Here is a 45,405-nt window from a genome sequence, read left to right on the forward strand (position 1 = left end):
CAGATCATGAAAGACGCTATTGTCGTGCCGCACGGTGTTGCTCCTCTTTCGTGTCCGGGAACGTCGCCAAACGCTCGAACATGAGTAGAATCAACACCGTGCACCATGTCCACTAAATTTAAACCGGACAGCAGTGGGACAAGCCCGAGCATGACGGAAGAGGAGCTGGCCGCCCATGTCAGCAGTCTGGCGGGTTTCAGCTTGCGGCCCCATTTTGCTGACTCCGATCTATAGCTGCTCGGTAAGCCGGAAAGCTTCCGCCGCACCTCAATACCGAGGCACGTAATCCAACCCGCCGTCGATCCGTGCCGGCCGCCCGTGCAGAAAGAGTTCGCCGATGCGCGGCGCCGAGCGGGCGATAATCTTGCCGCGGCGGATCACCGCCAGTCGGTTCGGCTTCAGCCGCAGCGCTTCCAGCGTGTCACTCGCCTGGAGGATGACGAGGTCGGCATTGCATCCCCTTTCGAGACCATAGCCTGCAAGCCCCATCGTTTTTGCCGAATTGACGGTCAGTGCGTCGAAGATCCTCTTCTTGTCCTCGATGCCGGCCATCTGCGCGACATGGATAGCCATATGGCCGACCTCCAGCATGTCACCCGATCCCATCGAATACCAGGGATCCATGACGCAATCATGCCCGAAGGAAACATTGAGCCCGGCATCCATCAATTCGCGCACGCGAGTCATGCCGCGGCGCTTCGGATAGGTGTCGTGCCGGCCCTGCAGCATGATGTTGATCAGCGGATTGGGAATGACGTTGATCTCGGCCTCCGCCATCAGCGGAATGAGCTTGGAAACGTAGTAGTTGTCCATCGAGTGCATCGAGGTCAGATGCGAGCCGGCGACACGCCCCTGCAAGCCGAAGCGGATGGTTTCCGCAGCCAGCGTTTCGATATGGCGCGAAAGCGGATCGTCGGTTTCGTCGCAATGGATATCGACCGGCAGGCCGCGATCGGCGGCGATGCGGCAGAGAGCCTCGACCGACGCCGTACCTTCACCCATCGTCCGTTCGAAATGCGGAATGCCGCCGACGATATCGACGCCCATGTCGAGAGCGCGGTTGAGCGCGTCGATCGCGCCCGGCGAGCGGTAATAACCATCCTGGGGGAAGGCGACCAGCTGCAGATCGATATAGGGCGCGACCTTCTCGCGAACCTCGATCATCGCCTCGACGGTCACAAGCCTCGGATCACTGGTATCGACATGGCTGCGAATGAAGAGCAGGCCCTGCGTCACCGCCAAATCGCAGTAGCGCAACGCACGATCGACCAGTTCCTCCTTCGTCACGATCGGGCGCAACTCTCCCCAGAGGGCAATGCCCTCGAGCAGCGTGCCGGATACGTTCATGCGCGGCAGGCCGAGCGACAGGGTAGCGTCCATGTGGAAATGCGGATCGACGAAGGGTGGGCAGGCCAGCCGGCCGGTTGCGTCGACCTCTTCTTGCGCCTGCGCCTGGAGGTTAGGCTCGACAGCGATGATCTTGCCGCCCTGGATGCCGATATCGATGCCGGTTCGGCCATCGGCGAGATTTGCATTTCTGACGATCAGATCGAACATCGGAGCCTCATTGGACAGAAGTGGTTCAGCGTTCGCCGCGGCGATAGGGCTGCATCAGTGCCTGCGGAACACGGGCGCGGCGGGCCATGACGGCAAGGGCGGCAATGGAAAGGATATAGGGCGTCATCAGAAAGAGCTGATAGGGCACGAGCCCGCTCAGCGCGGTTTGCAGCCGAAGCTGAAAGGCATCGAAGAAGGCGAAGAGCAGAGCGCCGAAAAGCGCGCGGCCCGGCCGCCAGGAGGCGAAGACGACGAGCGCGATGCAGATCCAGCCACGCCCCTGCACCATGGTGGGGAAGAAGCTGTTGAACGCCGACAATGTCAGGAAGGCGCCGCCCATTCCCATCAGCGCGCTTCCCATGATGACGGCGCCATAACGCACCTTCATCGGATTGACGCCCTGGGCTTCCGCCGCATGCGGGTTCTCGCCGGTCATGCGGATTGCAAGGCCGACGGGCGTGCGGAAGATGATGTAGGCCATCAGCAGTGCGATCATGATCGCGAGATAGGTCGGCGCCGTCTGCGTGAAGAAGGCTGGCCCGATGAACGGCAATGTCGAGAGACCAGGAATGGCGATCGGCTGGAACGGCACGATGGTGGGTGGGGTATTGGCAAGTGGCACGATGAGCCGGAAGACATAATAGCTGAAGCTGGAGGCAAACAGCGTGACGCCGAGACCGGAGACATGCTGGGAGAGACCGAGCGTCACCGTCAGGCCTGCATGCAGCAGACCGAAGACGCCGCCGGCCAGCGCCGCAATCAGCAGGCCGGTCCAGAGATCGGCGCCGTGATAGACGGAAAGCCAGCCGATCATCGCACCGAAGGTCATGATGCCTTCAATGCCGAGATTGAGCACACCGGCCCGTTCGCAGAGCAAAGCGCCGAGCGTGCCGAAAATCAGCGGCGTGGCGATCCGCAGGATTGCCGCCCAGAGCCCGGCGGAAGCGATGATGTCGAACAGCTGCATCATCGCCGGATCCTGTATTGGGTGAAGAACAAGGCAATCAGCATCGTCAGCAGCGACAGCGCCACCGTAACGTCGGCGATATAGGTCGGTATGCCGAGGCCGCGGCTCATGCCGTCCGCACCCACGAACATGGTGGCCGTGAAAATGGCGGCGAAGACGACGCCGAGTGGATTGAGGTTGGCGAGCATGGCGACAACAATACCGGCATAGCCGAAGCCCGGCGACAGGTCGGTCGTCACATAACCCTTGACGCCCATGACCTCGATCGCTCCCGCCAACCCTGCAAGCCCGCCCGAAAGACAGGCGACCTTCACCAGCGTTCTGCCGAGTGGGACGCCGGCAAAGACGGCTCCGCCGGGATTGAGGCCCGCAGCGCGCGACTGCATGCCGAACACGGTGCGCGACTGGATGAAATGGACGACGGCGGCCAGAGCGATCGCGATCGCAAAGCCGATATGCAGGCGCGAGCGGGCGATCAGCTTCGGCAGCATGGCGTGATCGCTGACGGATTGCGACTGCGGCCAGCCGAAGGCCAGCGGATCCTTGAGAACGCCATCGATCAGCATCGAGACGAAGAGCACGGCGATGAAGTTCAAGAGCAGGCTGGTGACGACCTCATCGACCGAGAAGCGCAGCCTGAGCCAGAGCGGGATCAGGATCAGCACCATGCCGGCAATGGCGCCGACCAGCAGCAGCATCGGAATGAGGATAGGGGCGGGAAGATTGCCGAGCAGTTTCGAGCTTGCCGCCGCAACGGCGATGGCGCCGAGATAGAACTGGCCCTCGGCGCCGATATTCCAAAGCCGCGCCCGGAAAGCGACGGCGACAGCAAGCCCCGTCAGCATCAGCGGCGTTGCCCGCGTCAGCGTTTCGGTCGCCGACAGCCGCGAGCCGAAAGCACCGGTCAGGATGCGCCAATAGGCATCGAGCACTGGCGCGCCGGCGATTGATATCAGGATGCCCGAAAGCGCCAGCGCTGCGATCACCGCGATCACAGGCGTGACGATCAGCAGGTAAAGCGGACGGTGCTCGCGGCGCTCAAATCGCATGGCCGGCCTCTGGGCTTTCCTGCCATTCGCCGGCCATCATCAATCCCAGCCTGCGGGCATCGGTGCCTTCGGCCTCGACGGGCGGTGACAGGCGGCCGCCGACGATTGCCTGTATGCGATCGGCAAGCGCGATCACCTCGTCGAGGTCCTCCGAGATCAGCAGCACTGCGGTACCCTGCCGGCGGGCTTCGAGCAGGCGTGCGTGCACGGCGGCCACCGCCCCTTCATCGAGGCCACGCGCCGGCTGCGCCGCGATCAGGATGCGCGGCCGCCGATGCAAGTTGCGGCCGAGAATGAGCTTTTGCATATTGCCGCCGGAGAGCAGGCGGGTGCGGATGGCCGGCCCGCCGCCACGGACATCGAAGCCGTCGATAATTTCGCTCGCGAAGGCCATGCCCGCCTTGCGGTTGACGAGACCATGGCGCGAAAAGGCCGGTGAGGCGATGCGCTCCAGCACGGTGTTTTCCCAGATCGCCATTTCGCCGATCACGCCCTCTTCGTTGCGGTCCTCGGGTATGCGGCCGATGCCGGCGTCGACAACATCCTCGACACTGAGATTGCCGATGGCTTCGCCAAACAGCATGAGATCGCCGGCACTCCGCGCCAGCGTGCCGGAGAGAAGATGCGCCAGCGCCGCCTGGCCATTGCCGGAAACGCCGATGATGCCGAGGATCTCGCCCTGGTGAAGCCGGAAGCTGATCGATTTCAACCGGTCGACGCCGCCGATACGCACCGTCACATCGGCCGCTTCAAGGGCAACGGCACCCGGTGTCGACGGCTCGCGCACGGGCCTGGTCACGCGACGCCCGACCATCAGTTCGGCGAGTTCCGCCTTGCTGGTTTCCGACGCCTTGCGTTCGGCGACCATCTTGCCGCCGCGTAAGACCACGATGCGGTCGGCAGCCGCCATCACCTCGTCGAGCTTGTGCGAGATGAAGATCAGCGACAGGCCCTGGCAGGCCATTTCCCTCAGCGTCGTGAACAGCCGTTCGGCCTCGATATTGGTCAATACCGCCGTCGGCTCGTCGAGGATCAGGATGCGGGCGTCGTTGTAGAGCGCCTTGAGGATCTCGACTCTCTGCTGCTCGCCGACCGACAGGTCGCCAAGGCGGGCATCCGGATCGACCTTGAGGCCGAAGCGCTCGGAAATTGTGAGCAGCTTCTTGCGCGCCGCCGACGTTCCCGAGCGCCAGGACCACAATCTTTCGGTGCCGGTCATGACATTTTCGAGAACGCTCAGATTGGGTGCGAGCGAAAAATGCTGATGCACCATGCCGACACCAGCGCGGATCGCCGCCCGCGGCTTGCCCTGCGGCACCTCCGTGCCCTCGATCAGGATTCGGCCGGCATCCGGCATGTAGTGGCCGAAAAGGATGCTCATCAGCGTGGTCTTACCGGCACCGTTCTCACCGAGCAGGGCCACGACCTCACCCCTTGCAAGCGTCATCGAGATATCGTCATTGGCGAGATTGTCGCCAAAGCGCTTGCTGACGCCGATAATTTCCAGCACAGGCCCGGTCATGACGGCAGTCCCGCGATGGGAAAACGATGCTGCCACCGCCCCTCGGCCTCCAGCCGGGCGGCAAGCGACAGCAGGTGCGGCTCGTGACCCATCGGCGCCATCAGCTGCACCGGCAGCGGCATGGCGTGCTCATCCTGTCCGAAAGGCAGCGTCAAAGCAGGAAAACCCGAAATATTGGCGAGGCAGGCAAGCGGCGCAAATGCCGTCATCCGCTCGAGATGCAAATCCGTGTCGGCATGATCGGACGGAAAGGAGCCGATCGCAAGGGGCGCGGAGGACAGCATCGGCATGAGGATGCAATCGACCCTGTCGAACAGCGCCCAGAGCTTATGGCTCACCAGGACGGCCTCGTTCAGCGTGTTCCAGAGCGATGTGGCCGGAAGTGTCCGCCCGCGCGCCGCAAAGGCCTGCGTCAGAGGCTCGGCCCTGCCTTCATCCAGAGCCGCCGCCTTGATGAGCGCTGCAAGGTTGACGGAGACGATATCGGCGAAGGCACGGCCGCTTGAAGCGACGCTCCACTCGAACTCGGCCCAGCTCAGCGGAACGATTTCGTGTCCGTCGCTTTCGAGCGTACGCGCCGCATTTTCGACGGCTGCGAGCCGATCACCCTCGGTCGGGTAGGCCGACCCGGTATCGGCAAGCAGGCCGATCCGCAAACGACCGTTGTCGCTATCGGCAGGGGAGGGGTCGGGAAAAGGTCCTCGCGAATTGCCGCTCAGCCTGTCGAAAATCAGCGCCGTATCCCGCACTGAGCGGCAAACCGCGAGTTCGCTCGCGATACCGGCCAAGTGGTTGCCGAAGGATGGCCCGCCGGGAATGGCACCGCGCGTCGGCTTCAGTCCGACGAGGCCGCAGCAGGCGGCGGGCACACGGATCGAGCCGCCGGCGTCGGTCGCATGGGCAATCGCGACGATCCCGGCAGCAACCGCTGCTGCCGCCCCGCCGGAGGAGCCGCCCGCGGTTCGTGCCGGATCGAGTGGGTTGCGACAGATCGGTCCGATCGCCGGTTCGCTGGCGAGCGACAGGCCGAATTCCGGGCTCGTCGTCAGGCCGAACAGGCAAAAGCCAGCGTCGCGGAAACGGGCAGCCAGATCGGAATCCGCTTCGCCGCCTTTTCTTTCGAAGAGACGGGAGCCGGCCGTTACCGGCAGCCCGGCAAAGGGGCCGCCAAGATCCTTCGCCAAGGTCGGCACGCCGGCAAAGGGCCTGGCGGCAAAGCGATCGGGCGCGCTCCGCCGCTCACTGTCGCTGTCGTCGGCCGAAGCGAGGCCCATGGCGGCATCGAGATAGGCGATGGCGCCGAGCGGCTCCTGCAGCACGGCTGCCTCAAGAGAAGCCTGCATCGCCTCCGCAGCGCTCAGGCTGCCATGCCTGATCGCTGCCGCCAGATCCGTCGCATCGCCACGCATCAGCCGAATTACTTCGGCTCGTCCATCATCTTCGGAACTTCGAAGGTGCCGGCCTTGATTTCCGCCCGCTTGGCTTCCATCGCAGCCTCCGCATCGGCGGGCGCGACACCCTTCACGAAGACGATATCGCTGCCGCCTTCCTTCATCAGGCCGTAGGACGTGTAGTTCCTGCCGACCGGTTTTCCGGCAGCGACATCGGCGATCGCAGCGTCCAGGATCGGCCGGAAATACCACATGGCGTTGGCAAACACCGTATCGGGATAACGCGGTGTGTAGTCGATCAGCGAGCCGACCGACTTGATGCCGCGCTCCTTGGCGGCATCGGCAGTGCCGATGCGCTCGCCGAACAGGATATCGGCGCCGGCGTCGATCTGGGCAAGACCGGCCTCGCGGGCCTTCGGCGGATCGAAGAAGGTGCCGATGAACGAGACGAGGTGTTTTGCATCCGGGTTGACGGCCTTGACGCCCGCCGCGAACGCATTGATCAGCATGTTGACCTCGGGGATCGGAATGGCGCCGACCGACCCGACGACATTCGACTTGGTCATCTTGCCCGCCAGCATGCCGGCGAGATAGGCGCCGTCATGGTTCCAGGTGCCGAAGACGCCGAAATTGTCGCCGGCCTGCTCGCCGCTCGAACCGAGCACGAAAGCGGTGTCGGGATAGTCGGTCGCGACCTGCCGGGCCTCTTTCTCCACCGCATAGGCCTCGCCGATGATCAGCTTGTTGCCCTGTTCGGCATATTCGCGCATGGCGCGCGGATAATCGGTGCCGGAGACTCCTTCGGAGAAGACATATTCGATCACGCCTTCCTTGGCCGCGTCCTGCAGGGCCTTGTGCAGACAGGAGTTCCAGGCATTTTCGACCGGCGACGCATGAATGCCGGCAACCTTCAGCGGCGCAGCCGCCCTTGCCAGCGGGGCAAAGCCGCTGACCCCAAGCGCAATGCCGGACGCGATCACTGCCCGGCGTGAAATCAGGATATCTTTGGTCATTGATTGTTCCCCTTTTTTTACCATTTGGTTCAAAAATCATAGTAGCGCCCAAAAATGTGTCAAGCAGCGAACAGGCTTAAAAATCAGTCTGTTCGACCCATGCTCGCTGCCGGCTCATCGAAGCGCGGAGGCGATGGGCTGAATTTACAAGGTGTTATGTCTTGGCGTGACGATGTCGGCAGGATATGCAAGGAATATTGGGGTTGGGGGACATGAAATGGGTGAAGAAGAGGGCGCCTCGCGGCGACCGATCGCGAGCCGGTCGTCGTCCTGGGCCATCGGCCTCAGCGCATGGCTGGCGCGCAGCGGCGCGACACCGAACGGCATTTCGCTTTTATCGGTCGTATTCGCGGGTATAGGCGCAGCGCTCATCGTTTTCACATCACATCCGATTGCCATGGTTTGTGCCGCGATCTCAGTGCAACTGCGGCTCGTCTGCAATCTGCTGGACGGAATGGTCGCGATCGAAGGCGGCAAGAAAACCAAGAGCGGGCCGCTCTACAACGAATTCCCCGACCGGGTCGCCGACAGCCTGTTTCTCGTCGCGGCCGGCTATGCCTGCGGCTTTGGCTGGCTCGGCTGGCTGGCTGCGCTGCTCGCCGCACTCACCGCCTATATCAGGGTCTTTGGAGGATCGGTCGGTCTTCCCCAGGACTTCAGCGGCATCATGGCCAAGCAGCGCCGCATGGCGGTGCTGACGGCGGGCCTCCTCGCCCAGAGCGTCGAGACGCTGGTATCAGACAGCCACTGGTCGCTGATCCTGGCATCCGCGGTCATCGCCGCCGGCAGCCTTGTCACCTGCATCACACGCACGATAACGCTTGCCCGTTCCCTGGAGAGACTATGATCGCGCTCATCCGTCGCCTTCTCGTGCTGTTCGTCCGTATCCTGGTCGGCGCCCGAAGCGAGTGGCGCGGCTGTGCGCCCGATCCCAGCCGCCGCATCTATTTCGCCAATCACAACAGCCATATCGATACCGTCGCCGTCATGGCGGCCCTGCCATATCAGGTGCGCCGGATGACCCATCCGGTTGCGGCGCGCGATTATTGGGGAACGACCGCCTTTCGCCGTTTCATCGCGGAGAAAGGCCTGCGTGCCGTCCTGATAGACCGCAAGCCTCCGCCGGACAGCGATCCGCTGGCTCCGGTAGAGCGTCTGCTCGAGGAGGGACATTCGATCCTGATTTTTCCTGAGGGAACGAGAAGCACCACCGATGAGATCGCCCCGTTCCGCAGCGGCATCTATCGCCTCGCCTGCCGTTTTCCGGATGTCGATCTCGTGCCGATCCATCTCGACAACCTCCAGCGCATCCTGCCGAAGGGAAGCATGCTGATCGTCCCGATCACCTGCACGGCGCGCTTCGGCAAGCCGCTCCGCGTCGAACCAGGCGAGGAAAAGACCGAATTCCTGGCCCGTGCCCGTGCCGCGGTCATTGAGCTCGCAGATGGGGGGCATGCCGCATGACCAGCCTGTTCTCCATCGTGCTGGCCGCCATCCTCGGTCTGCTTGCCGTCGCCTCGGCCATCGGTTTTATCCTTCAGCGGCGCGCGACCGAACCCGGTTCAGTCGCCACCGTCCAAAACCTCAACGCCCGCATCCGCTCCTGGTGGATCATGGTCGCGGTGTTCGGCGGCGCGATCCTGCTCGGCGACACGGCGACGGTCATCCTGTTCGCATTCCTGTCCTTTATGGCGCTTCGCGAATTCTGGACGCTAACACCATCGCGGCGCGGCGATCACCTGGCGCTTTTCCTGTCCTTCTTCGTTGTGCTGCCGCTGCATTACGTCCTGCTCGGAACGGAGTGGTACGGCCTGTTTGCGATCTTCATTCCGGTCTATGCCTTCCTGATCCTGCCGGCGGTGGCGACCTTGACGGGTGACGTCAACGAATTCCTTGCCCGCAGCGCCAGGGTGCAATGGGGATTGATGCTGACGGTCTATTCGATCAGCCACGCTCCCGCCCTGCTCATGCTGGAGACCGGCACGCCGTCGGCACTTCTCCTCGTCTATCTGGTCGTGGTCGTACAACTCAGCGACGTCTTCCAGTATGTCTGGGGCAAGCTCCTTGGAAAGCACCGTTTCTCGCCGAATATCAGCCCGTCGAAGACGATCGAAGGGCTGGTCGGAGGCGGCGCCTCGGCCATCCTCGTCGGAACACTGCTTTATCGGCTGACGCCGTTTTCGCCGCTGCAGGCCGCGGCCGTCAGCACGGTCATCGTCGTCGCGGGCTTCTTCGGCGGCTTCGTGCTCTCGGCCATCAAGCGCGATCTCAATGCCAAGGATTGGGGCTATGTGATCGAAGGCCATGGCGGCGTGCTCGACCGCCTGGACTCCATCACCTTCGCCGCGCCGCTGTTCTTCCACATCGTCCGCTATTGGTTCACCACATAGAAGCTGGTTGTGGCTAAAACCGGTCGATCTCCTCGAGGCTCTCGAACAGCCGGCGCTGAACATCCTGCTCCTGCTTGCCGATGGCGGTCATCAGCTTGCCCATCGTTCCCCGCAGGCCGTGCAACTCGTCGACCAGCTCCATGACAATATCGACCCCGGCTTCGTTGACACCCATGTTTCCCATGAGGTCCAGGATCAGCCGGGCGCGTGCGACATCGGCGTCGCGAAATTGCCTTTTGCCGCCTGATGTCTCCGGGATCAGCCAACCCTGTTCGATCCAGAAGTCGAGCTGGACGATGTCGATTTTCAAGTAAAGACGGAATTCGAGATCATCCATGATCAAGCCTCCATGTTCTTTCTCGGATCGTAGGGGTTTGCCGTCGCCCATTCCTTCATGAAGGCCGTCAGCCGCTCATCCGAGGCGTCGGGCAGCACGATCTTCAGCGAGATGTAGACGTCGCCGTGTCCGCCGCCGCGTTTTGCGACACCTTTGCTCTTGAGACGCAGGACCTTGCCCGTGTTCGAATGAGGCGGCAGTGTCAGATTGACCGGTCCCGATGGCGTCGGCACCCGAACCTTGCCACCAAGCACGGCCTCACTGAGGGAGATCGGCAGTTCAAGGCGGATATCGTCGCCGTCACGCGTAAAGAAGCGGTGCGGGCGCACACGGATTTCGATCAGGGCATCGCCCACCGGCCCACCGCCGATGCCCGGCTCGCCCTTGCCGCGCAGTCGCAAGGTCTGGCCGTCGCGCGTCCCCGGCGGGATCTGTACGTCGAGTGCCGGACCATTCGGCATCTTGACCTCCGTCCTGGTGCCGTTGACGGCCTCGAGAAAGTCGACCTCCATGGAAAATTGCCGGTCACGGCCACGACCACGGGTCTGGCCGCCGCCGGCACGACGTGAAAAGAAGCTGGCGAAGATATCGTCGGCATCGCTGAAATCGGCAAAGCCGGCGCTGTTGTGGTAGGGATCGCCAGGCCCGCTCTTCGACGCGTAGTCGCGGTAATAATTGCGCTGCGCCCGCTCGGCGCCCGTTATATCGATCTCGCCGCGGTCAAAGCGTCCGCGTTTTTCCTCATCGCTCAATATCTCGTAGGCCGTTGAAATTTGCTTGAACCGTTCCTCAGCTTTTTTGTCGCCGGGATTAAGGTCGGGGTGAAGTTTCTTGGCGAGCTTGCGGAACGCGCTTTGAATATCCTTTTGCGTTGCATCGCGTTTCACGCCCAGAAGCTCGTAGGGGTCCTGGCTCATACATGTCTCCGGTCGGGCAGCGAATACTGCTGGTTGGCTTGGCAATGATATAGGTTGTCGAGCCGCCGCCGGGGAGGGGGAGGCCGGCCGCTATGATCGACGTCAATCCGACACTAGCCAGAGCTTACTTAGAACAACGCCGCGTCTTCCACTGGGGACGCCGAGCCTTCCTGCGCGTGATCGGGGCGCCGGTCGATAAGAACCGAGCACCCGGCATGGCGAACGACCTTATCGACGATCGAGGAGAAGACGTAGTCGGTGATATCGGTCACATGGGATGAAACCAGGATAAGGTCGGCCGATTTCTCCCTTGCCCTGGAGACGAGCAGGGAGGCGGCAACGCCGATACGAACCTCGATCATCGCCGGAATTCCCAGCTCCTTGCAGAGCGATGCCAGTTTCTTTTCGGCGTCGACGATGGCGGTCGTTTCGAACTCCTCGGGAAGCTCCGTCAGGTGACGGCGGGGGATATTCTCGATGACGTGCATGACGACGATGCTTCCGCCTTCGTCCATCAGCGCAGCAGCCCGGCGCAGAAGGCGGCAGGCCGTTTGGCGGGGACCCATGCCGATGCCGCAGATGATTGTCCGATACATTTGAAATCCATATCCTCGAATGCGAATGATAGCACCGATCATACCGGTGTCGACCGTCCCGGCATTGACGAATATCAAGAAAAGGTGCCGCAACGGCAGCGCGCACGAAGCTGCCAGCTCTTTGGAACGAACCTCGGGCTGAATCGTCGCAGTTGACGATATGGCCATCGGCAACAGTTCTAACCCGATGGCGTCATTGATTGAGGTTCACATGCCGAATTTTGCGATAATCGGATCAGGCGCAATGGGAAGTGCCATCGCCAGACGGCTGATCGACCATGGCGCTGCGGTGCTGACCTATCTCGAGGGCAGGAGCGAGCAGACGATAGCGGGGGCAAAGGCAGCCGGCATGGTGCCGGTCGGCCGCCAGGAGCTGACGAAGGCCGAGCTGACCCTGTCGATCGTTCCGCCGGCTGAGGCGATCAAGGTCGCCGACCTCGTCGCGGACATATCGTCGGGGATGCCCGCGCCGCCGCCCTTCATCGACCTCAACGCGATTGCGCCGAAAACGATGCAGGCGCTGGCGGAACGCTTCGAAGGCAGCAGCGTCGAGGTGCTTGACGGTGCGATCATCGGCGGGCCGCCGGTCCCCGGCAAAACAGGTCCGACCATCTATATCAGCGGCGATACCGCTGCGCGAAGCCGGCTGCTCGAGGATCGCGGCCTGCGGATCCGCCGGCTCGACGGACCGCTCGGCGCCGCCTCGGCCCTGAAGATGTGTTATGCCGGCATCAACAAGGGATTTGTCGGCCTTGGCACCGCCATGCTGCTTGCGGCATCGCGTTCCGGTGCTGCCGAGAGCCTGAAGGCGGAGCTCTCCGAAAGCCTTCCCGACGTCGACCGCAAGCTGTCGAGATCCATTCCCGACATGTATCCGAAAGCCTATCGATGGGTTGCCGAAATGCAGGAAATTGCCGATTTCCTAGGAGAAGATGATCCGGCCGCGACCATCTTCCGCGGCATGGCGGACGTCTTTGCCAGGATGGCGACCGACGTGGAGGCAGCCGCATGCTCGTCGGGCAGTTGGACGAGATCATGGCGCGCCCCGACATCGGCAGCTGACCGCAATAGTCAAGCAATCCCCGCAATAGCCTTACAGGTGTTTGGCTACGTCCATTCTTTGATGAAGGATGCGCACGATGATGATCTGGCCCGCATCATTGCTTTTGAAATACAGAAAATGAGAGCCAACAGGGACCTTTCTGTACCCTTTCCGAATATCCAAGGGGCGGCTCATCCGTCTTCCCTCCGCCAGTTCGTGGCAGGCGTCTCTTATGTCCTGGATGTAACGTTCTGCCTGATCGACATTCCAACTCGTCGCCGTGTAATCCCAAATCTTGTCAATATCGGTTTGCGCAGTAGGAGAGAATATGATGCCTGTCATTTCGCCTCGAACGCCGCGCGTTTGCGAGCGTTGAACGCATCGAAATCAAAGGGCGTGGCAGGGCCGGATTCCTCGCCTTCAATCAAGGCGTCCTGTAATGCCTTCACTTTGGCTTCGTGTTCTTCAAGTAGGCGAAGGCCGGCCCGAACAACGTCAGTTGCTGAACCATAGCGGCCAGCCTGAACTTGCGTATCGATGAAGCTGGTGAAATGCTCGCCGAGCGATATGGACGTATTTCTGGCCATGCTGAATCTCCTTTAAGCCAATATACCAATTTTTGGTACATAACAAAACCCAGTCTTCACAGCGTGAATCTGATCCCTGGCCAACTCTGACGATTGCGTGAAACCGCGCCGACACCTGTGACAAAACCTCATCGCCTCTGCTATGTCAGGAAAAATGCGGTGACCAAACCCATTGGCATCGCGATCCTATCTGACCAATGCCAGGAGTTTGAAAGATGAGCGGTTCTCCCGATTATACACCCCCGAAGGTCTGGACCTGGAATAAGGCGAATGGCGGCCATTTCGCCAGCATCAATCGCCCGATCGCCGGACCGACGCATGACAAGGAGCTTCCGATCGGCCGCCATCCGTTGCAGCTCTATTCGCTCGGAACGCCGAACGGCCAGAAGGTCACCATCATGCTCGAGGAACTGCTGGCCCTTGGCCATGAAGGTGCGGAGTATGACGCCTGGCTGATCAGGATCGGCGATGGCGACCAGTTCGGAAGCGGCTTCGTCGCCGTCAATCCCAATTCCAAGATCCCGGCGCTGATGGACCGCAGCGGTCCGAAGCCGATCCGTGTCTTCGAATCCGGTGCGATCCTCACCTATCTCGCCGAAAAATTCGGCGCTTTCCTGCCGACCGAGCCGAGCGCGCGGGCCGAATGCCTGTCTTGGCTGTTCTGGCAGATGGGAAGCGCGCCCTATCTCGGCGGCGGATTCGGCCATTTCTACGCCTATGCGCCGACGAAGATCGAATATGCGATCGACCGCTTCGCCATGGAAGTGAAGCGTCAGCTCGACGTGCTCGATCGTCGCCTTGCCGAAAGCGAATATCTGGCAGGCAGCGAATATACGATCGCCGATATTGCCGTCTGGCCGTGGTATGGCGGGCTGGTGAAGGGCTGGACCTACGGGGCAGCCGAGTTTCTGCAGGTCGAGGACTATAAGAACGTGCTGCGCTGGGCCGACACCATCCACAGCAGGCCGGCCGTGCAACGCGGCCGGATGGTCAACCGCCTCTCCGGCGAGCCCTCGAGCCAGTTGCACGAGCGCCATGACGCCAGCGACTTCGACACCAGGACGCAGGACAAGCTCGCGGCCGCCGAGTAAGCAAGCGGCCCCAGCCACGTGTCGCAGCAACAAATGATGCTCCGCCGCCTTTACGGCGGCGGAGCATTTGCGAGCTGCGCGAACTCAGTTCTTGACCGTGTCTTCCAGGAAGAAGCGGCCGAGCGGGTTCTGATAGAAGTTCTCGATATTCTTGCGCGAGACGTTGATATAGGGGCTGTAATAAAGGTCGATCCAGTTGACGTCGTCCTTGGCCATCTTCTGCAGATCGACATACATCTGTTCGCGCTTCTTCGGGTCGAGCTCGAGGCGCGCCTTGGCAACCAGATCCTTCACCGCCTCGTTCTTATAGTTGGTCAGATAGTTGTTGTTGGAATCGTGGCCGAGGACGAAGGTGGTCTTCTGGTCCGGATCGAGAATGTCATTCGTCCAGTAGTTGACCGAGATGTCGTAGTCACCGGCAACGAGCATGTCCCATTCCTGGCTAGGGTCGACCTTCTGCAGATTGGCAGTGATGCCGGCCTTCTGCAACTGCTGCTGAACCAGCACGGCCGTCTGTTCATCGACTTCGTCGCCGGCGCGGATTAGGTAGTTGAGCGTCAGGTCCGAGGCGCCGGCGGCCGCCAGCAGCTCCTTTGCCTTTTCGGGATCATAAGGCCGCTGCAAATTGTCGGCATAATAATAGAGCGCGCCCTTCGGAACGTAGGAGTTGGCGACCGTGCCCTGGCCGAAGGTGACGGTATCGACGATCGCCTTCTTGTCGATCGCCATATCAAGCGCCTGACGGACTTCCTTCTTGCCGAGCGCGCCATGCGCATGGTTGATCAGCAGATGGTCCTCACGGGTCGAAGCGTCGATACCGACGTTGAGATTCGGGTCCTTCTTCAGCTCCTCGACGCGGGAGAAGGGCACGAAGATCGCCGTATCCAGCTCGCCGGCCTGAACGTTCAGCATGCGGGTATTGTCGTCAGGCACCGAGATCCACTCGACGCCGTCGAGCTTGACGCGGTCGGCTTGCCAGAAATTCGGGTTCTTCTTCAGGATGACGCGGTCACCGCGCCGCCATTCCTCGACCACGAAGGCACCGGATGCGATCGGCTTTTCGCCATAGGCATCGGCGCCTAGCGATTCCATGCCCTTCTTGGAGATGACCGAGGCATTCGGCAGCGCCAGCGTCGAAAGGAACGGCGCGGACTGGTTCTTGAGCTTGATCGTCAGCGTGCGCGCGTCGGTCGCCACGGCCGTGTCGATCACCTTGTAGGAATCGCTCCAGAGCGAGGCGGCGTCATCGCGGATGCGCAGCAGGCTGTAGGCCGCGTCTTCCGCCGTCAGCGGCGAACCGTCGGAGAATTTTGCGTCGCGGATCTTGAACGTGTAGGTCAGCCCGTCATCCGAGACGGTCCAGCTTTCGGCAAGGCCCGGCTCCAGTTTCGTGCCTGTCTTGTCGACGCGGATCAGCACGTCGTAGACGTTGGAGAACACCCAGTTGTCGATGTTCTGCGCGGTCTTGATCGGATCAAATGTCGTCGAATCCTCGCGGCGGCCGATGGTGAGTACACCAGCGGCCTCGGCATAGCTTGCGCTGAGCGTCAGACCGGCGAGCAAGGCTGCAAGCCCGATTGATTTCCACCTGTTTGTCATGAGTTCGTTCCCTTCGTTGTTATGGCATGCGTTTGATTGATTGAATCGGCATCGAATGCGGATCGTCCTTGCCGCCGGCGCCTTGCAGCAGCCGCTTGTCAGGATCGATGTCGGGAATGGCGGCGATCAGCGCCGCGGTATAGGGATGCTTCGGCCGCGCGAAAACCTCTTCGGAGCGGCCTTCCTCGACGATCTCGCCGCGACACATCACGACGACGCGTTCGCAGAGATTGCGGACGATTGCGAGATCATGGGCGATGAAGAGCAGCGTGAGGTTCATCTTCGCCGTGAGCTCGCGGAAGAGCCCGATGATCTGCGCCTGGATGGTGACGTCGAGGGCCGCCACGCATTCGTCGGCGATGATCAGCTTCGGATCGACGGCGAGCGCACGGGCGATCCCGGCGCGCTGGCACTGGCCGCCGCTCATGCTCCGCGGTTTGCGGCCGGCGAATTCGCGTTCGAGGCCGACGAGATCGAGCAGTTCGCCGATTCGAACAGGGATATCGCCCTTGGCGACCTTGCCCTGCACCTTCAGCACCTCGGCCAGCATCTGTCCGATCGTCAGTCTCGGATTGAGCGCATTGTATGGGTCCTGGAAGACCATCGCCGTCTCGCGCCTGAGCTTTGCCAGGCCGGCACTTTTCTGCAGCGCCAGATCGACGCCGTCGAAGGTGACGTGACCCGAGGAAAGCGGGGTGAGGCCGAGCACGGCGCGGGCAAGCGTGCTCTTGCCGCTGCCGGATTCGCCGACGATGCCGACCGTCTCGCCCGGCATGATCTGCAGGCTGACGCCGGCAACGGCGCTGACCGTCTTCGCACCGCCCCTGAGCAGGGCGCCGCCGGCTCTGAAACGCACGTGCAGATCGTCGATTTCAAGCAATGGCCTCGCCGGTTGGCTGGCCGCTGCAAGCTCAAGCAGCGGCGCGGCCGTCTCGCCTGAGATGGAAGGGTGGCTGTTGATCAGGTTGATCGTATAGGGATGCTGCGGCCGCGCCAGGATCGTCCGCTTCGCCCCTTCTTCGATGAGCTTGCCGCCGCGCAGCACGGCGATGCGGTCGCAAGTCTGGGCGACGATACCGAGATCGTGGGTGATCAGAATGATCGACAAGCCGCGCTGGTCGCGGATGTCAATCAACAACCGCAGGATCTGCGCCTGAATGGTCACGTCGAGCGCCGTGGTCGGCTCGTCGGCGATCAGGATCTTCGGATTGCAGGACAGCGCCACGCCGATCATCGCCCGCTGCCGCATGCCGCCGGAAAATTCGTGCGGATAGCTGTCGTACTGGCGCTTCGGATCGGGGAAGCCGACCTGCGCCAGGATTTCCGTCGCCGCGGCGCGAGCCTCGCGGGCGCCGAGGCCCTGGTGATAGCGGATGCCCTCGGCGATCTGATCGCCGATCCGCATGACAGGGTCAAGATGGCTGGTCGGGTTCTGGAAGATCATGCCGATCTCGCCGCCGCGCACTTTCAGCATCTCGCCATCATCGATCCGCATGAGGTCACGCCCTTCGAGCAGCACGCTACCGCTTTCGATCTTCAGCAGCGAGGAGGGCAGCAGGCGCACCAGGCAACGGCAGAACAGGCTCTTGCCCGAGCCGCTCTCGCCGACGAGACCGAGTATCTCGCCCTTGCCGAGGTCGAGCGAGACCGCATCGAGCAGCGTGCGCGGGCCGGTATCGACATGCGCCCTGACGGTGAGATCACGGACGGACAGCACGGAGCCGCTCATTCATGCACCCCCAGCAGTTCGCCGAGCGCGTCGCCCAGCATGCTGAAACCGAAGGCGAGGCAAACGATGGAGAGGCCGGGAAACAAGGTGATCCACCAAGCCGTGGTGATGAAGCTTTGTCCTTCCGCGACCATGACGCCCCATTCGGCGATCGGCGGCTGGACGCCGAGGCCGAGATAGCTGACGGCGGCGCCGCTGAGCAGCACCAGCGTTGCATCGGACATCGAAAAGACGATCGAGCCGGCGATCGCGTTTGGCAAAAGGTGGCGGAACATGATGCGCGGGCGGCTGAAGCCGAGGCTGACGGCGGCAACGGCATAGTCGCTGCCTTTCAGCACCAGCATCTGCGCCCGGATCAACCGCGCATAGGAGACCCAGCCGACCAGCGCCATGGCGATGTAGAAGCTGCCGAGGCCCGGGCCGAGGATCGCGATGATCGACAGCATCAGCACCAGGAAGGGGAAGGCGAGGATGATATCGACGAGGCGCATGAACAGTGCATCGACGATCCCGCCGAAAAAGCCGGCGACCGTGCCGACCGTCGTGCCGATCAGGAAGGGGAAGATGACGCCGATCAGCGCCATCTGCAGGTCGAGGCGAGCGCCCCAGATGACGCGGGAGAGGATATCTCGGCCGAAATTGTCGGTGCCGAAGGGATGTAACAGCGAAGGCGCCTGCAGGCGCACCTCGGCATTCTGCATGATCGGGTCGTAAGGCGCGACGTTGGGCGCACCGATCGCCAGCAGGACGAAGAACAGCAGCAGGCCGGCACTGAACACAAGCATCGGCCGCTGGCCGAAGAACCGGCGCCAGCCGGGGGAGGCGGGGGTGATCGCCTCGATGCTCATAGCTTCACTCTCGGATCGACGGCGACGGTGACGATGTCGGCGATGAAGTTGATGAGCACGGTGGCGCAGGCAAAGACCATGGCGACGCCCTGCACCACCATGTAGTCACGCGAGAAGATCGCCCTGACGAGCAGCTGTCCCATGCCGGGCAGCGCAAAGACGCTCTCGACCACCACCGTGCCGCCGATCAGCCAGCCGATGTTGACAGCAAGCAAATTGATCGTCGGCACAAGCGAATTCGGCAGGACATGCCGCCAGAAGACGATCCTCTCCGGCATGCCGCGGGCACGCGCCGCCGTCGCGACATCCGATTTCAGTTGCTCGATCATCGCTGCCCGCAGGCTGCGCGTCAGCACGGTCGAGAGCGACAGCGCGACCGTCAGGCTCGGCAGCATGAGATGCGACAATTTTTCGCCGATCGTCGCACCATAGCCCGAAACCGGCAGCACGCCGAGCTCAACGCTGAAGAGGATGATCAGCATCAGCCCCAGCCAGAAGGGCGGAAAGCCGATGCCGAAAGTCGAGACGATGCGCACGGCATGATCCGGCGCCCGGCCGGCATTGCGCGCGGCGATCGCCGCCATTGGCACCGCGATCAGGACCGAAAGCACGACGCTGGAGACGACGAGTGCAAGCGTCGGCTCGATACGAGTGACGATCAGCTTCAGCACGTCGATCTTGTAGAGGATCGACTTGCCCATCTCGCCATTGGCAAGGTTCTTGAGGAAATAGACATATTGCAGCCACATCGGCTGATCGAGCCCGTACTGGGCGCGGATGCTGGCCAGTGCTGCCGGCGTCGCGCGCGTGCCGAGGATATTGCGCGCCGGATCGCCAGGGATCAATCGGACCAGAATGAAAGTGATGACGCTGATGCCGAAGATGACGGGCAGGAACTGCAGCGGTCGCGTCAGAACGAATTTATAGCGATGCATGACGGCGATCGCCCCTTTGTCTTCGTCGGGTTCGGTCGGCTACCTGTTGCATCAGCCTGCCTCGTGCCGGGCCAGAAAATCGAGAAGCGCCGGATAATAATCCTGCGGGTTCTCATAGAACGGCATGTGGCTGGCATTGGCAAATACCTTCAGCTCGGCATCCGGCAGCGCAAGCTTCATCCTGAGCGCACAGGCCGGCGTCAGCTCGTCATGCTCTCCCGTCGTGATGAGCACCGGCAGCGTCAGCCGCGGCAGGTCGGGGATGCGGTTCCAGTCCTTGAGGCTGCCGATATAGAGAAACTCGTTCGGCCCCTGCATCGTCTCATAGGGCGCCATGTTCCAATCGTCGAGCGAGCGGCGCACCGGCGCCGGCCATTCCGGCAGACGGCAGACATGGCGGTAGTTGAGGATAGTGATGGCGGCAAGATATTCCGGATGATTGTAGGTGCCCTGCGCCTCGTGCTTCTGCATCATCGCCACGGTTTCGGGACCGAGTGCCGCGCGCAGCCGTTCCAGTTCCGAAATCAGATGCGGCATGTCGGCGACGGTATCTTCGAGGATCAGCGTCTTGAGATTCTCAGGATAGGTCAGCGCATATTCGATCGCCAGCCACCCGCCCCAGGAATGGCCGAGCATGTGGACCTTGCCGAGCCCCAGCGCCTTGCGCACCGTCTCCGTCTCCTCGACATAACGGCCGATCGTCCAGAGCGTGAGATCGTCCGGCCGGTCGGAGGCACCGGTGCCGAGTTGATCGAAGGCGACGACACGATAGCCCTTGTCCATGAGACAGGAATGCGCCTCGCGCAGGTAATCGCAGGGCAGACCCGGCCCGCCGTTCAGGCAGAAAACTGTCTCGATGCCGGTCCCGAAACTATAGGCAACGACGCGATAGCCATCGACATCGATCTCGAATCGCTCGTCCGGCCGTATTTCACGCCACATTGATCGCTCCGGCAGAAGATTTCGCTTGCTCAATATTTGGGCACGGCTAAATTTTTACCTTAAACCGCATTCAGTGCCAGCTATAAGAAGTGATAGGGTGGGCCGCGATGCCGAACCCCGGGAGCAGCCCATGCTTGACGACCCCATTCTTGACGACATCGGAACGATCCGACGGCAGTTTACGGCGCACGAAACGCTGGACGGCCGGATCGACCAGGCCTTCGAGGCGATGAAGCAGATCGGCTTCGAGGCGCTGATCTACGACTATACGCCGGTGCCCTACGATCTCGACGGCGCGATCATGATACCATCGCTGCTGAAGCTGCGGAATATCTCCGACGATATGCACGACTACTGGTTCAATCGCGGCTATTTCCGTATCGATCCGGTGCAGCAGGTGGCGCTGCGCACCTCAGCACCTTTCTTCTGGAACTACGACCTGAACGCCAACACGCTGATCAACCGTTTCATGACCGACGACACGGCGCCGGTGACGCGCTATTTGAGCGAACGCGATATGTCGACCGGCGTCACCGTTCCGGTTCATATGCCACGCGGCGACTATGCGACAGTCACCGGCATCCGCTTCGGCCGGAACAAAGATTTCGAACGGCACGCACTGCGCTATATCGCCGACTTCAACCTGCTTGCCCATGTTTTCCATGAGACCGCCTATTCGCTTTTCGACACCCGGGCGAAGAGCGTCGGCACGGTCCGCCTGACCGAGCGGGAACGTGAATGCCTGCGCCATTCGGCGGAAGGCTACTCCGCCAAGGAAATTTCCCGCATCATCGACCGTTCCGTACCGACTGTCGTGATGCATCTGAACGCCGCGACAAAGAAACTCGGCGCCCGCAACCGCACCCAGGCCGTGGTGCGCGCCACCCACTACCGCCTGCTCGAAGACCGGCCGACCCATAATTGGCCACCCTATAACTTGTGATAGCTGCCTTGGCCGCCGCCGCCGCGTTATGATTTTTTTCATGACGCCGAGAGATGGAGACGCCCGTGGGCGAAGTCACGACCAACGAAGCCTATTTGCCCTTTCGCGATTATCGCACCTGGTATCGGGTCACCGGCTCGCTGGAGAGCGGCAAGCTGCCCCTCGTCGTCGCCCATGGCGGGCCTGGCTGCACCCATGATTATGTCGATTCCTTCAAAGATATCGCCGCCCTCGACGGCCGTCCGGTCGTTCATTACGACCAGCTCGGCAATGGCAATTCCACCCGACTTCCGGAAAAGGGCCCGGATTTCTGGACGGTCGGCCTATTCCTTGAGGAGCTGGACGCACTGCTTTCCCATCTCGGCATCCAGGACCGTTACGCCTTTCTTGGCCAGTCCTGGGGCGGCATGCTCGGCGCCGAACACGCGGTGCGCCGGCCGCAAGGGCTGAAGGCGCTTGTGATAGCCAACTCGCCGGCCAACATGCATACCTGGGTTTCGGAGGCGAACCGGCTGAGGCAGGAACTGCCGAAGGAGGTGCAGGACACGCTGCTGAAGCATGAGCTGGCGGGAAGCCTCACCGATCCGGAATATATCGCCGCCTCACGCGTCTTCTATGACCGCCATGTCTGCCGCGTGGTGCCGTGGCCGCCTGAAGTGGCGCGGACCTTTGCCATCATGGACGAGGACAACACCGTCTACCGCAACATGAACGGCCCGACCGAATTTCACGTCATCGGCACGATGAAGGACTGGACGATCGAGAACAGGCTCGATCGCATTGAGGCCCCGACGCTGCTGATCTCGGGAAAATACGACGAGGCGACGCCCCTGGTGGTAAGGCCCTATCTCGAACGCATTCCCGGCTGCGAATGGGTGCTCTTCGAAAATTCCAGCCATATGCCGCATGTCGAGGAAAAGCAGCTTTGCCTGGCGACCGTTTCCGGTTTCCTGTCCCGGCACGATTGAGGAAGCGGTCGTCTATCGGCGAACCAGCCATTTCTTGGCGACACGGCAGGCCATCGTATAGGCCGGGTCGAAGACGTTGCCGACATCGTAACGCACCACCTGGCCCAGCAGATGGCTGGCCGCCGTCCTGTCCAGACCATAATCCGCCGCCAGCCAGTTCAACATTTCGCTGGTGGCGTGCTGGAGCGCCTGATCGAGGGGGCGGGCGTTGCCGATGGTGAAGATGTCTTCGGCCGTTTCTCCGCGCGGCCAGACCAGTCCGGCCTTCTTTTCCACCGTCAGCCGCACCGTGACCTCGAACGTCGTCTCGACGCCGGTTCCGACGATCTCGCCATCCCCTTGCACGGCATGGCAATCGCCCAGAAAGAATAGGGCGCCGGGGGCCGCTACAGGCAAGCGGACCGTGGTGCCGGGGCCGAACAGCCGATAATCCATGTTGCCGCCATATTCGCCGCTGGTCGCGGTCGATATCGCCTGGCCGAGGCTGGGCGCCACGCCGAAACAGCCGATCATCGGGTCGAGAGGCAGAACGAAATTTTCAAGACCTGCAACCGGTTCGGAAAGCCGGACTGTCAGGGCTTCGCGGTCGATCGCCCAGATGGCGATATCGCGCGGCGGCAGGTCGCGAACCGCCTCGGGATCGACCACATTGGCGGCGACGACGCTGCGGGTAAAACCCGTGTCCCTGGTCGGGATCATGCTGATGATCTCGACCTTCAGCGCGTCCCCGGGCTCAGCCCCTTCCACGAAGATCGGGCCGTTCATCGGATTGGGGCCGGATGCCCGCTTGATGCCGTCCTTGCCATGCCCGGCGGCATCGAGCGTTTCGGTGACCACGGTATCGCCGTCGGCGATGTGCAGGGCCGGTGGAAGAGAGCCGATGACATTGTGAAAGCTCGTCGGAATGAAGCGGTGAGTGGTCATGAAATACAGCTCTCGCTCGTTTTGAATGTATGAGCCTACGGCTGGAGCGCCGGGCCGAGAGACTTGCAGACTAGATCAGAGATTGCCTGCAATGCCAATATCCGCGCGGCACTACGCGAAACCGGCAGCAGATGGCGGGTTGCCGAAAGGGTGGCACGAGAGGCGTCTTTGTGATCGCGGCAACCGCATAGGGGAATGCATCACTCATATCCACCCTGGTGGAGGCGACTCTTGCCGCAGCGCTCGAAGGGGTTTTCGGCCACGCGTTTTGCACAGGAAAGATCATTCAGGCAATGGTCGGAACGCGATACCATAACCACGACCTTGGCCGCCTCGACCACCTTCCTTTCAAACCAATAGGCAGATCATGAAAAATATCGAGCAGATGCAGGAACAGCGACTTGAAGCGCTCCGGCTGACGAAGTCGGGAGCACCGAGGCTGCCGTCCAATCCGTTTTTCGGGGTCGGTCCGATCACCGATGCCACGACCGACGAAGTGGATAGCCGCCTGCGGCGCATCGCTTTCGATAGATGGATCGAGAAGACCTATCGCAAGTTCGACGACAGGGGTAACGACATCGGCGGTTTCACCACCGCCGAAATTTCCCGCAGCATGCATCGCGGCTACCCTGCGGACAAAATTCTGACCGACATGATGCGGGCGATCCACCGCTATTTCCACTTCCCGAAGGCGAACCGGATGGCTGTGGGACTCGGCGGCGGTCACAGCGGCTTTACCGTCTGCGTCCGGCACCTGATGAACGCCAACGACGCCTCGCAACGCGTCTACGTCGATACGCCGCGCCCGGAGAGCGATCCGGCCCGCGCGGCAGGCTTCTTCCGTCAGTCCTGGGCTACGCAGCTGATCGAGATGCAGCGCTTCGCCGAAAAAGGCTGCGAGAGCCGCATTCATTTTGCCGCCTCCGAGGGTGTGATCCCGACGGCCGCCGAGCTTTCCGCTCTCGGTGTGTCGATCTTCGTCGGCGTCGGCCACGAGACGACCGGCGCCAATGCCTATACCAGCCGCGAGATCCACGAGCTGCTGAACTGGATCGATGGCGATCCGGCAAACCGCCATGCAGTGTTCGACGCGACGTCGATGCTGGGCGCCATGCCTTGGGAGCCCGAGCTGGTCGACGCCCTGATGGCGAAATGCTGCTTGTTCATGCCGTTTCAGAAGGCGATCGGCGGGGTGTCGGGGTATTTCGTCGCCTCCTTCACGCCGCATGCTTTGGCGCTCGTTGAGAAAAACCAGCAGGATCCGTCCTGGGCGATCCCGCGCCAGCTCAAGATTGCGCCGCCGATCGATGCGCCGCGGCCGCTTTCCGCCAAGCGATCCGTGGATGCCGGGCCGTTTTACGATGCCGCGGAAGACCGCATGCTCGGCGGCGTCATCAACACCTACAGCGCGCTTGCCTTTGCCGAAACCACCTTCGGCCTCCTGCAGTCCGAGGCGCGGCTCGGCTCGGTGGTCGAGCTCAACAAGCGGTCTGCGGCCAATCGGGCGGTGATCGACGGCTGGGTCGAGTCGCACCCGCTGTTTTCGCTCACCGTCACCGATGCCGAGCGGCGCGGCGCGGCGGTCACACTGCTAAAGGTGGAGGACGCCGGCATCACCGATCCTGCGATCCATGCCCGCATTATCGCGCGTTCGAAGCAACTACTCGGCTATGAGGGCTTTACCCATCCGAACGGCGAGTTCGAGCCCGGCCTCGATGCGGCGCGCTACGTCAACGCATTCCCGGGAACGCCCGGCGACTACCGCGCCTGGGTCGGCGGCACCCGCGAGCCGGCCGATATCGTCGCGCTGCTGGAGAACCTGCAATATGCCTATCTGCGCGCCAAGATCGTTGTGATCGAGGAGGAACTGGCAAAGCAGGGCGTCACGTTCGCAGCACCCGTGAAGGCCGGCGCGATGGCCCGCAAGGACGATCCCGAACACGCTTATACGGTGCTGATCGCCGATCTGGTCGGCCTTCGCCTCGGCGCCGATGGGGAGCCCGACGACAGCGAGATCAGGACCTATGTCGAGGAAAAGGGCGGCGTCTTCCATACCGGCCCGATCGGCGACAGGGCGGCGCTGGAAAAGGGCCACATCCATTTCTTCTACCAGCCGAATCTCAGCACCGAGGCGGAAATCCTGCCGCAGACGGACAAGGGCCAGTATGACGCGCTGATCGCGGCAGCGACCTTCATCCCGAAGGCTTCCGTCTTCCCGTTCGGCGGCGTGCGCATCGGCGCGGGTACCGGCAATATGGGCTCGGCCTCCTGGGGCGGCGGCAACGGCGAGGGCGGCGAGGCGCCTTTGATGAACACGCCCGGCATCAACAGCCGGGCGACCGCCCAGATGGCGATGAAGGCAATCCTCAAGGTCGTTCCCGACCTGCCCGTCGACAGGCTGCACCAGATGGTCGCCAACGGCGATTTTGATACCGGGCGCCAGCTTAAGGATTTCCCGACCGCCAAGCTGGAGGGCCGGAAAATCGCCATTCTAGGCTACGGCAATATCGGCCGCGAAGTCGCCAAGCTCGCCAAGGCTTTCGGCATGAAGGTGGTGATCTACGCGCGCCAGCATCACCAAGGCTGGATCGAGTCGGAAGGCTTCGATTACGCCGCAAGTCCGGTTGAAGCGGCGACCGGCGCCGACGTGCTCTCCGTCCATATCGGTCTCGGCCGGCTGGATGCTGCGACCGGCGTCTACTCCAACGCAGGGTTGGTCGACACCCAGGTTCTCGGCGCGATGAACGATGGCGCAGTGCTGGTCAACTACGATCGGGGCGAGGTCGTCGATGCGGCGGCGCTCGACCAGGCGCTGTCATCAGGAAAGATTGCCCATGCGGCAATCGACGCCGATCTCTTCAAGGATGCAGCGACCGGCAAGCTCAGCGGGCCGATGGTTCCCTATCTGCCACTCGAAGAGCGCCATAAGGGCAAGCTGGAACTGCTGCCGCATGCCGCCGCCGATACCGACCATCCTTCGCGGGTGACCGGCGCCAAGCAGGCGGTCGACCAGATCTTCGATGTCATCCGTTTCAAGTCGGTCACCAATCTGAAGGGCGATCTGCCGCAAGGGTATGTCTCGGCAGGCGGCCGCACACCGGCCGGAATCGGCAGGGTGACGAAGCGGGTGGTCAGCGAGATCAGCGGCAATTCCGAACTGCTGGACGAATTACGGCGGACCTCGGAAAAGGTTGCGGCGATCGTCGGCGCGCTTTCCGTTGTCTCCGATCCGAGCCACCGCGACCGGATCATCGATCGCTATACCGGTCTGCTAGCCAAAAATGCCGGCCGGCAGCGGGCGCTTCTCGAGCAGCTTGGCCTCTACGGACCGTCGGCGGAGTAAGCCGCGGTCACGCCCGATGCGTGCCGCTCTTTTTCCGACCGCGCCGGCTCGCGCCACATTCGGAGCGGGGCCGCAGCGCCGCATACCGACGAGCTGCAGTTGCCGTTCATGCCGAACTCAACACATAGTTCCATAATAGCGGCTTATGCCAATAGAGTTTCAAACAAAACCGACGGCTTAGCTAAACCAGGGCAGGTTCGACGGTTCGCCGCGTATTGCGCCTATCCCGGTCGGGCAAAGGGACGGCTTCGAGGGGCCTCGTGGTGCAGTCATGCTAAGGGTTGGCAAAATTTCCGTTCGGGTGCCGATTTCGACCACCTCGCCTAGGCATTAAACGGCAACCAGGGGATCGATGCGGTCCACGACCGCCATGTCATCTCCGCACGCTTCTCGACCGCAGATATCTCCTTCGCCGGCAGCAGCCTAGATCTGCTGCGAATTTGCGACAGTTTGCGACAAATTCCCCATGCCGCGGCACAGTTGTGCGACAGCGATGAGCTATTCCTGGCGAGTAACCGCCGCGTCCAGACATTGGTTTGAAAGTCCAGGAGGAGAGCATAAATGGCAGAGCAAAGTCCCGCAGATTCTCAAGGCGTTGGTGTGACGCGTCGAGCCGTCCTTGGCACCGGTGCCGGTGTTGCAGTCGCTACGATGCTTCCACTGCAATCCGCTGCCGCCCAGGAGATTTCCGTTTCGAATGAAACGGGCACAACTCTCTTCGTTTCGACGACGGTGAATGGACGGGCCGTCACTCTCGATATTGACTCACGCGCATCGCTTCTTGACCTGCTGCGCGAGCGCCTTGGCTTCTCAGGAACAAAAAAAGGCTGCGATCACGGCCAGTGTGGTGCATGCACGGTGCACCTCGACGGCCGAACGGTAGTGTCCTGTCTGACGCTTGCGGCGAAAGTGGCGGGACGTCAGGTGACGACCATCGAAGGGCTGGCCGACGGGGATACACTTCATCCGATGCAGACCGCCTTCATCGATCACGACGCATTGCAGTGCGGATACTGCACGCCGGGCCAGATCATGTCCGCCGTCGCATGCGTTCGACATGGTCACGCAACGGACAAAGCCTCGATCCGCCAATTTATGAGTGGAAACATCTGTCGTTGCGGCGCGTATGCCGGGATCGTCGCTGCCATCGAAGATGTGGCAGCCAATTCGAAGGAGGGCTGAAGATGCGAGCTATCGATTACACCCGGGCGGACAGCCTCGAAGCAGCCGTCGAAGCCTTTGCTGCGGTCGGCCTAGACGCGCGCTACATCGCCGGCGGCACAACGCTCTATGATCTGATGAAGCTCGGCGTGGAGCGGCCAGCGCATCTTATCGACGTTACCGGCATCATGGGCCTCGACACGATCGACACCGACGGCGACGTATTGCGGTTCGGTGCCTTGGCACTGATGAGCAACGTTGCTTACACGCCGGCGGTGCAGGACGGATATCCCATCCTTTCTGAGAGCTTGCTGAAAGCAGCCTCGCAGCAACTGCGCAATATGGCCACAGTTGGCGGCAACCTGCTTCAGCGAACCCGCTGTCCCTATTTCCGCAACGGCGCGGGGTCACTGTCTACCGTAGGCGTATACCCCTGCAACAAGCGTGTCCCCGGTTCCGGCTGCGCGGCAATCGGCGGATTGGACCGAGGCCATGCGATCCTTGGAGTGAGTGACGCTTGTATCGCGGTCTCACCGGGAGACTGGCCAGTGGCGTTGACGGCGATGGGCGCATCGGTCGAAATTCATGGACCCGCAGGAACGCGCACCGTCCCGATTTCGGACTTCTACAGGCTGCCCGGCGATACGCCGCATCTGGAATTCGATATAGCCCCAGCCGAACTGATCACGGCCATTACCGTCCCGAAAGCACCAAGCCGTTCCTCGACCTATCACAAGATTCGCGACCGGGAGAGTTTTGCGTTCGCGGTGGCATCCGCCGCAGTCGTGGTTGAAATGGAAGGAGCCAATGTCCGAACGGCCCGCATCGCACTTGGCGGTGTCGCAACGATCCCATGGCGAGCGCAGAGTGCCGAAGAGACGTTGCGCGGCAAGCAATTAACGCCCGAGCTGGCACTTGAAGCCGGCCGGGCCGCATTCAAGGATGCGCGTCCGGGCCAGCACAACGCCTTCAAGTCCGATCTGGGAGCCCGGGTTGTTGCCGATGCCTTGATGATTGCCGCGGAAAGGAGAGCGTGATGCCGTCACAAACCTTCTCAGAAATCGCCCGCGTCGACGCTAGGGATAAGGTACAGGGCCGCACGACGTACGCAGCCGATATCAGGCTGCCCGGCATGCTGCATGCGATGCTGGTCCCTGCCACCATCGCGAAAGGCAAAGTCACAAACGTTGACGTCACCGCGGCGACCAAAATCCCCGGTGTCGTTCATGTCCTGTCCATCGGCGATTTTCCCTCGCTTCGTCCACAAATATCATTTCGCGGGCAGCCAATTGCATTGGTTGTCGCGGAGACGATCGAGGCCGCGATAGAGGGTGCTGAAGCCATATCTGCTGACTACGAAGCGGCACCATTCGTGCCCTTGATGACCAGTCCCGGCGCACAACGCGTTCCGGCAGAAGGCTTTAATACAGGCGACGTCGACAAAGCGTTTGAAAATGCAGCCGTAATCGTCGAGGGCACTTTCGAGACACCAACCCAGCACCATAACGCCATGGAATTGTTCGGGACCGTCGCGGAATGGTCTAACGGGCGACTGACGGTCCATGAGGGCTGCCAGAATATTGAAGCAGCCAAGGGCGCACTCGTTAAGGCCTTAGGCCTTGCTCCGGACCAAGTTGCGGTCAAATCCGAACATGTCGGAGGTGGGTTCGGGCAGAAATCTCCTCCCAAGCTTCAATCCGCGTTGGTTGCCCAGGCTGCCAGGCTTGCAGGGCGGCCAGTTAAGCTGGTCACACCGCGTGGGCAGTTGTTCCATATCGCCAACTACCGGCCGCGCAGTGTTCACAATATCCGTCTTGCCGCCGACGCGCAGGGGCGCCTGGACGCCGTACTCTATGATGTGGTGCAAGAAAATATCCCTGACGGCGGATTCCGCTCAAGCGGTTACCATGAGGATATCGCACGTCTTTATGCCATCGAAAATTTTCGAGCGACGGCCGGCGATATCCATATCGACCGCCAGATGCCGCGACACACCCGCGGGACGCATCCGTTCCCTGCCGGGTTTGCGCTGGAGAGCCTGATCGACGAGATGGCTTACAAGCTCGGCAAAGATCCGGTTCAACTTCGTCTCGAGCATGAAGCAAAGAACGACATCATCGCTGGGCAGTCGCTGTCGCCGCATTTCCTGAATGACTGCCTGCGGGAAGGTGCAAGGCGCTTCGGCTGGAGCCGGCGAACAGCTGAACCGGGATCGATGCGACTGGATGACGGCACGATGGTCGGATATGGCGTCGCATGCGGGATTTTCGGAGCGTCGGGGTCAGCTGCAGAGACGACACTGAGGGTACGTGCGGACGGCACGACACGGGTGATTTCGTCCGGGCATGAAATGGGCCAGGGTATCCGCACTGCGGTCGCAAGCACGATCATCCAAGGCCTCGACATCAACCCCGATCGTCTGGAGATTTTACTTGGGGATACGACTGTCGGTCCGCAGATGATGACCGTTGGCGAGCGCGGCACGGCCAGCATCATTCCTGTCACGGCGAAGGCCGTCACCGCATTGCGCGCCCGCTTTGATGAGCTTGCGGGACCGAACCCGCCGGCGGGCAATTTGCATGAGCAACTGGCGCGCCTGAAACGTCCCCAGATCGAAGTGGTGGTTTCGGAGCTCGCGCCCGGGCAGGACGCCTCCGCTCTTGAAGCCTTTCGAGCCGGGGGTCGTGCAGGTGCAGGCCCTGAATACCCAGGTTTCACATCAATGAGTTACATCGCTCAGTTCGTCGAAATTCATATCCAACCCAGAACGGGCCGCATCCGTATGCCGCGGGTGGTCAGCATTGCCGATGTCGGCCGGGTCGTCAGTCCGGTGACCGCTCGCGGGCAGATGTATGGCGGCGTTGTCTGGGGTTTCAGCACGGCGCTTCGCGAGGAGACAGACGTCGACCCGCGTTTTGCCGGCTACCTCAATGCTGATCTGGCCGACTACCTCATGGCGGTTAATGCCGACATCGGTGACGTCGACGTTGGCTTCATCGACAAACCGGACACGATGGTCAATTCGGTCGGCGTCAAGGGCATGGGCGAACTCGTCATGCTTGGCACCGCTCCTGCGATCGCCAATGCGATCTACCATGCAACGGGGAAACGCGTCCGCAAGCTGCCGATCCGCATCGAAGATGTCCTTTGAAGAAAGTCGGCCGCCAAGCGCTGCGTCATGCGGGGTCCAAATGACTATTTGTATTGGTCGACGGATCGCCTCTGTCGTTGTGGCGCTCCCATGTAGAAACTTGTCCCATGGCGGCATGCGCCGGCCGGATCCGTCTAATAATCGAAGCAGGCACCCGCATGCTCTGGGGCATTGGTCATGATCTGCGCACGGCGCTGACGCCGCTGAAACTGTGCGTGGAGCGGATGGGGGAAAGCGGTCAGAAGAACGCCTGCTCTCCGATATCGATCGGATTGAGAGCCTGCTCGTCGAGAACCTGAATTATCCTCGAAACGACTATGCGACAGAGACAGTTGAGCTTGTCGACGTCGCAGGCATCTTGCAAACGGCCTGCAGCGAATTCGCCGTATCGGTCACGTCGTCCGATACACCGAGCCAAACAGGCTTCTTGCCAGAAGCCGGCCACTTTCCATTGCACGCGCGGTCACCAATTTTACGACAACGCCGTTGAGTTCGCAGCCGTGATCCCCATAATGATCCGGCAAGCGAAGGGAGGCGTTCGATCCCGAGGCGGCCATTTGAGATCCTGGTAGGACATGTGAGAAAATGGCTTTGGCCGAACCGCTGTGAAACTTTGATACACTTTTTTCGATGCGAACCGCGCTCTCTTCTGTAAAAATAGCTCAAGAGGTTATGCAGATGCAGAATTCATCGCATGTCGTGGTTGTCGACGATCACAGCGATATCCGAGATCTGGTTCGACAGTATCTCGAGCAGCAAGGCTACAAGGTGAGCGTGGCAGAAAGCGGCGCGGCCCTTCGACGCCTGCTCGAGCGCGAGCGCCAGGTGGTGGACCTGATCATTCTCGATGTCATGATGCCGGGCGAGGACGGATTGAGCGTGTGCCGTCAGGTGCGTGCCGCGACCGACATCCCGATCATTTTCCTGACCGCATTGGTCGAAGATACCGATCGTATCATCGGACTGGAACTTGGCGCTGACGACTACGTCGTGAAACCATTCAACCCCCGCGAACTCCTGGCTCGCATCAGAGCGGTGCTTCGGCGTGCGAGCAATCCGCTGACACAGCAGCGCATGACACAGCAGCAACGGGCCGTCCGCATCGGCCAGTGGCGCGTCAACATGGGACGTCAGGAAATTTCCGGTAGCGACGGCGTTGGAATACCCTTGAGCACTGCCGAATTCCGTCTGCTGAAAGTCTTCATCGAAAGGCCGGGCCTGATCCTGAGCCGCGAACAGCTGCTTGATCTGACCGTCGGCAGGACGGCCGACATCTTCGATCGCAGCATCGACAATCAGGTGAGCCGGCTTCGCAAGAAAATCGAAGAGAACCCTAAAAATCCGTCGATCATCAAGACGCATTGGGGCGGCGGCTACAGCTTGGCTGCCGAGGTGGCGTTCGAATGAACCACCTCTGGAACAGAAGCCTGGCGACGCAACTTATCGCGTTTACGCTTGCGGCTTTGATCATTTCCCAGGCGCTGACATTTCTAATCTCCTGGAAGGAGCATTCCAAAGCTCTCGACGCTGCAGCCAAGAGCGAATTCCTCAGTCGAGCGCGCACGCTGACCCGACTGGTGGAAACCGTACCGCCCGAATATCAAAAGCAGGCTCTGCTTGCGAGCGAGACGAGGGACTCGCGTTTTTGGGTGACCGATCGTGAAGCGGAAGACCCCGCCGCCTGGCGCCTGACGGCTGCCGCCGAATTTTCCCGGCCTCTGGAGAATTTCGTGGACCTCGTCAGGATCTTTCAAGACGGCTCAGCCAGGACGCAGATCCCTGATGCGAAGAGGGTCGCAGCGTCGAACGGCGGTGAGGGATGGCGCGTTCCAATGCAGAGCCTCTGGGCGCTCCCGCAGCCGATCAAATATGTCTATTTCGACGGCTCGCGGGGCTATGGCCTTGTCATCAAGGTCGATGAGAGGACCTGGCTGAACGCAGCCTTCTATATGCGACAGACTGGAGGCTGGTGGACCTCCACGTCGCTCGCCTCGCTCAGCCTGACGGCACTCATCCTGGCTCTGCTCGGCGTGTTCTTCGCCAGCCGCATATCAAGGCCGTTGCGATATCTTGCGACCTCGGCCGAAGCCTTGGGGCGGGGAGAAAACCTGCCGCCGCTTTCGGAAGAAGGACCGGAAGAGGTCCGGCGCACCGCTGAAGCCTTCAACAAGATGCAAGGCCGGCTGCACCGTTTCCTTGAAGACAGAACGAAGATGCTGGCCGCGATCGGTCACGATTTGCGAACGCCCCTGACGACCTTGAGACTGAGGACGGAGTTCGTGCAGGATCAGGAGATCCAGCGAAAAATGCTGTCGACGATCGATGAACTTCAGGGCATGACCGAGGCCGCCATTTCTTTTGCGCGTGGCGAATCGACGGAAGAGGAAACGCGCGACATCGATCTGGAAGCGCTGGTTGGAAGCATCTGCGACGACCAGTCCGATCTTGGCAAGCCTGTCAGTTTCGTCGAAGGCGTGAAAATGTCCTATCGCTGCCGGCCTGATGGTCTCAGACGCGCTGTGCGAAATCTCGTCGAAAACGCCGTGCGATATGGCGGAGAGGCGCGGGTCTTCATCCGGCACACGGCTGCGACCATCGACATCGTCGTCGAGGACCGCGGTCCAGGCATTCCCGACCTTATGAAGGAAAAGGTGTTCACGCCGTTTTTCCGGCTCGAGGCTTCGCGCAACCGCGACACCGGCGGGATTGGACTTGGCCTATCGATCGCGCGTGCTGCAGCCAGGCAACATGGCGGTGACATTTCCTTCGTAGCAGGAGATGGCGGTATGCAAGCCGTTCTTTCTCTGCCACGCGATGGCCGTGTGGAAATGCCTGCTGTCCCCAAGGGGCGCGACTGGAAATCCCTGCGCGGGTCGATTGGGCTCCGTGCCCCGAACCTTGCCGAGAAGCCGACAAAGCCGCGGACGCAACATTGATCTCGGCGCCGTTGCACCTCACCCTCGGCAGGCGGCAGCCACCATCCACATTCATGTGTATCGATCGAAAGTGCACCTTGGGCAGCTATTCTGGTAGCGGTGCCGCAGCCTCGCCGCTCATGCACAGATGGTTTCGGAGGTCCGCCCTCGCGTGTCCGGCATCATTCTCAGGCAAAGTTTCGATGAGGGCGGCTTGGTAAAAGCCGGAGACGTCCTTTACGAACTTGACCCCATGCCGTTCGAGGCCTCCTACCGCAATGCCGAGGCTGCCGTGCAGCGAGCCGAAAGTGCCCTTCCGAGCGCCCGAGCGCGCTCGCAGCGCTATGAGAGCCTGAGTGCGAGCAGTGTCGTCAGCCGCCAGGATTTCGATGAGGCACGAACACAGATGCTGCAGGCCGAGGCGGACGTCGCCGCTGCCAGGGCAGCTCTTGAAACCGCCCGCATCGAACTCGAATATGCCAAGGTCCGCGCCCCGATCAGCGGGCGTGTGGACGCTTCAAATGTCACCGAGGGTGCGCTGGTTACCGAAGATCAGGCGTCGCCAATGACGACGATCCGCCAGACGGACATCATCAATGTCGACCTTGTGCGCTCGAGCGCCAGCCTGCTCGCGCTCAACAAGGCGCTCGCGTCGCAGGATATCAAGCCACAGGAAGGCTCGGTGACCGTCGAACTCCGGCTCGAGGACGGCAGCAAATACGGCCATCCCGGAAAGTTGCAGTTCCGCAACGGCGCCGTATCGCAAACGACCGGCATGGTTCTGATGCGCGCCATCTTCCCTAATCCGGAAGGCGCGCTCCTGCCCGGGATGTATGTGCGGGCACTCGTTGAAGACGGCTATGTCGAAGATGGCGTGCTCATTCCGCAGCGCGCGGTCTCACGCAATAGCCGCGGAGAGGCCACGGCGCGTTTCATCAGCGCCGACGGGAAGATCGAGGAACGTGTTCTGGCCGTCGAGCGCGGCATCGGCAACAATTGGTTGGTGACCGCTGGCGTCGGGGAGGGTGATCGTGTCGTCGTCGAGGGCCTCCAGAGGGCGGCGATCGGCGAAGAGGTCCAAGTCACCGCAGTGACCGTCGATAACGAGACGGGGGAGTTCGTTGCCGTCGCCGAGGCGGGTCGGCCATCTGCAGGAAAACCCGCAGAGGTTTCCGTGCGGTTGCCTGACGCCGTAACGCGGTGAGGCGGCGCCATGTCGCGTTTCTTCATCAGCCGCCCGATCTTCGCATGGGTGCTTGCAATCGCCGTCATGATGACAGGCGCGATCGCAATCACGACCTTGTCCATATCGCAGTATCCGCAGATTGCTCCCACATCGGTCCGCATCACCGCCAACTATCCGGGCGCCGACGCGAAGACGGTCGAGGACTCAGTGACCAAGGTGATCGAGCAAGGCATGACGGGTATCGAAAATCTGGACTATGTGTCCTCGAACTCGTCCTCCACCGGCGAGGCGTCGATCACATTGACCTTTACCAGCGCCGCCGACCCCGATGTCGCACAGATGCAGGTCCAGAACAATCTCCAGCTCGTCCAGGCACGTTTGCCGAGCGCGGTCCAGGATACGGGGCTGACGGTATCGAAATCGACGTCCAGTTTCTTCCTGATCGCCTCCTTCCTGTCTGAGGACGACAGTCTGTCCGGAACGGATATCGCCGACTTTGTCGACAGCTCCCTCATGGACTCGTTGCGGCGCGTGCCAGGCATTGGCGAGGTGCAACTGCTTGGCTCCTCCCGCTATGCCATGCGCATCTGGCTTGACCCCGACCGGCTCGCCCAGCATGGGCTTATGGTCACTGATGTGACGCAAGCGATCAGAGCGCAAAACACGCAGGTGTCCGCCGGTCAATTCGGGGCTCTGCCGCAGCGGCAGGGCCAACAGCTCAATGCCACCGTGACTGCGGGAAGCCGTCTCCAGAGCAAGGAGCAGTTCGAGGCAATCATCCTCGCGCGCGCTGCCGATGGCTCGGTCGTGACATTGAATGACGTTGCTGAGGTCGAACTTGGCTCCGAGAGTTATACCACGAGCGGAACCTATAGCGGTCATCCCTCCGCAGGCGTCGGCTTCCGCCTGGCGGCCGGCGCAAATGCGCTTGAAGCTGCAGAGGCGGTGCGCGGCGAGATCGAAAACTACAGAGGTAGCTTCCCCCCAGGCGTAGAGGTCAAATATCCCCTCGACACGTCTCCTTTCGTGCGCTTGGCGATTGAGAGCGTCGTGGTGACATTGATCGAGGCTGTCATCCTCGTCTTCATCGTCATGTTCGTTTTCCTGCAGAACCTGCGCGCGACAATCATCCCGACGCTTGCGGTACCTGTGGTGCTGTTGGGGACCTTTGCTGTCATGGCTGTGTTCGGATACTCGATCAACACACTCACCATGTTCGGCATCGTTCTCGCGATCGGCCTTCTCGTTGATGACGCGATCGTCGTCGTCGAGAATGTCGAGCGGGTCATGGAAGAAGAGGAGCTCGGGCCGCGCGAGGCGACCTTGAAGTCCATGGGTGAAATCAGCGGCGCCCTGATCGGTATCACGACCGTGCTGTCGGCGGTTTTCATCCCCATGGCCTTCTTCTCTGGATCTGTTGGAATCATCTACCGGCAGTTCTCGATCACTATCGTCTCGGCAATGGTGCTTTCCGTGCTGGTGGCCCTGGTTTTTACGCCGGCGCTCTGCGCCACGATCCTCAGGCCGCCCGGATCCGGATCCGAAAAGACCGCGCCGTTTCGCTGGTTCAATGCCGGCTTCCAGAGGTTCACCGCACTTTACCAGCGCGCCACGCTTTCGATCGTCCGCCGGATCGGCGTGGCGCTCGTCCTGTTTGCGGCGCTATCGGGCGCGACCGTCCTGCTTTTCGCGAGGTTGCCGACCGCTTTTCTGCCAGAGGAGGACCAAGGCAGACTGATGACCTCTATCCAGCTTCCGCCGGGAGCGACGGCTGACCGGACGCGGCGGGTGCTGGACCAGGTGCTCGAATACTACCTGACCAGCGAGGCAAGCTACGTCGACGGCGTATTCGGCGCTACCGGCTTCAGCTTCGGTGGCCAAGGTCAAAATGTTGCGACAGTGTTCGTCGCTTTGAAGGATTTCGATCAGCGCTCGGCACCCGAAGCCTCTGCGCAGGCGATTGCCGGACGTGCGATGGCAGCCTTCAGCGCAATTCGCGATGCGCGTGTCATTGCCTTGTCGCCACCCGCCCTGCCGGGCTTCGGAAACAATAGCGGCTTCGATTTCTTCCTGCGTGACACCGGTGGCGCCGGGCATGAGGCGCTGATGGCGGCTCGTAACCAATTTCTGAGGACAGCTGCGGCGAATGAGAGGCTGTCGGGCACCAGGCCGAACGGCCAGGAGGATACACCGCAATATTCCGTTTCGATCGACCGCGGGCGGGCGAGCGCGCTCGGCATTACGCTTTCCGATATCGATGCGACGCTGTCGACGGCTTGGGGAGGCAGCTATGTGAACGACTTCGTCGACCGCGGGCGGGTCAAACGTGTCTATGTCCAGTCTGATGCGTCTTTTCGCATGCAGCCTGCCGATTTCGACCGCTGGCATGTCCGCAACGATCGCGGGGAGATGGTGCCGATTTCGGTCTTCTCGACAGGACGGTGGGATTACGGCTCGCCGCGGCTTGAGCGATACAATGGCGTGTCAGCGGTACAGCTTCAGGGCTCGGCGGCCATAGGAATAAGCTCAGGTCAGGCGATGGCAGAGATCGACCGTATGGTGGGAGAGCTGCCCGCGGGTTTTTCGCACCAATGGACGAGCCTTTCGGCTCAGGAACGGCTTTCCGGCAATCAGGCCGTCTACCTCTATGCCATTTCCGTCGTGGTCGTCTTCCTGGCGCTTGCGGCGCTCTACGAGAGCTGGACAGTGCCATTCTCCGTCATGCTTGCCATTCCTGTCGGAGTCTTCGGGGCACTGGTTGCGGCAAGTACTTTCGGACAGGCCAATGACGTCTATTTCAAGGTCGGGCTTTTGACGACGATCGGTCTTGCGGCGAAGAACGCCATCCTGATCGTGGAATTTGCCATTACCGAGGAAGCCGGCGGGAAGGGATTGGTGGAGGCGACGCTTGAGGCCGCGCGCCAGCGGTTGCGGCCGATCCTGATGACATCCTTCGCTTTCATCCTTGGCGTCCTCCCGCTCGCCATCGCCGACGGCGCGGGTTCCGGTTCCCAAAACTCGATCGGTATAGGTGTCATGGGCGGCATGATATCGGCGACGGTCCTCGGCATATTCTTCATCCCCGTGCTCTTCATCGTGACCCGGCGATTGTTCAGCCGCGGACCGCATCCCAAGCCTTACGCGGATGCGGGAGTAAGCGCTCCCGCCGAATAGGAGAGCATATCGACCGTCGGCGAGCGGCGCCCGCGACGCCGCACTCTTCGACTTTCTTGAATACGCTTCGCCAAATGAGGATCACGAACATGCAGATGGCATTTCTCCACGGCGCCGCGCCGCAATTGCTGAGCGTCCTGCGCATCATCGCCGCCACATCATTCTTCACGCATGGAACGATGAAATTGTTCGGTTGGCCGGCACCGTTCGAATATCCGCTGAATGCGCTGCTTCTGGCGGCCGGCTTTCTTGAAGTCATCGGTGGTGTGCTTCTGGTGATTGGTCTGTTTTCTCGCCAGGTCGCTTTCCTGCTCTCCGGCCAGATGGCCTTTGCTTATTTTATTGGACACGGCTCACAAGCCTTCTTTCCCGCCCTCAACGGAGGCGAGACCGCAATGTTGTTCTGCTTCCTCTTCCTCTACATCGCTGCCGCCGGCCCGGGACCATGGAGCCTCGACGAGGTGGCTTCGAAGGCGCCTCCCGTGCAGCAGGCAGGTCCGTCTAACTGACTTTTGCGGGCGAGGTGGCGCTTGATTTATGTCATCGACGGTCCGCTGAGGTTCTCCGCGGGCGAGCGCGCCCTCCGCGGATGTGTGACAGATTGATACCAAGTGCGCGATCACTGACAAATCCATCAGACAAGTTCGCGCTAGATTTCGGTCGGACCGGTTCCTTCATCCCCCACAATCAAGGACCGGGTTCCCCCGCATCGGCAGCCTGACCCCACGGTTGCCGATGCCCCTTCAAGACGAAGAAAACCTGCCGTTGCTCCGGACCTCGAGAGGATCTGATATGAACGAGATGGTAGCCATCACTCCGCTTCCTGCGCCCGTCCAAGCGAGGATGTCGGACGATCCGTCAGAGATTTTGCGCTTTGCCGTTGACTGCTTCGACCGAGGAGAGGTCGCGATCGCAACACTCGTCGACATTCGAGGCGGCGCGGCTCGTTCTCTGGGTTCGCTGGTTGCGGTCGCTGTTGACGGCAGCTACTGCGGCTATGTCTCCGGCGGCTGCGTGGAGGCTGCGGTTGCTTTCGACGCACTCCTTGCGATTGCCGAGGGTCGGGATCGAACTATGATGTTCGGGCAGGGCTCTCCCTTCTTCGACATAGCCCTGCCGTGCGGCGGCGGCATCACCGTTGCAATCCATGTCTTGCGCGACATTTCTGCGATCCGGCTTGTCCTCGAACGCCTGGAACGGAGGCAGCCGGTTGGCCTTCGTTATGTGCCGTCCAATCAGTCTCTCGTGGCAGTGGATCCGCCTGTTCAATCTGGTTGGTTTGAAGACGAGTTTCTGTCGGTATTCCTTCCGCGAACCCGCATCCTGATCTCGGGTCGTTCGCTCGAGGCGCGGGCCACGGCGCGCTGTGCAACGATCCTGGGCTACGATGTGATCCGGATTGAGAGCGGCAATCCCCACTATGTCGCGAAAATGATTGACGCCTTCACGGCCGTGGTGCTTTTGCATCATGATCTCGAGGCTGAAGCGCCGCTTCTCGGACTGGCGCTCAGCTCGCCGGCGTTCTACATCGGTGCCCTGGGCAGCATGAAAACGCACAGCAGGCGTGTCGAATTGCTGACGAGATCTGGTTTTGCCAGGACCGACATCGATCGCATCAAGGCACCGATCGGGCTGTTCGGCCCGGCGCGCGACGCGACCTCCCTTGCCCTTTCTGTGCTCGCCGACATTGCCGCGATGAGGCAAGGCATCCGTGAGTCGTGAGGCCATTGATACGAGCCCGCCTCCGGCACTCTTGCCAGCCCCGATAGAAAGTGCCGATTGTCAGATCTGCTGTCCGTCTCCATCATGCTGTTGGCCGCAGGCACGGACGAGGGATGATCCGATCACGATTGCAGCCAGCCCGCACGAATGACATCATGCGTTGGAGCAGCGGCCGTCATATTGTCCAGCGGCACACTCGACGCTAGGACATACGAGGCGGCAGCCCGCGTTGAGCAGTAGCTCGGTTCTCGCAAGGTCCACATTTCAAGCTGAACTTGACCGCTTGTAGTGGCTAGTGATCAAGCAATGACAAGGAGTCTCCTGTTTATGTGCTGTCGCACGGATCTTGCGATCCCTCTCGAAAGTTCTTAGGTGACCCGAGGTCTTTGCATTCTGCAAACCCCGTGCTCGAGAGACCGACATGATCCTCACCCTCGCCGGCGTCAGAAAATCCTATTCCACTGCCGAGGGCCCGATCGAAATCCTGAAAGGCATCGATCTGGAAGTCGCTGCGGGCGAAAGTGTTGCGCTCACCGGAGAGTCCGGCAGTGGCAAAAGCACATTGCTGCATCTGGCAGGCGGGCTCGACCGTGCAGATAGCGGCTCTGTCGTGATGGATGGCAGCGATCTCGCGCTATTTGCAGAAACCGATCGGGCCCGATACCGGAGAACGAGGGTCGGCCTGGTTTTTCAACAGTTTAACCTCATCCCATCCCTGAGCGTCGCAGCCAACATTTCATTTCACGCCAAGCTTGCAGACCGGTACGATCACGCTTGGGAAAGGCAGTTGATCGAGGAACTGGGGCTGGAAGAATACACCGCCCGATATCCCGAGCAGCTTTCCGGAGGGCAACAGCAGCGCGTTGCAATCGGGCGAACATTGGCTGCTCGACCTCCTCTCATCCTTGCGGACGAGCCAACTGGCAATCTGGATGAGCAAACAGGCGATGCCGTCCTCGATCTGATGCTCAATCTCGCCCGGACAGTGGGATCGGCTCTGCTTTTCGTCACTCACTCCACGAGGCTTGCAGCTCGTCTGGACCGAACGGTGGTCCTTCGCGGTGGGAAGATTGCCGAATGAACTTCGTTGCATTCGCAGCCCTGCTGTCACACTGGCGTCGGAGACCTCTCCAGCTTCTGACGCTGGTCATGGGGATTGCGCTTGCGACAGCGCTCTGGTCCGGCGTTCAGGCGATCAACGCCGAGGCGAGAGCGAGCTATGCCCGGGCGGCATCGGTTCTGGAGCAAGGCAACCTCCGGCAGATCGTCGCCAAGGACGGTGACGGCATAGCGACTGAGGTCTATGGCAGCCTGCGTCGAGCGGGCCTGAATGTTTCGCCCGTGATTGAGGGCAGCTACCGCTTCGGAAGCATAAGGATCCGTTTGGTCGGCATCGAGCCTCTGACGATGCCAAGGGACACCCAGAATGCGACGATCGCCAGCGGTTCAGATCTATCCGCCTTCTTTTCAGCCAGCGGACAGTTGCTCGTATCGAGCGCGACTGCCGAGCGGCTCCGTGGCGCCACGGACATGAACATCAAAATCAATGGCAACGTTCCCGACGGCGCTGCCTTCGTCGATATAGCGGTCGCCGATCGATTGCTCGAGAGGCACGGGAAGATCGACCGACTGGTGGTCGCAGCCGATCAAAAGATCACCCCCGAAGCAATCGATCAGGCGAGATTGACGATGCGCGAACCGGCTGAACAACCAGACGTCGCTCGCCTCACAGACAGCTTTCACCTCAACTTGACCGCCTTCGGGTTCCTTTCGTTCATCGTCGGGCTCTTCATCGTATATTCGGCCACGGGCCTGAGCTTCGAACAGCGTCGAGGCACTTTTCGTACACTTCGATCGCTTGGTATCTCCCTTCGAGCATTGACTACGATGCTCCTGATCGAGCTTTCGATGCTGGCGCTGATATCCGGGTTGATCGGCGTCATACTCGGCTACGTCATTGCGTGGCTTCTGATGCCGGGTGTCGCCGCGACCCTCAGGGGCCTCTACGGCGCGAATGTGTCAGGCTCGCTATCCATTCGGCCGGAGTGGTGGTTGGCTGGACTGGCAATTGCTCTCGGAGGAACCGCTGTCTCATCAGCTCAGAGCCTGTGGCGGGTTTGGAAGCTGCCGATTTTGGCTGCCGCCCAGCCGCGGGCGTGGGCGAGACAATCCGCTGGGTCCCTTACCTATCAGGCGGGAATCGGCGGGTTTCTGCTGATCTTGGCGGCTGTCATTGCGATTACTGCGTCCGGGCTGGTAGCGGGCTTTGCGGTTCTTGGCTGCCTGCTTCTGGGAACAGCTCTGATGCTGCCTGGACTTCTTGCGGTCATCCTGACCGCAGCGCAGCGAACGGCGCGGAGCGCCCTGATGGAATGGTTCTGGGCAGACACCCGCATACAGCTTCCCGGCCTGTCGCTGGCTTTGATGGCTCTGCTACTGGCATTGTCGGCGAACATCGGCGTCGGCACGATGGTATCCAGTTTCCGGCTGACGTTCATCGGCTGGCTGGACCAACGGCTGGCCGCCGAGCTTTACGTGACGGCCAAGGATGAGGAGGAAGCTGCACGGCTCCGAGCTTGGCTTCCGCAACGCTCGACGGCAGTCCTGCCCATCTGGAGTGTGGACGGTGAGGTGCTTGGCGAACAGATCCAGATCTTTGGCGTCGCGGACGATCCAACTTACCGAGAGCACTGGCCTTTGATTGCGTCCGATAATGACGTTTGGGATAAGATCGCTGCCGGTCAGGGCGCCCTCATCAACGAACAGATGTGGCGTCGCGGCGAAGCCAAGCTCGGCCAGCCATTGGTCATGCCTGGAGGTTGGAGTGTAACCGTGGCCGGTGTGTACTCTGACTATGGGAACCCGAACGGGCAAGTGATCGTCGGCATCAATACCCTGGTCGATCATTACCCCGATGTCCCGAAACTTCGCTACGGGGTCCGGGTAGCTCCCGAGCGAGCTCAGGTTCTCAAGCGCCAGTTGGTCGAGGAGTTTGGTCTGTCGGATACCGCGATCGTTGACCAGGCTTCGCTCAAGCGACAATCGAGAGCGATCTTCGACCAGACATTCAAGGTGACGGGCGCGTTAAACGTCCTCACTCTTGCTGTGGCAGGATTTGCCATGTTCTCAAGTCTTCTGACACTGTCCGGTATTCGGCTTCCTCAACTGGCGCCGGTGTGGGCCATGGGTGTGCGGCGACGGGATCTGGCGCTTTATGAAGTTGCCCGGACACTTGCGCTCTGGTTCACAACATTTGTGGCGGCCGTCCCGGTTGGTCTTGCCCTGGCGTGGGTCCTGCTTGAGATTGTGAACGTGGAGGCCTTCGGTTGGCGATTGCCAATGACGGTGTTTCCAATGGATTGGCTTTGGCTGGGAGCAATCGCCTTCATAGCGGCATCGCTGTCGGTGCTGATACCGGTTCGTCGCCTCGCTTCGATTAATCCTGCGGACCTGCTGAGGATTTTCGCCAATGAACGTTAGAAAGTTGGCGTCCCTCCTGATGGCCGCGGCTATGATCTGCGTAAGCGGTCAGGCGTTCGCACAGGGCTTCGCCGGATTGGGATCGGATGCGCAAGGTTTTGCGATCCCGGAGCGTGGCAATGGTCTTTCTTTCCCCGCCGACCATGGCGCTCATCCTGATTACCGCATTGAGTGGTGGTATGTGACCGCCAATCTCAACGGTGATGATGGCAAGCAATACGGTGCGCAGTGGACGCTGTTTCGCTCTGCGCTGGCTCCGGGAAACAAGGCAGGTTTCGCAGATCCGCAAGTCTGGATCGGGCATGCAGCGATCACCACCCGGAGCCATCACTATGTTGCGGAGCGGTTGGGCCGGGGAGGCATCGGGCAGGCGGGCGTTCAGGCAACGCCTTTTCGCGCGTGGATAGACGACTGGCGGATGGAGGACACCGAGCAAAGCGGCTCGGACACCTTTGGCAACCTTTCAGCCTTCGCCGGCGGGCCGGACTTCAGATATACCTTAAACCTCAAGGCCAATGGGCCACTCGTTCTTCAGGGTGACAAAGGCTTTTCGGTAAAGTCGGCGAACGGACAGGCGAGCTACTACTACTCGCAGCCTTTCTATGAGGTGGCGGGGACGATCACGACGTCCGGATCGCCGGTTAAGGTCACCGGCAAAGCTTGGCTGGACCGGGAGTGGTCGTCGCAGCCGCTTGCGTCCAATCAGACGGGCTGGGACTGGTTCTCACTGCACCTGAATTCCGGCGAGAAACTGATGGCTTTCCGCCTTCGTGACGACAAGGACGGGTTCATCTCCGCGAACTGGATATCCGCGGACGGGCGAACGACACCTCTGTCGAAAGATGACATCCAACTGCAGCCAACTCGGAACGCAACCGTCGATGGCCGCCAAATGCCGGTAGAGTGGCGTATACGCGTGCCGGGTAAGTCACTCGATATCACGACCGAACCGTTGAACGACCAGTCCTGGATGGCGACCTCGACGCCTTATTGGGAGGGACCGATCAACTTCACGGGCTCTACGTCAGGCGTCGGATATCTCGAGATGACCGGCTACTAGCTGTTACCTTTCACAGGGTAACAGCTCCTTCGTTGAAGGATGCAAGCTCGCCAGCCCTTCGGCAAATTCCTGCAGGATCGACCGGAGTCTGGCCTATTCAGTAAGCGTCCGGTGGTGTGTTGATCAGCGTTTCAGGGGTTGATCCGCCTGAATGGATCGGGCGGCGAGGCGTTGACGAAGGTCCTGAAGCTCTTGTTCGCCGGCGTGTCGGCTCCCGACCTGCCGGGGACAGCGGCCGACGAGCGGGCAGCCGATGCCGGCTGGCCTTTGATGTAGCATGGCGGGTGGGCGGGACGCGTAGTGGTCTTTGCTGAGGCCGATGCGGCGTGTCGGTATCGGCGATCTGTTGTACGACGGCGAGCTCGAGCGAAGAGCATGAGCATGTTTTCCTTGAGCGAGCGCCGAGAGGATTTCATCGCAGATCAAGAGCTTTGGATTAACCAGCAGCGCGCGGGCGATGGCTATACACTGGCGCTCGCCGTCCGAAAGCTGCTTGGGAAGCGGTCGAGATAGCCGGAGCGCAGGCCGACATTTTCCAGCGCGGTTTTAAGGGTCTTTCGTAAACTTCGATACCAAAATGGTCGAGCGGACGTTCGAGGACCGCCCGGATGCGGCAGTGGGGGTTGAGCTACGCAATCCGCGAAATTCATTTCCAAATGACCGTAAGTGACGTCGGCGCGATCGACGTGAGCCTAACACTCCAGTGGAGTTCCATAATATCTGTTACGCCACATTGTGCCTGTAGCCGCAAAGTTGAAGTGTCCTGTTTCTGCAAAGTTGGAATGTCACACTCCCCGCGTTTGATTGGCGCCGGGGAGATTGCCGATGGGACTGATAGCGATGAGCGAGCGTGATCTGCAGCGGAT

General features: G+C 61.2%; 36 protein-coding genes and 1 pseudogene. 20 read left to right on the plus strand and 17 right to left on the minus strand.

The genetic code is table 11. The features are described 5' to 3' along the window. Positions 1-267: 267 nt before the first annotated feature. Genes GFM02_RS32910 through GFM02_RS32935 form a run of 6 tightly spaced genes read right to left on the minus strand, consistent with a single transcriptional unit; the run spans position 268 to position 7,499 of the window. Positions 268-1,557 carry an amidohydrolase family protein gene (locus GFM02_RS32910; protein WP_168324021.1) on the minus strand — a complete coding sequence of 430 codons (1,290 nt, stop codon included), beginning with the start codon at positions 1,555-1,557 and terminating at the stop codon, positions 268-270. A 25-nt stretch (positions 1,558-1,582) separates the two neighbouring features. Then, positions 1,583-2,527 carry an ABC transporter permease gene (locus GFM02_RS32915; RefSeq protein WP_168259515.1) on the minus strand — a complete coding sequence of 315 codons (945 nt, stop codon included), beginning with the start codon at positions 2,525-2,527 and terminating at the stop codon, positions 1,583-1,585. Then, positions 2,524-3,573, minus strand: coding sequence for an ABC transporter permease (locus GFM02_RS32920; RefSeq protein ID WP_168324022.1), 1,050 nt, complete (start codon positions 3,571-3,573; stop codon positions 2,524-2,526). Before GFM02_RS32920 ends, GFM02_RS32915 begins: the two co-directional genes overlap by 4 nt. Further along, on the minus strand, positions 3,563-5,095 hold the full coding sequence (locus tag GFM02_RS32925; RefSeq protein WP_168324023.1) for an ABC transporter ATP-binding protein: 1,533 nt from the start codon (positions 5,093-5,095) through the stop codon (positions 3,563-3,565). Before GFM02_RS32925 ends, GFM02_RS32920 begins: the two co-directional genes overlap by 11 nt. Then, a complete protein-coding gene (locus tag GFM02_RS32930) occupies positions 5,092-6,504 on the minus strand; it encodes an amidase (RefSeq protein ID WP_168324024.1) in 1,413 nt (470 codons plus the stop codon). Before GFM02_RS32930 ends, GFM02_RS32925 begins: the two co-directional genes overlap by 4 nt. A gap of 8 nt (positions 6,505-6,512) precedes the next feature. After that, positions 6,513-7,499 carry a BMP family protein gene (locus GFM02_RS32935; protein WP_168324025.1) on the minus strand — a complete coding sequence of 329 codons (987 nt, stop codon included), beginning with the start codon at positions 7,497-7,499 and terminating at the stop codon, positions 6,513-6,515. Positions 7,500-7,716: 217 nt separating this feature from the next. Here GFM02_RS32935 and GFM02_RS32940 point away from each other — a divergent pair, with 217 nt between their 5' ends. Genes GFM02_RS32940 through GFM02_RS32950 form a run of 3 tightly spaced genes read left to right on the plus strand, consistent with a single transcriptional unit; the run spans position 7,717 to position 9,889 of the window. After that, entirely contained in the window at positions 7,717-8,346 is a 630-nt protein-coding gene (locus tag GFM02_RS32940) for a CDP-alcohol phosphatidyltransferase family protein (RefSeq protein WP_168303678.1), read from the plus strand. Next, on the plus strand, positions 8,343-8,963 hold the full coding sequence (locus GFM02_RS32945; RefSeq protein WP_168272287.1) for a lysophospholipid acyltransferase family protein: 621 nt from the start codon (positions 8,343-8,345) through the stop codon (positions 8,961-8,963). The genes GFM02_RS32940 and GFM02_RS32945 overlap by 4 nt, the downstream gene beginning before the upstream one ends. Next, positions 8,960-9,889: a phosphatidate cytidylyltransferase gene (locus GFM02_RS32950; protein ID WP_168272286.1), complete on the plus strand. Its 930-nt coding sequence runs from the start codon at positions 8,960-8,962 to the stop codon at positions 9,887-9,889. The genes GFM02_RS32945 and GFM02_RS32950 overlap by 4 nt, the downstream gene beginning before the upstream one ends. 13 nt (positions 9,890-9,902) lie before the next feature. Here GFM02_RS32950 and GFM02_RS32955 read toward each other — a convergent pair whose 3' ends face one another. The 3 genes from GFM02_RS32955 to GFM02_RS32965 form a co-directional block, all read right to left on the minus strand. After that, a complete protein-coding gene (locus GFM02_RS32955; RefSeq protein ID WP_026264673.1) occupies positions 9,903-10,226 on the minus strand; it encodes a chaperone modulator CbpM in 324 nt (107 codons plus the stop codon). 2 nt (positions 10,227-10,228) lie between these two features. Then, complete coding sequence (locus GFM02_RS32960) at positions 10,229-11,143, minus strand: DnaJ C-terminal domain-containing protein (RefSeq protein ID WP_168272285.1); 915 nt, start codon at positions 11,141-11,143, stop codon at positions 10,229-10,231. 128 nt (positions 11,144-11,271) lie between these two features. Continuing rightward, positions 11,272-11,739 (minus strand): universal stress protein, encoded by a 468-nt coding sequence (locus tag GFM02_RS32965; protein WP_168272284.1) that lies wholly within the window; start codon positions 11,737-11,739, stop codon positions 11,272-11,274. 160 nt (positions 11,740-11,899) lie between these two features. Between GFM02_RS32965 and GFM02_RS32970 the strand changes: the two are divergent. Continuing rightward, positions 11,900-12,801 (plus strand): annotated as a pseudogene (locus GFM02_RS32970) (DUF1932 domain-containing protein). A gap of 31 nt (positions 12,802-12,832) precedes the next feature. On the opposite strand, the gene GFM02_RS32975 reads toward GFM02_RS32970, so the two are convergent. Together GFM02_RS32975 and GFM02_RS32980 are read right to left on the minus strand one after the other, a co-directional pair. After that, on the minus strand, positions 12,833-13,123 hold the full coding sequence (locus tag GFM02_RS32975; protein WP_168272283.1) for a type II toxin-antitoxin system RelE/ParE family toxin: 291 nt from the start codon (positions 13,121-13,123) through the stop codon (positions 12,833-12,835). Then, entirely contained in the window at positions 13,120-13,368 is a 249-nt protein-coding gene (locus GFM02_RS32980) for a type II toxin-antitoxin system ParD family antitoxin (protein WP_072642369.1), read from the minus strand. Before GFM02_RS32980 ends, GFM02_RS32975 begins: the two co-directional genes overlap by 4 nt. 215 nt (positions 13,369-13,583) lie before the next feature. On the opposite strand from GFM02_RS32980, the gene yghU reads away from it, so the two are divergent. After that, a complete protein-coding gene (gene yghU, locus GFM02_RS32985) occupies positions 13,584-14,459 on the plus strand; it encodes a glutathione-dependent disulfide-bond oxidoreductase (protein WP_168272282.1) in 876 nt (291 codons plus the stop codon). An 84-nt stretch (positions 14,460-14,543) separates the two neighbouring features. Here yghU and GFM02_RS32990 read toward each other — a convergent pair whose 3' ends face one another. Genes GFM02_RS32990 through GFM02_RS33010 form a run of 5 tightly spaced genes read right to left on the minus strand, consistent with a single transcriptional unit; the run spans position 14,544 to position 20,512 of the window. After that, the gene (locus tag GFM02_RS32990) at positions 14,544-16,058 is read right to left on the minus strand and encodes an ABC transporter substrate-binding protein (protein WP_168272281.1); all 1,515 of its coding nucleotides are present in this window, start codon (positions 16,056-16,058) and stop codon (positions 14,544-14,546) included. 19 nt (positions 16,059-16,077) lie between these two features. Continuing rightward, complete coding sequence (locus tag GFM02_RS32995; protein WP_168324026.1) at positions 16,078-17,787, minus strand: dipeptide ABC transporter ATP-binding protein; 1,710 nt, start codon at positions 17,785-17,787, stop codon at positions 16,078-16,080. Continuing rightward, positions 17,784-18,635, minus strand: coding sequence for an ABC transporter permease (locus GFM02_RS33000; protein ID WP_168272279.1), 852 nt, complete (start codon positions 18,633-18,635; stop codon positions 17,784-17,786). Before GFM02_RS33000 ends, GFM02_RS32995 begins: the two co-directional genes overlap by 4 nt. Then, positions 18,632-19,570, minus strand: coding sequence for an ABC transporter permease (locus tag GFM02_RS33005; protein WP_168272278.1), 939 nt, complete (start codon positions 19,568-19,570; stop codon positions 18,632-18,634). The genes GFM02_RS33000 and GFM02_RS33005 overlap by 4 nt, the downstream gene beginning before the upstream one ends. 51 nt (positions 19,571-19,621) lie before the next feature. Continuing rightward, positions 19,622-20,512, minus strand: a complete 891-nt coding sequence (locus GFM02_RS33010) for a proline iminopeptidase-family hydrolase (RefSeq protein WP_168272277.1) — start codon at positions 20,510-20,512, stop codon at positions 19,622-19,624. A gap of 130 nt (positions 20,513-20,642) precedes the next feature. Here GFM02_RS33010 and GFM02_RS33015 point away from each other — a divergent pair, with 130 nt between their 5' ends. Then, a complete protein-coding gene (locus GFM02_RS33015; protein ID WP_205930569.1) occupies positions 20,643-21,455 on the plus strand; it encodes a helix-turn-helix transcriptional regulator in 813 nt (270 codons plus the stop codon). Positions 21,456-21,520: 65 nt separating this feature from the next. After that, positions 21,521-22,423 carry a proline iminopeptidase-family hydrolase gene (locus GFM02_RS33020; RefSeq protein WP_168324027.1) on the plus strand — a complete coding sequence of 301 codons (903 nt, stop codon included), beginning with the start codon at positions 21,521-21,523 and terminating at the stop codon, positions 22,421-22,423. Between the two features lie 12 nt (positions 22,424-22,435). On the opposite strand, the gene GFM02_RS33025 is transcribed toward GFM02_RS33020, so the two are convergent. Continuing rightward, complete coding sequence (locus GFM02_RS33025) at positions 22,436-23,347, minus strand: acetamidase/formamidase family protein (protein WP_168272275.1); 912 nt, start codon at positions 23,345-23,347, stop codon at positions 22,436-22,438. A gap of 367 nt (positions 23,348-23,714) precedes the next feature. Between GFM02_RS33025 and GFM02_RS33030 the strand changes: the two genes are divergently transcribed. The 13 genes from GFM02_RS33030 (at position 23,715) to GFM02_RS33090 (ending at position 44,539) form a co-directional block, all read left to right on the plus strand. Next, positions 23,715-26,690: an NAD(P)-dependent oxidoreductase gene (locus GFM02_RS33030; RefSeq protein ID WP_168324028.1), complete on the plus strand. Its 2,976-nt coding sequence runs from the start codon at positions 23,715-23,717 to the stop codon at positions 26,688-26,690. Positions 26,691-27,251: 561 nt separating this feature from the next. Beyond that, on the plus strand, positions 27,252-27,872 hold the full coding sequence (locus GFM02_RS33035) for a (2Fe-2S)-binding protein (RefSeq protein WP_168324029.1): 621 nt from the start codon (positions 27,252-27,254) through the stop codon (positions 27,870-27,872). A 2-nt stretch (positions 27,873-27,874) separates the two neighbouring features. Beyond that, complete coding sequence (locus GFM02_RS33040; RefSeq protein WP_168324036.1) at positions 27,875-28,888, plus strand: FAD binding domain-containing protein; 1,014 nt, start codon at positions 27,875-27,877, stop codon at positions 28,886-28,888. Further along, a complete protein-coding gene (locus tag GFM02_RS33045; RefSeq protein ID WP_168324030.1) occupies positions 28,888-31,002 on the plus strand; it encodes a xanthine dehydrogenase family protein molybdopterin-binding subunit in 2,115 nt (704 codons plus the stop codon). The genes GFM02_RS33040 and GFM02_RS33045 overlap by 1 nt, the downstream gene beginning before the upstream one ends. Positions 31,003-31,680: 678 nt before the next feature. Further along, entirely contained in the window at positions 31,681-32,409 is a 729-nt protein-coding gene (locus tag GFM02_RS33050; RefSeq protein WP_026158848.1) for a response regulator, read from the plus strand. Continuing rightward, positions 32,406-33,938, plus strand: a complete 1,533-nt coding sequence (locus GFM02_RS33055) for an ATP-binding protein (RefSeq protein WP_168272271.1) — start codon at positions 32,406-32,408, stop codon at positions 33,936-33,938. Before GFM02_RS33050 ends, GFM02_RS33055 begins: the two co-directional genes overlap by 4 nt. 127 nt (positions 33,939-34,065) lie before the next feature. After that, positions 34,066-35,121 (plus strand): efflux RND transporter periplasmic adaptor subunit, encoded by a 1,056-nt coding sequence (locus GFM02_RS33060; RefSeq protein WP_246792567.1) that lies wholly within the window; start codon positions 34,066-34,068, stop codon positions 35,119-35,121. 9 nt (positions 35,122-35,130) lie between these two features. Then, positions 35,131-38,277: an efflux RND transporter permease subunit gene (locus GFM02_RS33065; protein WP_168324031.1), complete on the plus strand. Its 3,147-nt coding sequence runs from the start codon at positions 35,131-35,133 to the stop codon at positions 38,275-38,277. Between the two features lie 89 nt (positions 38,278-38,366). Next, the gene (locus GFM02_RS33070; RefSeq protein ID WP_205930571.1) at positions 38,367-38,786 is read left to right on the plus strand and encodes a DoxX family protein; all 420 of its coding nucleotides are present in this window, start codon (positions 38,367-38,369) and stop codon (positions 38,784-38,786) included. Positions 38,787-39,069: 283 nt separating this feature from the next. Then, on the plus strand, positions 39,070-39,999 hold the full coding sequence (locus tag GFM02_RS33075; RefSeq protein ID WP_168324032.1) for an XdhC family protein: 930 nt from the start codon (positions 39,070-39,072) through the stop codon (positions 39,997-39,999). 421 nt (positions 40,000-40,420) lie between these two features. Further along, the gene (locus tag GFM02_RS33080) at positions 40,421-41,080 is read left to right on the plus strand and encodes an ABC transporter ATP-binding protein (protein WP_168324033.1); all 660 of its coding nucleotides are present in this window, start codon (positions 40,421-40,423) and stop codon (positions 41,078-41,080) included. Continuing rightward, on the plus strand, positions 41,077-43,479 hold the full coding sequence (locus GFM02_RS33085) for an ABC transporter permease (protein ID WP_168324034.1): 2,403 nt from the start codon (positions 41,077-41,079) through the stop codon (positions 43,477-43,479). The genes GFM02_RS33080 and GFM02_RS33085 overlap by 4 nt, the downstream gene beginning before the upstream one ends. Beyond that, positions 43,469-44,539 carry a lipocalin-like domain-containing protein gene (locus GFM02_RS33090; protein ID WP_168324035.1) on the plus strand — a complete coding sequence of 357 codons (1,071 nt, stop codon included), beginning with the start codon at positions 43,469-43,471 and terminating at the stop codon, positions 44,537-44,539. Before GFM02_RS33085 ends, GFM02_RS33090 begins: the two co-directional genes overlap by 11 nt. Positions 44,540-45,405: the final 866 nt, after the last annotated feature.

Origin of the sequence: Rhizobium leguminosarum bv. viciae, from assembly GCF_012276115.1 — a bacterium.
GTDB classification, from domain to species: Bacteria; Pseudomonadota; Alphaproteobacteria; order Rhizobiales; family Rhizobiaceae; genus Rhizobium; species Rhizobium leguminosarum_T.

What these genes read in the sequence shown, in the direction of transcription:
- GFM02_RS32910 (WP_168324021.1), bottom strand. Translation starts at nt 1,557, where the DNA reads ATGTTCGATCTGATCGTCAGAAATGCAAATCTCGCCGATGGCCGAACC.
- GFM02_RS32915 (WP_168259515.1), bottom strand. Translation starts at nt 2,527, where the DNA reads ATGATGCAGCTGTTCGACATCATCGCTTCCGCCGGGCTCTGGGCGGCA.
- GFM02_RS32920 (WP_168324022.1), bottom strand. Translation starts at nt 3,573, where the DNA reads ATGCGATTTGAGCGCCGCGAGCACCGTCCGCTTTACCTGCTGATCGTC.
- GFM02_RS32925 (WP_168324023.1), bottom strand. Translation starts at nt 5,095, where the DNA reads ATGACCGGGCCTGTGCTGGAAATTATCGGCGTCAGCAAGCGCTTTGGC.
- GFM02_RS32930 (WP_168324024.1), bottom strand. Translation starts at nt 6,504, where the DNA reads ATGCGTGGCGATGCGACGGATCTGGCGGCAGCGATCAGGCATGGCAGC.
- GFM02_RS32935 (WP_168324025.1), bottom strand. Translation starts at nt 7,499, where the DNA reads ATGACCAAAGATATCCTGATTTCACGCCGGGCAGTGATCGCGTCCGGC.
- GFM02_RS32940 (WP_168303678.1), top strand. Translation starts at nt 7,717, where the DNA reads ATGGGTGAAGAAGAGGGCGCCTCGCGGCGACCGATCGCGAGCCGGTCG.
- GFM02_RS32945 (WP_168272287.1), top strand. Translation starts at nt 8,343, where the DNA reads ATGATCGCGCTCATCCGTCGCCTTCTCGTGCTGTTCGTCCGTATCCTG.
- GFM02_RS32950 (WP_168272286.1), top strand. Translation starts at nt 8,960, where the DNA reads ATGACCAGCCTGTTCTCCATCGTGCTGGCCGCCATCCTCGGTCTGCTT.
- GFM02_RS32955 (WP_026264673.1), bottom strand. Translation starts at nt 10,226, where the DNA reads ATGGATGATCTCGAATTCCGTCTTTACTTGAAAATCGACATCGTCCAG.
- GFM02_RS32960 (WP_168272285.1), bottom strand. Translation starts at nt 11,143, where the DNA reads ATGAGCCAGGACCCCTACGAGCTTCTGGGCGTGAAACGCGATGCAACG.
- GFM02_RS32965 (WP_168272284.1), bottom strand. Translation starts at nt 11,739, where the DNA reads ATGTATCGGACAATCATCTGCGGCATCGGCATGGGTCCCCGCCAAACG.
- GFM02_RS32975 (WP_168272283.1), bottom strand. Translation starts at nt 13,123, where the DNA reads ATGACAGGCATCATATTCTCTCCTACTGCGCAAACCGATATTGACAAG.
- GFM02_RS32980 (WP_072642369.1), bottom strand. Translation starts at nt 13,368, where the DNA reads ATGGCCAGAAATACGTCCATATCGCTCGGCGAGCATTTCACCAGCTTC.
- yghU (WP_168272282.1), top strand. Translation starts at nt 13,584, where the DNA reads ATGAGCGGTTCTCCCGATTATACACCCCCGAAGGTCTGGACCTGGAAT.
- GFM02_RS32990 (WP_168272281.1), bottom strand. Translation starts at nt 16,058, where the DNA reads ATGACAAACAGGTGGAAATCAATCGGGCTTGCAGCCTTGCTCGCCGGT.
- GFM02_RS32995 (WP_168324026.1), bottom strand. Translation starts at nt 17,787, where the DNA reads ATGAGCGGCTCCGTGCTGTCCGTCCGTGATCTCACCGTCAGGGCGCAT.
- GFM02_RS33000 (WP_168272279.1), bottom strand. Translation starts at nt 18,635, where the DNA reads ATGAGCATCGAGGCGATCACCCCCGCCTCCCCCGGCTGGCGCCGGTTC.
- GFM02_RS33005 (WP_168272278.1), bottom strand. Translation starts at nt 19,570, where the DNA reads ATGCATCGCTATAAATTCGTTCTGACGCGACCGCTGCAGTTCCTGCCC.
- GFM02_RS33010 (WP_168272277.1), bottom strand. Translation starts at nt 20,512, where the DNA reads ATGTGGCGTGAAATACGGCCGGACGAGCGATTCGAGATCGATGTCGAT.
- GFM02_RS33015 (WP_205930569.1), top strand. Translation starts at nt 20,643, where the DNA reads ATGCTTGACGACCCCATTCTTGACGACATCGGAACGATCCGACGGCAG.
- GFM02_RS33025 (WP_168272275.1), bottom strand. Translation starts at nt 23,347, where the DNA reads ATGACCACTCACCGCTTCATTCCGACGAGCTTTCACAATGTCATCGGC.
- GFM02_RS33030 (WP_168324028.1), top strand. Translation starts at nt 23,715, where the DNA reads ATGAAAAATATCGAGCAGATGCAGGAACAGCGACTTGAAGCGCTCCGG.
- GFM02_RS33035 (WP_168324029.1), top strand. Translation starts at nt 27,252, where the DNA reads ATGGCAGAGCAAAGTCCCGCAGATTCTCAAGGCGTTGGTGTGACGCGT.
- GFM02_RS33040 (WP_168324036.1), top strand. Translation starts at nt 27,875, where the DNA reads ATGCGAGCTATCGATTACACCCGGGCGGACAGCCTCGAAGCAGCCGTC.
- GFM02_RS33045 (WP_168324030.1), top strand. Translation starts at nt 28,888, where the DNA reads ATGCCGTCACAAACCTTCTCAGAAATCGCCCGCGTCGACGCTAGGGAT.
- GFM02_RS33050 (WP_026158848.1), top strand. Translation starts at nt 31,681, where the DNA reads ATGCAGAATTCATCGCATGTCGTGGTTGTCGACGATCACAGCGATATC.
- GFM02_RS33055 (WP_168272271.1), top strand. Translation starts at nt 32,406, where the DNA reads ATGAACCACCTCTGGAACAGAAGCCTGGCGACGCAACTTATCGCGTTT.
- GFM02_RS33060 (WP_246792567.1), top strand. Translation starts at nt 34,066, where the DNA reads ATGGTTTCGGAGGTCCGCCCTCGCGTGTCCGGCATCATTCTCAGGCAA.
- GFM02_RS33065 (WP_168324031.1), top strand. Translation starts at nt 35,131, where the DNA reads ATGTCGCGTTTCTTCATCAGCCGCCCGATCTTCGCATGGGTGCTTGCA.
- GFM02_RS33070 (WP_205930571.1), top strand. Translation starts at nt 38,367, where the DNA reads ATGCAGATGGCATTTCTCCACGGCGCCGCGCCGCAATTGCTGAGCGTC.
- GFM02_RS33075 (WP_168324032.1), top strand. Translation starts at nt 39,070, where the DNA reads ATGAACGAGATGGTAGCCATCACTCCGCTTCCTGCGCCCGTCCAAGCG.
- GFM02_RS33080 (WP_168324033.1), top strand. Translation starts at nt 40,421, where the DNA reads ATGATCCTCACCCTCGCCGGCGTCAGAAAATCCTATTCCACTGCCGAG.
- GFM02_RS33085 (WP_168324034.1), top strand. Translation starts at nt 41,077, where the DNA reads ATGAACTTCGTTGCATTCGCAGCCCTGCTGTCACACTGGCGTCGGAGA.
- GFM02_RS33090 (WP_168324035.1), top strand. Translation starts at nt 43,469, where the DNA reads ATGAACGTTAGAAAGTTGGCGTCCCTCCTGATGGCCGCGGCTATGATC.